At 42.3% G+C, this 57,671-nt stretch carries 56 protein-coding genes and 1 other annotated feature (2 of these 57 cut by a window edge); of the genes, 50 read left to right on the top strand and 6 right to left on the bottom strand.

From position 1 onward, the window contains the following. Together AB5Y61_RS03240 and trxA are read left to right on the top strand one after the other, a co-directional pair. A protein-coding gene (locus AB5Y61_RS03240) for a CocE/NonD family hydrolase (RefSeq protein WP_368403174.1) crosses the window boundary here: on the top strand, window positions 1-1,659 show its 3' portion. 1,371 nt of this gene lie to the left of the window's left edge; the window shows 1,659 of its 3,030 coding nt (coding positions 1,372-3,030); the start codon falls outside the window, past its left edge; the stop codon is at window positions 1,657-1,659. 98 nt (window positions 1,660-1,757) lie between these two features. After that, on the top strand, window positions 1,758-2,072 hold the full coding sequence (trxA, locus tag AB5Y61_RS03235; RefSeq protein WP_003002728.1) for a thioredoxin: 315 nt from the start codon (window positions 1,758-1,760) through the stop codon (window positions 2,070-2,072). Window positions 2,073-2,401: 329 nt separating this feature from the next. On the opposite strand, the gene AB5Y61_RS03230 is transcribed toward trxA, so the two are convergent. Beyond that, on the bottom strand, window positions 2,402-3,865 hold the full coding sequence (locus tag AB5Y61_RS03230; protein ID WP_368403188.1) for an alpha-amylase: 1,464 nt from the start codon (window positions 3,863-3,865) through the stop codon (window positions 2,402-2,404). Window positions 3,866-4,103: 238 nt separating this feature from the next. Between AB5Y61_RS03230 and AB5Y61_RS03225 the strand changes: the two genes are divergently transcribed. The 3 genes from AB5Y61_RS03225 to AB5Y61_RS03215 are packed head-to-tail and all read left to right on the top strand — an operon-like array spanning window position 4,104 to window position 8,154. Beyond that, the gene (locus AB5Y61_RS03225; protein ID WP_368403173.1) at window positions 4,104-5,732 is read left to right on the top strand and encodes a M20/M25/M40 family metallo-hydrolase; all 1,629 of its coding nucleotides are present in this window, start codon (window positions 4,104-4,106) and stop codon (window positions 5,730-5,732) included. A 42-nt stretch (window positions 5,733-5,774) separates the two neighbouring features. Continuing rightward, entirely contained in the window at window positions 5,775-6,518 is a 744-nt protein-coding gene (locus tag AB5Y61_RS03220) for an ABC transporter ATP-binding protein (RefSeq protein ID WP_003010968.1), read from the top strand. Beyond that, complete coding sequence (locus AB5Y61_RS03215; RefSeq protein WP_368403172.1) at window positions 6,508-8,154, top strand: hypothetical protein; 1,647 nt, start codon at window positions 6,508-6,510, stop codon at window positions 8,152-8,154. The genes AB5Y61_RS03220 and AB5Y61_RS03215 overlap by 11 nt, the downstream gene beginning before the upstream one ends. A gap of 192 nt (window positions 8,155-8,346) precedes the next feature. Here the strand turns inward: AB5Y61_RS03215 and AB5Y61_RS03210 are convergent, their stop codons facing one another. After that, the gene (locus AB5Y61_RS03210) at window positions 8,347-9,189 is read right to left on the bottom strand and encodes a DegV family protein (protein ID WP_195487809.1); all 843 of its coding nucleotides are present in this window, start codon (window positions 9,187-9,189) and stop codon (window positions 8,347-8,349) included. Window positions 9,190-9,318: 129 nt separating this feature from the next. On the opposite strand from AB5Y61_RS03210, the gene AB5Y61_RS03205 reads away from it, so the two are divergent. From AB5Y61_RS03205 to AB5Y61_RS03185, 5 genes are all read left to right on the top strand, one after another. Continuing rightward, a complete protein-coding gene (locus tag AB5Y61_RS03205; protein ID WP_037599347.1) occupies window positions 9,319-9,888 on the top strand; it encodes a TetR/AcrR family transcriptional regulator in 570 nt (189 codons plus the stop codon). A 444-nt stretch (window positions 9,889-10,332) separates the two neighbouring features. Then, window positions 10,333-11,298, top strand: coding sequence for a hypothetical protein (locus AB5Y61_RS03200; RefSeq protein WP_368403171.1), 966 nt, complete (start codon window positions 10,333-10,335; stop codon window positions 11,296-11,298). 161 nt (window positions 11,299-11,459) lie between these two features. Continuing rightward, window positions 11,460-12,836 carry a hypothetical protein gene (locus AB5Y61_RS03195; protein ID WP_368403170.1) on the top strand — a complete coding sequence of 459 codons (1,377 nt, stop codon included), beginning with the start codon at window positions 11,460-11,462 and terminating at the stop codon, window positions 12,834-12,836. Window positions 12,837-12,904: 68 nt separating this feature from the next. Further along, the gene (locus AB5Y61_RS03190; protein ID WP_368403169.1) at window positions 12,905-13,891 is read left to right on the top strand and encodes a hypothetical protein; all 987 of its coding nucleotides are present in this window, start codon (window positions 12,905-12,907) and stop codon (window positions 13,889-13,891) included. A gap of 27 nt (window positions 13,892-13,918) precedes the next feature. Next, window positions 13,919-14,488, top strand: coding sequence for an HD domain-containing protein (locus tag AB5Y61_RS03185; protein WP_368403168.1), 570 nt, complete (start codon window positions 13,919-13,921; stop codon window positions 14,486-14,488). Window positions 14,489-14,530: 42 nt separating this feature from the next. Here AB5Y61_RS03185 and AB5Y61_RS03180 read toward each other — a convergent pair whose 3' ends face one another. Beyond that, window positions 14,531-15,409, bottom strand: coding sequence for a polysaccharide deacetylase family protein (locus tag AB5Y61_RS03180; RefSeq protein ID WP_368403167.1), 879 nt, complete (start codon window positions 15,407-15,409; stop codon window positions 14,531-14,533). A gap of 175 nt (window positions 15,410-15,584) precedes the next feature. Here AB5Y61_RS03180 and AB5Y61_RS03175 point away from each other — a divergent pair, with 175 nt between their 5' ends. The 10 genes from AB5Y61_RS03175 (at window position 15,585) to AB5Y61_RS03130 (ending at window position 25,041) form a co-directional block, all read left to right on the top strand. Continuing rightward, window positions 15,585-16,871 (top strand): homoserine dehydrogenase, encoded by a 1,287-nt coding sequence (locus tag AB5Y61_RS03175; RefSeq protein ID WP_368403166.1) that lies wholly within the window; start codon window positions 15,585-15,587, stop codon window positions 16,869-16,871. Window positions 16,872-16,873: 2 nt separating this feature from the next. After that, entirely contained in the window at window positions 16,874-17,740 is an 867-nt protein-coding gene (thrB, locus tag AB5Y61_RS03170; protein ID WP_368403165.1) for a homoserine kinase, read from the top strand. A 125-nt stretch (window positions 17,741-17,865) separates the two neighbouring features. Next, window positions 17,866-18,804, top strand: a complete 939-nt coding sequence (locus AB5Y61_RS03165) for a hypothetical protein (RefSeq protein ID WP_368403164.1) — start codon at window positions 17,866-17,868, stop codon at window positions 18,802-18,804. A 119-nt stretch (window positions 18,805-18,923) separates the two neighbouring features. After that, a complete protein-coding gene (gene murB, locus AB5Y61_RS03160) occupies window positions 18,924-19,820 on the top strand; it encodes a UDP-N-acetylmuramate dehydrogenase (RefSeq protein ID WP_368403163.1) in 897 nt (298 codons plus the stop codon). A gap of 207 nt (window positions 19,821-20,027) precedes the next feature. After that, on the top strand, window positions 20,028-21,185 hold the full coding sequence (locus tag AB5Y61_RS03155) for an ABC transporter ATP-binding protein (RefSeq protein WP_003002881.1): 1,158 nt from the start codon (window positions 20,028-20,030) through the stop codon (window positions 21,183-21,185). Continuing rightward, on the top strand, window positions 21,166-21,972 hold the full coding sequence (locus AB5Y61_RS03150) for an ABC transporter permease (protein ID WP_061590835.1): 807 nt from the start codon (window positions 21,166-21,168) through the stop codon (window positions 21,970-21,972). The genes AB5Y61_RS03155 and AB5Y61_RS03150 overlap by 20 nt, the downstream gene beginning before the upstream one ends. Further along, window positions 21,969-22,742, top strand: a complete 774-nt coding sequence (locus tag AB5Y61_RS03145; protein WP_368403162.1) for an ABC transporter permease — start codon at window positions 21,969-21,971, stop codon at window positions 22,740-22,742. Before AB5Y61_RS03150 ends, AB5Y61_RS03145 begins: the two co-directional genes overlap by 4 nt. Next, window positions 22,739-23,809, top strand: a complete 1,071-nt coding sequence (locus AB5Y61_RS03140; RefSeq protein ID WP_129299172.1) for an ABC transporter substrate-binding protein — start codon at window positions 22,739-22,741, stop codon at window positions 23,807-23,809. The genes AB5Y61_RS03145 and AB5Y61_RS03140 overlap by 4 nt, the downstream gene beginning before the upstream one ends. 559 nt (window positions 23,810-24,368) lie before the next feature. Then, complete coding sequence (locus AB5Y61_RS03135) at window positions 24,369-24,839, top strand: hypothetical protein (protein ID WP_368403161.1); 471 nt, start codon at window positions 24,369-24,371, stop codon at window positions 24,837-24,839. Continuing rightward, window positions 24,832-25,041, top strand: coding sequence for a hypothetical protein (locus tag AB5Y61_RS03130; protein ID WP_368403160.1), 210 nt, complete (start codon window positions 24,832-24,834; stop codon window positions 25,039-25,041). Before AB5Y61_RS03135 ends, AB5Y61_RS03130 begins: the two co-directional genes overlap by 8 nt. Before the next feature lie 19 nt (window positions 25,042-25,060). Here the strand turns inward: AB5Y61_RS03130 and AB5Y61_RS03125 are convergent, their stop codons facing one another. Next, the gene (locus AB5Y61_RS03125) at window positions 25,061-25,495 is read right to left on the bottom strand and encodes a DUF6556 family protein (protein ID WP_368403159.1); all 435 of its coding nucleotides are present in this window, start codon (window positions 25,493-25,495) and stop codon (window positions 25,061-25,063) included. 192 nt (window positions 25,496-25,687) lie between these two features. Here AB5Y61_RS03125 and AB5Y61_RS03120 point away from each other — a divergent pair, with 192 nt between their 5' ends. Genes AB5Y61_RS03120 through AB5Y61_RS03110 form a run of 3 tightly spaced genes read left to right on the top strand, consistent with a single transcriptional unit; the run spans window position 25,688 to window position 28,668 of the window. Beyond that, window positions 25,688-26,830 (top strand): cysteine desulfurase family protein, encoded by a 1,143-nt coding sequence (locus tag AB5Y61_RS03120; RefSeq protein ID WP_368403158.1) that lies wholly within the window; start codon window positions 25,688-25,690, stop codon window positions 26,828-26,830. Between the two features lie 18 nt (window positions 26,831-26,848). After that, window positions 26,849-28,069, top strand: a complete 1,221-nt coding sequence (gene thiI / locus AB5Y61_RS03115) for a tRNA uracil 4-sulfurtransferase ThiI (RefSeq protein WP_368403157.1) — start codon at window positions 26,849-26,851, stop codon at window positions 28,067-28,069. 53 nt (window positions 28,070-28,122) lie between these two features. Further along, window positions 28,123-28,668 carry a hypothetical protein gene (locus AB5Y61_RS03110; RefSeq protein WP_368403156.1) on the top strand — a complete coding sequence of 182 codons (546 nt, stop codon included), beginning with the start codon at window positions 28,123-28,125 and terminating at the stop codon, window positions 28,666-28,668. Window positions 28,669-28,836: 168 nt separating this feature from the next. Here AB5Y61_RS03110 and ppdK read toward each other — a convergent pair whose 3' ends face one another. Next, a complete protein-coding gene (ppdK, locus tag AB5Y61_RS03105) occupies window positions 28,837-31,455 on the bottom strand; it encodes a pyruvate, phosphate dikinase (protein ID WP_368403155.1) in 2,619 nt (872 codons plus the stop codon). A 237-nt stretch (window positions 31,456-31,692) separates the two neighbouring features. Here ppdK and AB5Y61_RS03100 point away from each other — a divergent pair, with 237 nt between their 5' ends. The 21 genes from AB5Y61_RS03100 (at window position 31,693) to proC (ending at window position 50,893) form a co-directional block, all read left to right on the top strand. Then, complete coding sequence (locus AB5Y61_RS03100; RefSeq protein WP_368403187.1) at window positions 31,693-32,331, top strand: CBS domain-containing protein; 639 nt, start codon at window positions 31,693-31,695, stop codon at window positions 32,329-32,331. A 2-nt stretch (window positions 32,332-32,333) separates the two neighbouring features. After that, window positions 32,334-33,146: a pyruvate, water dikinase regulatory protein gene (locus AB5Y61_RS03095; RefSeq protein WP_368403154.1), complete on the top strand. Its 813-nt coding sequence runs from the start codon at window positions 32,334-32,336 to the stop codon at window positions 33,144-33,146. Between the two features lie 53 nt (window positions 33,147-33,199). Then, window positions 33,200-35,110 carry a fructose-1,6-bisphosphatase gene (locus AB5Y61_RS03090; RefSeq protein WP_368403153.1) on the top strand — a complete coding sequence of 637 codons (1,911 nt, stop codon included), beginning with the start codon at window positions 33,200-33,202 and terminating at the stop codon, window positions 35,108-35,110. A 188-nt stretch (window positions 35,111-35,298) separates the two neighbouring features. After that, window positions 35,299-35,386 (top strand) — a sequence feature (ribosomal protein L21 leader region). Between the two features lie 34 nt (window positions 35,387-35,420). Then, window positions 35,421-35,735 (top strand): 50S ribosomal protein L21, encoded by a 315-nt coding sequence (rplU, locus tag AB5Y61_RS03085; protein ID WP_003007734.1) that lies wholly within the window; start codon window positions 35,421-35,423, stop codon window positions 35,733-35,735. Window positions 35,736-35,750: 15 nt separating this feature from the next. Next, complete coding sequence (locus tag AB5Y61_RS03080) at window positions 35,751-36,095, top strand: ribosomal-processing cysteine protease Prp (RefSeq protein ID WP_009731218.1); 345 nt, start codon at window positions 35,751-35,753, stop codon at window positions 36,093-36,095. A 17-nt stretch (window positions 36,096-36,112) separates the two neighbouring features. After that, window positions 36,113-36,406: a 50S ribosomal protein L27 gene (gene rpmA, locus AB5Y61_RS03075; protein ID WP_003002805.1), complete on the top strand. Its 294-nt coding sequence runs from the start codon at window positions 36,113-36,115 to the stop codon at window positions 36,404-36,406. Window positions 36,407-36,621: 215 nt separating this feature from the next. After that, entirely contained in the window at window positions 36,622-37,368 is a 747-nt protein-coding gene (locus AB5Y61_RS03070; protein WP_009731217.1) for a DeoR/GlpR family DNA-binding transcription regulator, read from the top strand. Window positions 37,369-37,534: 166 nt separating this feature from the next. Then, window positions 37,535-37,960 carry a galactose-6-phosphate isomerase subunit LacA gene (lacA, locus tag AB5Y61_RS03065; protein WP_003007724.1) on the top strand — a complete coding sequence of 142 codons (426 nt, stop codon included), beginning with the start codon at window positions 37,535-37,537 and terminating at the stop codon, window positions 37,958-37,960. A 16-nt stretch (window positions 37,961-37,976) separates the two neighbouring features. Next, window positions 37,977-38,492 carry a galactose-6-phosphate isomerase subunit LacB gene (gene lacB / locus AB5Y61_RS03060; protein ID WP_003002763.1) on the top strand — a complete coding sequence of 172 codons (516 nt, stop codon included), beginning with the start codon at window positions 37,977-37,979 and terminating at the stop codon, window positions 38,490-38,492. A gap of 10 nt (window positions 38,493-38,502) precedes the next feature. Further along, on the top strand, window positions 38,503-39,432 hold the full coding sequence (locus AB5Y61_RS03055; protein ID WP_368403152.1) for a tagatose-6-phosphate kinase: 930 nt from the start codon (window positions 38,503-38,505) through the stop codon (window positions 39,430-39,432). A 1-nt stretch (window position 39,433) separates the two neighbouring features. Continuing rightward, window positions 39,434-40,414, top strand: a complete 981-nt coding sequence (gene lacD, locus AB5Y61_RS03050; RefSeq protein ID WP_049474599.1) for a tagatose-bisphosphate aldolase — start codon at window positions 39,434-39,436, stop codon at window positions 40,412-40,414. A 451-nt stretch (window positions 40,415-40,865) separates the two neighbouring features. Beyond that, window positions 40,866-41,699 carry a PRD domain-containing protein gene (locus AB5Y61_RS03045; protein ID WP_049491994.1) on the top strand — a complete coding sequence of 278 codons (834 nt, stop codon included), beginning with the start codon at window positions 40,866-40,868 and terminating at the stop codon, window positions 41,697-41,699. Between the two features lie 34 nt (window positions 41,700-41,733). Continuing rightward, window positions 41,734-42,051, top strand: a complete 318-nt coding sequence (locus AB5Y61_RS03040; protein WP_003007713.1) for a PTS lactose/cellobiose transporter subunit IIA — start codon at window positions 41,734-41,736, stop codon at window positions 42,049-42,051. After that, the gene (locus tag AB5Y61_RS03035; RefSeq protein ID WP_003007710.1) at window positions 42,051-43,751 is read left to right on the top strand and encodes a lactose-specific PTS transporter subunit EIIC; all 1,701 of its coding nucleotides are present in this window, start codon (window positions 42,051-42,053) and stop codon (window positions 43,749-43,751) included. Before AB5Y61_RS03040 ends, AB5Y61_RS03035 begins: the two co-directional genes overlap by 1 nt. 102 nt (window positions 43,752-43,853) lie before the next feature. Next, window positions 43,854-45,260 carry a 6-phospho-beta-galactosidase gene (lacG, locus tag AB5Y61_RS03030; protein WP_315377470.1) on the top strand — a complete coding sequence of 469 codons (1,407 nt, stop codon included), beginning with the start codon at window positions 43,854-43,856 and terminating at the stop codon, window positions 45,258-45,260. A gap of 126 nt (window positions 45,261-45,386) precedes the next feature. After that, window positions 45,387-46,289: a LysR family transcriptional regulator gene (locus tag AB5Y61_RS03025; RefSeq protein WP_003001728.1), complete on the top strand. Its 903-nt coding sequence runs from the start codon at window positions 45,387-45,389 to the stop codon at window positions 46,287-46,289. A gap of 3 nt (window positions 46,290-46,292) precedes the next feature. Beyond that, window positions 46,293-46,754, top strand: a complete 462-nt coding sequence (gene lspA, locus AB5Y61_RS03020) for a signal peptidase II (RefSeq protein WP_003001852.1) — start codon at window positions 46,293-46,295, stop codon at window positions 46,752-46,754. After that, on the top strand, window positions 46,744-47,634 hold the full coding sequence (locus tag AB5Y61_RS03015) for an RluA family pseudouridine synthase (RefSeq protein WP_368403151.1): 891 nt from the start codon (window positions 46,744-46,746) through the stop codon (window positions 47,632-47,634). The genes lspA and AB5Y61_RS03015 overlap by 11 nt, the downstream gene beginning before the upstream one ends. Before the next feature lie 73 nt (window positions 47,635-47,707). Next, the gene (gene proB, locus AB5Y61_RS03010) at window positions 47,708-48,817 is read left to right on the top strand and encodes a glutamate 5-kinase (RefSeq protein ID WP_368403150.1); all 1,110 of its coding nucleotides are present in this window, start codon (window positions 47,708-47,710) and stop codon (window positions 48,815-48,817) included. 9 nt (window positions 48,818-48,826) lie between these two features. Then, window positions 48,827-50,074 (top strand): glutamate-5-semialdehyde dehydrogenase, encoded by a 1,248-nt coding sequence (locus tag AB5Y61_RS03005; RefSeq protein WP_368403149.1) that lies wholly within the window; start codon window positions 48,827-48,829, stop codon window positions 50,072-50,074. A 3-nt stretch (window positions 50,075-50,077) separates the two neighbouring features. Further along, window positions 50,078-50,893 (top strand): pyrroline-5-carboxylate reductase, encoded by an 816-nt coding sequence (proC, locus tag AB5Y61_RS03000; protein WP_070466111.1) that lies wholly within the window; start codon window positions 50,078-50,080, stop codon window positions 50,891-50,893. A gap of 287 nt (window positions 50,894-51,180) precedes the next feature. Here the strand turns inward: proC and AB5Y61_RS02995 are convergent, their stop codons facing one another. Further along, window positions 51,181-52,704: an ATP-binding cassette domain-containing protein gene (locus AB5Y61_RS02995; RefSeq protein WP_368403148.1), complete on the bottom strand. Its 1,524-nt coding sequence runs from the start codon at window positions 52,702-52,704 to the stop codon at window positions 51,181-51,183. A 318-nt stretch (window positions 52,705-53,022) separates the two neighbouring features. Between AB5Y61_RS02995 and hemW the strand changes: the two genes are divergently transcribed. The 6 genes in view from hemW to AB5Y61_RS02965 are tightly spaced (at most 3 nt apart) and all read left to right on the top strand, a layout consistent with a single transcriptional unit that may run on beyond the window. Next, a complete protein-coding gene (hemW, locus tag AB5Y61_RS02990; RefSeq protein ID WP_368403147.1) occupies window positions 53,023-54,153 on the top strand; it encodes a radical SAM family heme chaperone HemW in 1,131 nt (376 codons plus the stop codon). 3 nt (window positions 54,154-54,156) lie between these two features. After that, entirely contained in the window at window positions 54,157-54,912 is a 756-nt protein-coding gene (locus AB5Y61_RS02985) for an acyl-ACP thioesterase domain-containing protein (RefSeq protein WP_368403146.1), read from the top strand. Beyond that, window positions 54,902-55,588 (top strand): hypothetical protein, encoded by a 687-nt coding sequence (locus AB5Y61_RS02980; protein WP_368403145.1) that lies wholly within the window; start codon window positions 54,902-54,904, stop codon window positions 55,586-55,588. Before AB5Y61_RS02985 ends, AB5Y61_RS02980 begins: the two co-directional genes overlap by 11 nt. Further along, window positions 55,589-56,359, top strand: coding sequence for a TIGR01457 family HAD-type hydrolase (locus tag AB5Y61_RS02975; protein ID WP_368403144.1), 771 nt, complete (start codon window positions 55,589-55,591; stop codon window positions 56,357-56,359). After that, window positions 56,352-56,972 carry a TIGR01906 family membrane protein gene (locus AB5Y61_RS02970; protein WP_368403186.1) on the top strand — a complete coding sequence of 207 codons (621 nt, stop codon included), beginning with the start codon at window positions 56,352-56,354 and terminating at the stop codon, window positions 56,970-56,972. The genes AB5Y61_RS02975 and AB5Y61_RS02970 overlap by 8 nt, the downstream gene beginning before the upstream one ends. Next, window positions 56,969-57,671, top strand: the 5' portion of a protein-coding gene (locus tag AB5Y61_RS02965; RefSeq protein ID WP_368403143.1) for a lysostaphin resistance A-like protein. The gene runs 281 nt beyond the window's last position; 703 of the gene's 984 nt are visible here — the first part of the coding sequence; its start codon is at window positions 56,969-56,971; its stop codon lies beyond the right edge, outside the window. The genes AB5Y61_RS02970 and AB5Y61_RS02965 overlap by 4 nt, the downstream gene beginning before the upstream one ends.

Below are 57,671 nucleotides of genomic sequence, written 5' to 3'. Positions count from 1 at the left end.
ACCATCGTTCCAGCAGCAGGGATTGCTTCTTGGTATGATTATTTCAATAGCCAAGGGACCCAATTTGGCAATGCACCTTATAGTGACCTTTCATGGCTTTCCCTCTACGTTAGCACGCGGATGCTGGACCAAGACGATTGGGCAGGGATTTGGCAAAACTATTCCAACTACATCAACCAATTGAACAAGGACCAGTACGCTCATGATCGCAACTACAGTGATGTCTGGAAGGAGCGGGATTATACCCTTCATCCAGAAAATCTCAAGACCAGCGCCCTGATTGTCCATGGCTTGAACGATGACAATGTCAAGACCAAACATTTTGAACTCATGTACGATGCGCTAAAGAAAGCGGGCCAAGATGTCAAGCTCTATCTCCACCAAGGAGACCACGTCTATCCAGCTGCTATGTCCCGTGGATACGGCATCACCGCCAAGGGTCAAGATTTTTATGATTTGCTCAATACCTGGTTGACCCACTACCTCTATGGTGTGGACAATCACGTCGAAAGCTTGCCAGCGGTTCTAGCTCAAAACAACTATGATCCAAGTAAGTGGACCAGCTATGATAACTGGAAGAGCAGTCAACGTCTCTTCTTGAATGCTCAGTCGAAACGCTTGGAAGAAACCATTTCAAGTGACTATGCGGCTGCGGGTGTTGAGATCGCTAACCGTAATGAAACAGTCAGCAAAGCCTCTTCTAAGGCTAATCTGACCTTTGTTTCTGATGTCACTGAGGACACTACGATCAAGGGCCACATTCCCGTTCATTTCAAGGCAGCTCTTGCCAAAGGTCAAGGAAAGAATTTCCAACTCAATGCCCTCTTGGTAGACGTGGCAGATGAGGACTTTGACGTGGTAGGAAATGGTAGCGTCAAGCAAGATAAAACAGCAGATGGTTTCTGGATGGGAAGCAATTTAAGCAATCTATCTGTAGCCGAATACGAAACCATCAAGACCAAGTACAAGGTGATCGCAAAAGGCTGGATCAACCTTGCCAATCCTGAGTCTGGCTACGATTCAGCAAGCTCACGCGCTAGCATTGAGCCAAAAGTTGGGGAATACCATGATTATACCGTTTATCTCCAACCAAATCTCTATACAGTTAAGAAAGGTCACAAGTTAGCTCTAGTCTTTAACACCTATGACCCGTCTGACCTAACGGTGGAGCATCCATATGAAGTGACCTTTAAGACAGATTCTATCCAGGCTGCGATTCCAATTGTCGAAAAGACTCGCGCCCAAAAGGCAAGCTATCTACCAAGTGCAATCGATACAGATTATGCAAACCTGCCAGAAGTTGAAGGAGCTGCTCTAGTAGCACCAGAAGTGCACTACAAGGAAGAATATACGCTTCCAAGCCCAGAACATCTTGTCCAACCAAGCCAAGATGTTCCTGAAAAGGTCGTTGAGATGAAGACCGCATCAGCTGCCCAAGAGCACCCTCACCTTGCTCTAGCTGTATCCTATGGCCCTCAATTTGTTTCACCAGGATTGGCAGAAGATCCTCAAGCTTCAACTCCTGCAGTAGAAGGAGGGCATGCGGACCATACGCTTCCACAAACAGGGAACAAAGAACATGCTTTGGGTCTCTTAGGTCTGTTTACCCTGACAGCTTCTAGCCTCGTCTTTTGGAGCAAGAAGAAAGAAGATGCCTAAGGAGTCCCCGTAGCAAATATTTCTAAAATGGCATTATTTAGTGTAAAATAAAAGTAGAAATGCAGAATCAGTAGATGCCTACTGAAAAAGGAGGAAATATGGCACACGTAATCACAGATGCAACTTTTGAACAAGAAACTAGCCAAGGACTTGTCTTGATTGACTTTTGGGCAACTTGGTGTGGCCCATGTCGCATGCAAGCACCGATCTTGGATCAGTTGGCAGAAGAAGTACATGAAGATGATTTGAAAATCTGTAAGATGGATGTCGATGAAAATCCAAATACAGCACGTCAATTCGGTATCATGTCGATCCCAACTCTTCTCTTTAAAAAAGATGGCCAAGTCGTGAAACAAGTGGCTGGAGTTCATACGAAAGCCCAATTAAAAGAAATCATTGCAGAATTGAGCTAAAAAGAAAGGGAGTGGGAAAGAACTCCGACTAGTTAAAAAGAGTTCGTTTTCCCACCCCCGCAAAGTTGATTAGGTTATCTTCGGAGCTTAATAAGCGAACGAAGATACCAATCAACCACTGCGTCATACAGTTATTTCTATCAAACATCGAAGGCTGGATAATTTTTTTCCAGCTTTTTTTGATGCTTTTTATTTCTGTCAAATAGACGCGATACCCATTGACAGCGCTTTCTTATCATGCTAAAATGAAGCTGTGTTTCCTATAAAATTTTTACAGAAAAAATTCTCCTAGGAACATGTGGATCCTAGGAGAAAATCACATTTATTGGTTATTGGCCCTCTGTATCTTGGGCTACCCAGACGCTGACAGAGCGTTCTGCCACTGGGAATTCAGCAGTACCGTCTTCTTGAACTTGGACAGTTTCGCTACAATTTTCTAAGACATCATAGTAGGTGAGTCCTGCGTATGATGAACCGATCTCCATGACTTTTGTAGCAGCTTGGTTATTCGAAATCAAGCAGGCGATTGGTGCTGATTCTTCTGTACCTGAGCGTGTCCAACCGATGCAATTAGGATCATCGAAGTAGTCCGTTTGCTCCCCGTAAGCCAGATCTTTACGAACCCATAAGAGACGATCGAGAACCTCTTGGAAACTTTCTTGCGCAAATTTGCCTTGGATACCGTAGTAGTCTCCATAGAAGACACAAGGCAAACCAGCTTCACGAAGTAAGATCAAGGCATAGGCTGCAGGCTTAAACCATTCTTCAATGGTAGATTCCAAGGCTTGCCCTCTCTGGGTATCATGGTTGTCCACAAAGGTTACAGCCTGTTCAGGATGATGTTGAACTAGTGTTCCATCAAAAATGTTTCTCAGGTCGAAATTTTCACCCTCTTGGCTAGCTCTGAAGAAATTTTGGTGGAGGGCCACATCGATCAAGTCGTATAAGTAGTCAATGCTTTCCAAGTATTCATCGTTGATCTCTTTATCCCCATTCCAAAACTCGCCAAAAACGTAGAAATCTTCATCGTACTTTTGGGTGATATTGTGGATGAAATTCTTCATAAAGAAGGAGTCGATATGCTTGACGGCATCCAGACGGAAACCTTCTACACCAGTCGTTTCGATAAACCATTCAGCCCACTGATCGAGATTTTCTACAACCTCAGGGTGTTTGAAATCGATATCGGCGTACATGAGGTAATCGTAGTTTCCATTCTCCTTGTCCACAAGATCCCCATGAGCCCAACCTTTGTTGTCCCCTTGGATTTGGTAGATTCCATTCTTATTGCGAGAAGCATCGTAGTCAGTACCGGTGAAGTGGTACCAATGCCAGTGGAAGTCATTATAGGCTCCATTTCGGCCATCAAAGGTGAATTTAGTCCATCCTTGAATGGTGAAGGGCTCAGTGAGGATCTTGTTTCGATCCATGGGATCGACCTCAACGACCTCGAACTCCTCTAAGCCATCAGCGGCAGCTTTATGGTTGAGCACGACATCAGCCATTGGTTGAATCCCTGCATCTTTGAGGGCTTGAATTGCTTGAAGATAATCGTCTTTGAAACCATATTTGGTACGAACCGTTCCTTTCTGGTCGAACTCTCCCAAATCAAAGAGGTCGTAGACGCCGTACCCAACGTCATTGTTAGAAGTAGCTTTAAAGGCAGGCGGCATCCAGACTTTACAAATACCCAAGTCTGCTAAGTGTTGCGCATCTTCAGCAAGACGCGTCCAGTGGTTCCCATCAGCGGGTAAATACCACTCAAAATATTGCATTAAGGTTTGATTTTCCATTGTTATTTCTTCTTTCATGTGAATGTCCCTATTTTACCAAAAATAGTTGGATGGGACAAACGTTTGCGCTGGAAGCAAGCCCTTTCCAGAAAAGAAATCGCATACAGGAAAGAAGTGAAGTCGGGAGATAATGGCATAGAGTCAGGATTGCCTGTTGGCCACAGAGACATAGAAGTCTGATAGTAGGGATATCCATTATTTTATTTATATATAGTAGCAAAGAAGGGTGGTTTTAAAAGTGAAAGGAACCAATAGAGAGAGCATCGAAGCGATTTTTACCCAAGCCTTGGCGATTCCAAGCTTCACTAATACTGAGACAGAACAAGGAATCGAGGCCTACCTGGATCAACGGCTTGCCCAGATTCCCTATTTTAAGGAACATCCGGACCACTTTGGGCGCTATCAGGTACCACAGGATCACTTGCATCGGTCGGTCAATTGGGCCTTGGTCGATAAAGGTAAGAAAAAAACTCTTATCCTGTTTCACCACCATGATACAGTCGATCTTGAAGACTATGGACATTTGTCGGAGATCGCGCTCGATTCTGATAAAGTAGCAGCAGCCTTGAAAACACTGGATACGCGACCAGATATCCAGGCTGATTTAGCTTCTGGTCAATGGAAATTTGGCAGAGGATCTTGCGATATGAAAGCAGCTCTAGCCCTGCAACTAGGGGTTCTGGAAGCCTATGCGGCGGATCGCTCAGGAGGTCAGGTCAATCTGCTCTATCTCTCTGTTGGAGACGAGGAATCCTATTCAAGTGGGATGCGGGGAGCTTTGGGGCTCCTGACAGATTTGCAGGAAAAGTTTGATCTGGATTATGTATTGGCAGTAGATTCGGAGCCCTTTGAATCGGATCTAGAAAAAGAAAAAGTCCTTCACATTGGCACAGTGGGTAAACTGATGCCAGTCGTTGTGGCGCAAGGCGTCTTATCCCATATGAAGGAGCCTCTTAAAGGGATCAATGCCTTGTCCCTCTTAGTGGCCATCGCAAGCCAGCTGGATCTTCATCCCGATCTGGCTGATCAGGCCTTGGGAGAAACGTCTCCCCTTCCTTCTTGGTCCTATCTCAGAGATTTGAAGGAGCAGTACGATGTATCGACCGTGCTCTATGCGGCTGGTTATTTCAGTGTATTGCATTTGAAGAAAACACCGCAAGAACTCCTGCAGCGGATTTATGAACTTAGTCAGGAGGCCTTGGACGCCTTTTACAAGAAGTATGAACACTTGCAGGATCAGGCTGGCCAAGACCATATGATTGCAAGGCCAAGAGTCATCACCTATCAAGAACTAGAGGAACGATGCCAAGCTTTAGAGGGCTACCAAGACTTTAGGGAAGCTTCTAATCAAAAAGCGGAGCACGATTTTCGTAATGGGACCAGCTACCAGAGCCTTGCGATTCAGCAAATCCAGCGGCTCCTTGAGTTTCTCGGAGATAAGGATCCCATGGTGGTCATTGGTTTTGCGCCCCCATATTATCCTTCTATGAATTGTCGCTTTTTGGACAATACAGAACTCAAAATCGAGTCCTTGATCGAGGATTATCGCCAGTATCTGGACCAAAGAGGCTATAGCTTAAAAGTCGAAGAATACTTTATGGGGATTAACGACACCAGCTATTGTGCCTTGGAAAAGGATGTGGCCTCTTATCAAGTCGTCCTTGATAGCCTAGCTACACCAGCTCAGGTCTATGATCTGGATCTGGAAAAAATTGCCCAAATTCAGGTTCCAGCGATCAATCTCGGGCCCTGGGGCAAAGAATTGCATAAGCGAGGAGAGCGAGTCTATAAAGAAGACTTTTTGGATACCATTCCAAACTATTTACTAGATCTGCTCTATCATTTCAATGATCGTTTATTACAATAGAAATCAAACACGATCCCAATGAGGATCGTACAAGGAGTTAGTATGATTACATTTCACGGAGTTACAAAAGATTACGATGGGCACATTGCTCTCAACCACTTGGATTTGACCATCGAAGATGGGCAAATTGTCGGACTGATTGGCCACAACGGAGCTGGTAAGTCCACAACCATCAAGAGTTTGGTCAGTGTGATTACCCCAACCACTGGGTCCATCGAGGTAGATGGTCAGGACCTTTATAGCCATCGGCTTGCGATCAAAAAGAAGATCGGTTACGTGGCGGATTCGCCGGATCTTTTCTTGCGTCTCACAGCCAATGAATTCTGGGAGTTGGTTGCGACCTCTTATGATATGAGTCAGAAAGACTGTGATCAACGCTTGGAAGAGCTTCTCAGGATTTTTGATTTTCAGAGTCACCGCTATGAAGTGATTGAATCCTTTTCACATGGGATGCGCCAGAAGGTCTTCGTCATTGCAGCGCTCTTATCCGATCCAGATATCTGGGTCTTGGACGAACCGATGACCGGATTGGACCCGCAGGCTTCTTACGATTTAAAACAAATGATGCGGCAGCATGCGGATCGCGGAAAGACCGTTATTTTCTCTACCCACGTCTTAGAAGTAGCTGAACAACTCTGTGATAAGATTGCCATTCTGAAAAAAGGTAATCTCATTTTCTATGGGACGATCGAGGAATTGAAGGGACAACACCCCGAACAAAGCTTGGAAAGTATCTATCTCAGTCTAGCGGGGCGGAAGGAAGAAGGTGGCGATCATGCGTCTTAAGATCATCCAACAGCTGGTCAATGTCAATATCATCTATGCCAGTCAGCCCGCCCAGATCGCAAAATTACGTGCCAAACAGGCCAAAAAACCGGACGTCAAACTCAATGTTGCCCGCAGATCGGTATTGAACTATCTCTCTTTAGGATTTTTCTATTTCGTCTTGTTTGGTTTGCTCTTTAGTATCTATGATTTTGTCCATCAACCAGCTTTCTTTGTCAATATGGTCGCCCTCTTTTCCTTGATGACGATTTCCCAAGGCTTTATGAGTTTTTACAATGTCTTTTATGAAAGCAAGGACCTCCAGTTTTACCGGCCCTATGCCTTCTCAGATGCGGAAGTCATTGCTGGAAAGAGTATCTCGGTCATCTTGACCCTTCTCATGGCTATCCTTCCCTTGATCAGCTATTTTTTGATCCTCCCTGTGCAAGCAGGTGGTTTCAATCCGTTAGGCATCCTGCTTGGGCTCTTTTGTGCCTTAATTCTCTTAGGCGTTCTCTTTTTAGCGACGATCATCCTCTCCCATTTGATCACTAAGACCCTCTTTTTCAAAAAACACACGACCTTAGTCTCTAATCTCATGGTCGGAATCGGCTCCCTCCTCAGTCTAGGCGCTTATCTTTATCTAAATCTAGTCCAAACTCACCGGGTAGAGATGTCGGGTGGAGCGGATATTCCCATTCTTTTTCCGCCTTTTGTTGCCTTTCATCAGTTTATCCTCCATCCTTTTGAGGGAGGAGCGATCCTTGGCGTCTTGGGCTGGATCGCGGTGCTTTTAGTTCTGATCGGCCTGGTTCGTAAACTTGTGATCCCGCAGTTTTATGATGCAGCCCTTGCAGTTTCGACCAACCAAACCGTCAAAGAGCGTGTGAAAGCCATCCATGTGGGTCAGAAAGACTCTTTTAGACGATTTGTCATTCAGTATCATCGCAGACTCTTGCTTGATGGAACCCTTGTGGTCCAAGTTCTCTTGATGATGAGTATTCTGCCTTACATTTTCTTACTTAGTGGAGCAGCAGGAGCATCGAAAAATATCGGCGGCCTCAGTCCTTACTTGACACCCCAGTATCTGGTGCCACTGGCCCTTGTTGCCTTCTTGATCGGTGTTTTCAATAGTTTTGGAGGCTTGACCAGTATCGGTATTTCGCTGGAGCGTGAAAACTTTGAGTACTTGAGATCGCTCCCTATTGATTTCAAACGCTATCTCTTTATGAAGTTTTGGTTGCTCTATTTGGTGCAATCCATTCTTCCTGTCCTTCTTCTGGTTGGTGTTTGTCTCTATTTTGGCGTGCATCCCATGGCCATCCTTGCCATGTTGTTGATCTGGGTCGTAACCACCATTCCGATCTGCATTCGAGACTATGTCAAAGATTTTCAAAATTTTAGTACCAATTGGACCAATATCACAGAGTTGATGACCCGTCATCGTGGGAATGCAGTTCTTCAGTCTATCCTCTTGATTGTCTTTATCTTTGTGATGTTTCTCTTGATCATTGTTAGCTTCATTTGGACCTATCATTCCGTCAGCACCCTGCTGGCTGTGATCCTTTATAGTGTCATCCTGCTAATCGGAGCTGGGATCAGTTCGACCATCTACCGCAAAAAAATCCTCACTCTCTACCAAGAGATCGGAGAATAAAAAGAGAGAGTAGGACAGAAATCGGTCATTCGTTAGAATTCGATTTCGTCGTCCACCTCCGCACAGTTGAGTAGGGCTGTAAAGTTGATGAAATCAGTGTAGTAGAGCCCACTCAACCACTGCGTCTTGCTCGACAATCCAAAAACAATTGAGAGGCTAGGACTTTTGTCCTAGCCTCTTTTTAGTGGTAACTTAAATCTCATACCCCATGAGGAGCCCGCCTTCTTCGGCGTAGAAACTACAAAGTCCAGAAGTAGGAAGGACTTCGATGTTTGCACGGGTAAATTTTTCACGAACCAATTCAGAGAATTGCTCGATAAATTTTTCATTGTTGCGGTGGGCAATGGTAATATGTCCGCCATTATAGCCTGCCTTGATTAATTCATCAAAAGCAGCCTTGATCGCTTTCTTTTGGCCCCGTGCTTTTTGAAGCAACTCGAGGGTACCTGTCTTACTAGCTTCCCCAACCATACGGATATTGAGGAGCCCGACAACCGTTCCGATCAATTTGCTGAGACGCCCATTTTTGACCAGATTATCGACCTTAGCCAAAACAAAGAGCAACTTAGTTTTAGACTGATAAGTAGTGATCACATCAACCACTTGATCAAAATCGAGACCTTCAGCGACCAACTGGTTGAGCTTGCGAACGATTAGGTCCACCTCGCCCCCAGCTGACAAGCTATTAATGACGTGAATATTGGTATTCGGATGCTCTTCCAGATAAATTTTCTTGGCCACCTCAGCACTATTGTAACTACCAGAAAGGGTCCCTGTGATGGTAACAACGAAGATATTATCCGCCCCTTCAAAAGACTTCATATAATCATCCGGACTTGGGCAGGCAGACTTAGATGCAGTCGCAGTCGCATACATCTCCCCCATCATCTGATCGATATTGAGTTGGGCATCATCTGTATAGATGGTATCACCCACTTGGATGGTCAGTGGGACACTGACAAACTCCGTATCTGGTGCCAGGTTGTCCAAAGAGCGGTAGTCACAGCCTGAATCCGCAATAATTTTCCATTTCATCAGTTCATACCTCATAATTGTATAAAAATGTACATTGACAAGTAGTTTGTCTTCTTTTACAATTATATCATGAAGTACCATGCTATCCAAGCAGATAACATCAGGTGAGACAGATAGAAAGTAAATGTTATGGCAGAAAGAAAAATATCCGAGAAATCCTTGGAAAATCTCAAACGATTTAACCAAGAAAACAATGCGATTACACGAGAATCCATCGAAATCTCTCTCCTGCAACTATTGGAGAAAAAAGATCTGAAAAAGATCACCATCTCTGAGCTGGTTCAGCGTGCTGGGGTCTCTCGCGCCGCCTTTTATCGCAATTATGGATCAAAAGAAGAGATTCTAGAGTCTATCTTTCAATCTAGTATCGCAAAGATTACCAAGTCTTTAGATGGCTACAACCTCAAGACAGATCTCTACCAGGTCTGGGTCTATCTTTTTAAGGAAGTTAAGAAAGAAGCCAAGATCATCAGCCTAGCTATTGATTACAATTTTGAGCGACTCTTAACCAAGGCAGTCTATGACTTTTTAGAAAAACGAAATGGCAGCTCATCAAATGGCGCTGGCAGCTACCTCAATTCTTTCTGGAGCTCAGCTATTGTCTCTGTCATCTCCAAGTGGATCAAGGATGGCATGAAGATCCCAGCTGAAAAAATCGCTACGTTAGGCCTACCCCTCTTTCCACAAAAGAAGAAGTAAGAACCACCGAGAGGTGGTTTCAGATTGAAGGCAAAGTCATATTAAAAACTTTCCTTAGGTGAGTACGGACGTCAGCGAACTTCTTCGAAGTTCCAAGACTAATTATTGAGCCCCTTCGCTCTTTAATTTCTGGGCTCAGGCTAAAACAGTTTCCCAAACTGTTTTACTCTCAATAATTCCGAGTGCCTGAAACGTTATTGTTTCAGGCACTTTTCTCACAGCGGAAAGTTTTGGTATTTTTTTGAATCGATTTTAAAATTGGAACTCATTTTTATTTCTTTGCAGAATTGCTTAACTTATTTTACTTTAAAATAGTTTGTATACATTCTAGAACCACCGAGAGGTGGTTTTTTTTGTGCAACTACCACCAACTAGTGAGGAAGTTGAATAAGCTGCAAAATTTCGGTATCATGGTAGAAGTTAGCTACGAGCGTGGAGGTTGAAATGAAACGAGTGAAAAAGAAAGTAGTAGGAGTGTTAGTCCTTTTAGTAAGTATAGGATCTTTCTACATGTGGAAGCAGGTTCAAAAGCATGGAAAAAACAATCAGCAAGAAACCAAGCAGAAATATGTGGATGCGAAAAGTGAGAAACCAATCATCCATGTTATTGATGACAATAAATTTGTAGTTGTTGCTTCAAATAAACCTGAAAGAAATAGCAGTTGGAAGTATGGACAAAATTATGTTATTGATTTTACTTCACATCAATTAGTTGATAAAACTAAAAGTGGAAATAAAGAAGATAATTCAGAGGAGTACTTTAAAGTTATAGCGTATGATATTAATACGAAAGATTTTAATACAAAAGAGATAGATGTATTTGACCTTTTAGGAAATAACAAAGATTATCGGATTTCAAGGAGTCAAGATTTACATTTTCGAAATTTATATTTCATAAATGATCAAGATTATGTTGCCTTAACTAAAAAATCAAAAGTTGATGGGGCAAATGAAGATATGATATTAAATATTTCTACAGGACAATTAGATGACGCGAAAAAATTTGGTGATTTAAAACAGATATTTCCACCTTATGGTAATTTAGATTTAGCATACGGCGATACTTTAAAAGATTTAGAAAAGATATTGCTTGAGAAATATAATCTTGTCTTAATGCCAGGATATATTGAAAAGGGAGTATCGAAAAATGGAGAAAAGATAGATTTATCTAATACAAATATTGCTGAGGAATACACTGACTTAGCAAAGGACATAAATCAGTTAGAGCGCTTGTATATGAGGCCAAAACAATATAATAGTAAAGAGTGGTTTGATAAAATACTTCATTGGTTTGCACCGAAGGGGCAGGATGTGTTAGAGGTCTATGCGACCGATCCAAAGACTGGTGAGAAGACACAAATAAAATCCTACGATGAATTGCAGGTTTGGTCTGCTAATCATCCAGAGTAGAGTGAGTAAGAAACACTATGAAAAGATAAAGTGTTGGATTAACAGTAGTACTAGTAACTTTGTTGCTGATTTGGACGATTGTCAGCCAGAGTTCTTCTCAAAGAAAAATCAAATGAGGTTGATAGGAGACTCATCATATCTAATAAAAACTAAGGAGATTTATGGTTAAAGATTATAAAGAACTAAGAAGACATTACAATATTCCAGCGATTGTCCTATTGGTCATTCTAGCTCTACCATTTTTATATATTGTGCAAGTGACCCAAAGTAAAAATATTGCTGCCATTTGTTTTTTAATATACCTAATGATTGAGCTGGTTCTAGCTATCATTAAAGATACGCTTTTAATCAAAAAGTTGTATAGTCTCATCTATGAGGATATCAATCTAGACCTGATGGCAAGCTATATTTTGACTCAAAAAAGAAAAAGTATCAAAACGATTAAGGTGAGAGTACAGATAGCTACCCTTTTCTATTATTATAGGATTGGTGACTTTGGATCTATTGAAGCAGTTGTAAAGGAACTCGAGGAGAATCAGAAGTTTACAGATGCTGAACAAGTAACATTAAATGAAATTCTACTGAATGCGAACCTATTTTCAAGGCCGGATTTGAAGGAAGATGAGTTTGAGGACTTACTCTCTAATTATTTAGTAGATGATGAATCACTCAAGATGGCTTACAGAGCCCGCTACGATATTCTGGTCAAAAATGAAGCCAATGATGCCATCTTAAAGGAAGTAACAACTACCAAGTTCTCTCAATTGGAATCTATGTATCTAAAGGCGGTCAATGAGTACCTCAAAGGAAATATTAATGAGGCAATGGAGCTATTTGCTACCATTGTGAAAGAAGATGAGAGACTGTATCTGGTCAGAATGGCTCAGGCCTATCTAGGTAGTGAAAACTCAGGAGGAAAGAGTGTTTCGCTTGATGCAAGACAAGAAGAAGTCACTGTAAAACTATTGCGTTTGAAGCTGGTAGAAGAGGAGCCGGTCAAACAATATAAAGAAGCCAAATCTAATAAAGGGCTTGCTTTTTTCAGAGGCTGGAAAATCGCTCTTCTTTTAATCCCGCCATTTTTAATGTATGCGATAATTTTAGTGGCCCTAGCTGTCCTCAAAAAAATAGGGTCATTCGTTCCCCAAAAATTTAAAATATGGCTGCTTTTATTAATTCCTGTCGCAATGATCATATTCTATATCAAACAAGAACAAGAATTGAATGCTATTACAGATGGCCGGTATTATCTAGTGGTTAAGAGTAAATCTTCTAATACAGCTTCTATAGATAAGTCGACTTGGGTAGAGTTTTCTGGGGATTATATTATTCTCAAAGAAGGAAATAAAACGACTACTATTCTGTATAATAGTGAGGATCGAAGTTTTGAAAAAGATGGAATAATTTATAGGTTTACTGATGACCATGGAGACTTATCAATCAGTGACATGGTTTCACACGAGTCCGTGTCATACGTCAGTACGGAGAGTTCAATGTTCTCTAAATATGAAAAAGGTAGAGTAATAGTTTCTGATTGAGAGTTAGAACATGCCCAGAAATTATAGCTTTGGTTCTACTATACTTAAAGAAAGGATCTGTTTAAATCGTGAAAATTACAAAGAAAAAATGGATACTAGCCTTACTGGTATTGCTTTCGCTCATGGGTGGGATTTGGCTTTATTTACGTTTTTCAACTGAGAGTTATTATAAACAATTTACTGATTATAGTGGGAAAGAAAAAATTGATGACTATGAGATGATTGCGGATGGTGCAGGCATTATCACTCACTGGAAATCAACTGATCCGAAGGAAGATCGGTTAATGAGGAAATATGGGTCTTATTATTATTTTGATCCTGTCAGAGTCGGTTCAAAGCATATTTTGCATATGAATGTAAAATTTAGAGAAAATTTTTACTATCGTACAACTCCTCCAGAGAAGGATGAATATTGGACTGTTAGTGTCTACAAGGTTGAGGGAGAGCGATTAAAAGAAGAGAAAGAGATTGATTTATTTAAAGTTGTTGAACAGTTCGATCCGGATTATATTCCTACAGAATTAGGTTCAGTGTATTCATGGAATGGACGTGAGTTAGCTGCTTTACAAATTCGCAGTACAAAAGACGACTCGATTCGGAAGAAGATGTATTTAAATCTAGATACTCGTAAACTGGAAAGAAATGAAACATTAGAGAATGATCACCAAAGAAAACCGGTTCCGGCTTTCAATGTACCAATTGATCGTGAGACGAGCAGTATTGAAGAATTGAAATTTTTTGATAATTGGTTTTCGATTGAGCCCAAGGATCTCTCAAAAACGCAATTTAAGAAATCTTCCAAGGCCTATCAACTCTTGAAGGAAAAAGATACTAAAGTCATAGTAATAAAACCCCAGAATAGTGCGGATCAATATGCAAAAAGTATTGCTGTATTTGAACTCTTTATGAAGAAGGGTGTGAATCTCTATCAAGATGTCACGATCCCGGCTGAGATATCTAAAGATGGTCAAGTCCATACCACACAGACAAAAGAAGAGTTCGATCAATATTACGATCTGGAAAAGGCTCGAAAAGCCTACCATGAGATTGATTAAAGTAAGAAGCTACAAAGGACAAGAACGATGATCGAAGAACGAATTTTTGCTGCTAAGCAGTATGTGAAAACCTTATTTGCTGATCGATCGGATGGTCATGATGTAGAGCATACCCTCCGCGTCTATAGCAATGCTATGAGAATCGCACAAGCAGAAGGTCCATGTGATCTGGAGATAGTGGGCTTATCAGCTCTTCTTCACGATGCTGATGATGATAAATTGTTTCAAACAGAGAATCAAGCGAATGCTCGCACGTTTCTAGAAGAGATTTGTATCCCTCAAAACCAAATCGACCAAATTTGCCAGGTTATCAATGCTGTTTCTTTCAGCAAAAATCTCGGTAAACATCCAGAAACCATAGAAGGCAAGATTGTCCAGGATGCAGATCGCCTGGATGCGATAGGAGCTGTAGGAATTGCGCGAACTTTTTCCTATGGTGGCCACAAAGGGAGGCCACTTACTGATACCATCCAACATTTCCATGACAAGTTGCTCCTCTTAAAAGATAAAATGAACACGGAGACTGCCAAACAAATGGCAGAAAGTCGCCATCAATTTTTAATCGCCTTCCTAAATGAACTAGAAAAGGAACTCTAACAAGAACCCCTGTCTGAAATGATTTCAGACAGGGGTCTTTCTTTATTCTTGGATCATGGCTAGGAGATCCTCTCCTGTAGTGGTTGGAAGGATCCGAACTCGTTTGAGGGAATAGAGGCCATCAGCGGAGCTAGCGAGTCCATTTTTAGTGGTGAGGCCTAGTTTGTAGTCAGCTTTCTTGGCTTGGTCGATCGTGATTTGGCTGTAGCGACCAGATGGGTAGACGATAACGCTGGTATTTTGATCCAGCACCTTATCCAGCAGGCGTTTAGAAGCGACCAGCTCATTCTTTTGAGTCTCAAGGCTGGAATTGGCTAGGTCTGGATGATTGACCGTATGGCTTTCAAAGGTCAAGCCAGCATGTTTCATCTCTTTGATTTGGTCAAAGGTCAGGACATTTTCTTTTTCCTTTTGGGTAAAGTCTGTGATGATATTGTTGGTGGCCGTCATCTTGTATTTCTTAAGAAGCGGATAGACGATGGTATAGAAATCCTCGACGCCATCATCAAAGGTCAGCCAGACATATTTCTTTCCTTTGGGCACTTCGTTCTTAGCGAGGATGCGATAGGCCTCCTCAGGTGTCAATGTGTAGTAACCCGCTTTTTTCAGGGCCTTTAGTTGGCTCTCAAAGGTTTCTGGATCGACAATCAGATTGGCATTGGCAGCTTCGGACTCAGCCATATTGTGCACGGAGTGGTACATGAGGATGGGCAGTTTGACCGGCTTTTTTACTCGGGTCCACTCGATAGAGGAGCTATCCTCCTCGAGAGAACGTGTCACAGCAGTGCCACTTGTATTTCCGTCACTCGGCTGAGTGATGCGCTTGATCAGAAGAAAGCTACAAATAAAGATACAGACCAGTAGGAAGGCATTGATTCCAAGTAGGGTTTTGATTTTTTTAGGTACTCTTCGTTTACTCATAGTGTCACCGCTTTCATTGTTTTCTTTATTGTACCACAAATTCTATGTTTTTTTCCAGAACTTGCTACAGGCTGATCCTGTCATGAAAATTCAGAATTTTTAAGGCAATTGGCTGTCAAACGCTCAAGATTTTGTTATAATGGACCTACTATAGAAAATTCAAGGAGTCAATAGGATGTCTGTTAAGATTGCCTTATTAGGATTTGGTACTGTTGCCAGTGGCGTACCATTTTTATTAAAAGAAAACCATGAAAAAATCAGCCAGGCTGCTCAGGATGAGATTGAGATTGCCAAGGTCTTGGTTCGCGATGATGCGGAAAAGCAAAGCTTGCAAGCGGCTGGTCATGACTACAACTTTGTGACCAATGTCGATGAGATCATTGAAGACAAAGAGATTGCCATCGTCGTTGAATTGATGGGCCGGATTGAGCCAGCGAAGACCTTTATCACCCGTGCTCTTGAAGCAGGTAAGCATGTCGTTTCTGCTAACAAAGACCTTCTAGCTGTTCATGGAAGTGAATTGCTAGAGGTTGCAAAAGAACACCAAGTAGCTCTTTATTATGAAGCTGCTGTAGCGGGTGGGATCCCAATCCTTCGCACCTTGGTGAATTCTTTGGCTTCTGACAAGGTGACCAAAGTACTCGGTGTGGTCAATGGAACATCTAACTTCATGATGACCAAAATGGTGGAAGAAGGCTGGACTTATGAAGATGCTTTAGCAGAAGCGCAACGCCTTGGTTACGCTGAAAGTGACCCAACCAATGACGTTGAAGGGATCGATGCAGCCTACAAGATGGTGATCTTGAGTCAATTTGCCTTTGGGATGAACATTCAATTTGACCAAGTAGGTCACAAAGGGATCAGCCAGATCACTCCACAAGATGTCTCTGTTGCTCAAAGCCTTGGTTATGTGATCAAACTGGTCGGCTCGATCGTTGAAACGGAATCAGGGATTGCAGCAGAGGTGACACCAACCTTCCTTCCAAAACAACACCCACTCGCAGGAGTGAACGACGTTATGAATGCGGTCTATGTGGAATCCATCGGTATTGGTGAGTCTATGTACTACGGACCAGGTGCTGGTCAAAAACCAACAGCGACAAGTGTCGTAGCTGATATTGTGCGCATTGTCCGTCGTCTAAAAGAAGGAACGATCGGTAAAGCCTTCAATGAATACAGTCGTCCTCTTCAATTGGCTAAGCCTGAAGATGTGAAGAACAATTATTACTTCTCAATCAAGGCACCAGATGCGACTGGTCAAATCTTGCGTCTTGCGGAAATCTTTAATGCAGAAGGAGCTTCCTTCAAGCAAATCCTTCAAGAAGACTCAGATGGTCACTATGCAAGCGTTGTGATCATCACCCACCAAGTCAATCAGACCCAATTCAAGAACTTGGTTGAAAAACTTGATTCAGAGCCGAATTTCGAACTCTTGAATACCTTTAAGGTCTTGGGAGAATAAGCATGAAGATTATTGTTCCAGCAACCAGTGCCAATGTAGGGCCCGGATTTGATTCTGTTGGGATTGCCGTGACTCGTTATTTGACCATTGAAGTGCTTGAACCAGCAGATGCTTGGTTGATTGAGCATGATCTAGGAGCAGGGATTCCGACAGACGAGAAGAACCTCTTGCTCTCAACAGCCCTGTCGATTGCCCCAGCTATTCAACCACATCATATCAAGATGACCAGTGAAGTGCCTTTGGCGCGTGGTCTTGGTTCTTCTAGCTCTGTCATTGTCGCAGGGATTGAATTGGCCAATCAATTAGCCAATCTCCAGTTATCAGATGCTGAGAAATTACGCATCGCGACCGAGATCGAAGGGCATCCGGATAATGTAGCTCCAGCTATCTTTGGGAATATGGTCATTGCGAGCTATATCGGTGAGGATGTCCAATATGTCACGGCTGACTTCCCAAGCTGTGACCTGGTGGCCTTTGTACCGAGCTACCAATTGAAGACCAGCGATAGCCGCAATGTCCTACCGAAAGAATGGTCTTATAAGGAAGCTGTTGCAGCTAGTAGTGTAGCCAATGTGGCCATCGCAGCTCTCCTCAAGGGAGATTTGGTGACGGCTGGTCGCTCCATTGAGTTAGATCATTTCCACGAGCGCTATCGTCAATCCTTGGTCAAAGAATTCCCTCAGGTAAAAGAAGTTGCGCATCAACACGATGCTTATGCCACTTACCTTTCTGGTGCAGGTCCAACGATCATGAACCTTTTGGCACAGGAGCATGCCGCATCCTTTGTAGCAGCTCTCGCTGCACTTGGGCTAGATGGTCAGATTTTCCAACTTAAAATAGACACATTTGGCGTTCGTGTTGAGAAATAAGACTGAATGTAACACAATTGAAAAAAGGATGTATACTTTTGTATATGTCCTTTTTGCTTCTCCTATGGTAGAATGGAAACTGTATGGGGAAAAGCTCAAGCTTTCCCGAAAAGCTAGGGGGAAATATGAAACCAGAATATTTATATAGCATTGCTACCGATCTTGGTCTGCAATTTGATGGCGAAGCTCGTGTGATGTACGGGGAGCGTGAAGGCTTCTTGTTAGTCATTGAAGGAACGGAAACCAAAAATGTTTTTAACATTTCATTTAGTGCTAAACAAGGTTCCGAAGGAGACTTAATCGAAGACGGTGAGATTCTTTGGAATGAATTAAAAGAACAATCAAAAGCCATTAATGCCATCTCTTTTGATGGTTACTTGACCTCGATCGTCGTCAAAGGCGGAATGACCAAAGGGAAGGCTGTCGAAACCTTATGGACAGCTATCCAAGATATTGTTGATTTCTTACTCAACCACCAATTTGTGCAAGTGAATGCGGAGACGGGTGAGGAAGAACCGATCGGCCTCTATCAAATCGGTGATGCGATCTTTTTAATCGATGATGCAACCTTTAGAGCCTACGAAGCAGAAGTGCAAGACACGGTGGAGGCTTATGAAGCGCGGGAAGAAAACTTCCTCTTAGGGATTGTAGGGGCCGTGATCGGTGTGATCATCGGTGGAGCAGTTGCCCTCTTAGTAGCGCGTCTCGGCTATGTGTCTGTTTTGGCAGGTGCAGCCCTCGGTTTTTGTACCATCAAGGGTTATGAGATTCTTGGTAAAAAATTGACTAAAAAAGGTGTGGTAGTTTCAGCAATTTTGATGGTCTTGACCGTCTTTTTGGTCAACCAATTAGATTATATTTTGTTTCTCATGGATGAGTATTCCTTGCCATTCGATGTATCTTGGAGTCTCTTCAACGAAGAGACATTTAAGGGGAATTTTCCAGAAAACTACTTCTTGGAGCTAGGGAAGTTAGCTGTCTTCACTCTTGGTGGTGCTTGGATTTCAGTCAAATCAGCTCTGGATGGACAAAAGAATCGTACCATCGCACGTAAAATTGCATAATAAATGGTAAAAGGAAGGCCTGAATACTATGGGCCTTCTTTTGTTTTTTAGGGTCGAAAAAATGTCAAAAATTTGGTATAATAGTTTGTATTTTATAGAGAGAGAGAACATATTGAAAGATGATGGAAAAAATGAACCAAATTCTTGAAGGGATTGATATCCGTTTTCAAGAACCATTAAAATATTATACCTATACCAAGGTTGGTGGGAATGCTGAATTTCTGGCCTTTCCTCGTAATCAATACGAATTAAAACGCATTGTACGCTTTGCAAACCAAGAGGATATTCCATGGATGGTCCTGGGGAATTCTTCGAATATTATTGTTCGAGATGGGGGCATTCCTGGTTTTGTCATTATGTTTGATCGCTTGCGGGACATTAGTGTGGATGGCTATGTGATCGAAGCAGAAGCAGGTGCAAAACTCATCGAAACGACTCATGTAGCCTTATACCATAGTTTGAAAGGTTTTGAGTTTGCTAGTGGCATTCCAGGCAGTGTCGGTGGCGCAGTCTTTATGAATGCGGGAGCCTATGGAGGAGAGATCGCGCATGTCCTAGTATCCTGTAAGGTCTTGACCAAAGATGGGGAGATCGAAACTCTGTCAGCGAGTGAACTAGCTTTTGGCTACCGCCATTCTAAGATTCAAGAGACAGGTTCTATCGTCATCTCTGCCAAATTTGCTTTGTCACCAGGCAATCACGAGCAAATCAAACAGGAGATGGATCGGTTGACCCATCTTCGTCAGTTGAAACAACCTCTTGAATACCCTTCTTGTGGATCCGTCTTTAAGCGTCCTGTTGGCCATTTTGCAGGTCAATTGATCAGCGAAGCAGGTCTAAAAGGCTATCGAATCGGTGGTGTGGAAGTTTCTGAAAAGCATGCCGGCTTTATGGTCAATGTCGATAATGGAACAGCTAAGGACTACGAAGATTTGATCGCCCATGTCATTGAGGCAGTAGAAGCTCATTCAGGCGTCCGTTTAGAACCAGAAGTTCGTATTATCGGCCAAGCCTAAGAGCTTAAGTATTGAAGAACAATTGATAGTGAACCATCGATAGCATCAGTCGGAGAGGGGGTGAGTGCCTATCGATACCGTAAATAGGTGGGGCAGTCTAGTAAGTCCCCGAGAGGTATTGGTGGTCTGACAGGTTTTCCTGTCAGCCGCTGCATTTTCGTTTGAAAAGCAGTTTGCTAATCGCAGTAAAGAAGGAATTTATGTGAATTGAAAAAACCAATTATTGAGTTTAAAAATGTTTCAAAGGTCTTTGAAGATAGCGGAACCGTTGTCCTAAAGGATATCAATTTTGAATTGGAAGAAGGGAAGTTCTATACCCTGCTCGGTGCATCTGGATCAGGGAAATCGACTATCCTTAATATCATTGCCGGTCTTTTGGACGCGACGACTGGAGATGTCTACCTTGATGGGGAACGGATCAATGATGTCCCTACCAACAAACGGGACGTCCACACCGTCTTTCAGTCCTATGCCCTGTTTCCACATATGACGGTCTTTGAAAATGTGGCTTTTCCCCTTCGTTTGAAAAAGGTGGATAAGGCTGAGATCGAACGTCGGGTTTCAGAAGTCTTGAAAATGGTCCAGTTAGCTGGATTTGAAAAACGCTCGATCCAAAAATTATCTGGTGGTCAACGCCAGCGGGTAGCTATTGCCCGGGCTATTATCAATGAACCACGAGTGGTCCTTTTAGATGAGCCCTTGTCTGCACTTGACTTGAAGTTGCGGACAGACATGCAGTATGAGTTGCGGGAATTGCAACAACGCTTGGGCATTACCTTTGTCTTTGTTACCCACGACCAAGAAGAAGCCCTTGCCATGAGTGACTGGATCTTTGTCATGAATGAAGGAGAGATCGTCCAATCTGGTACACCAGTAGATATCTATGATGAACCGATCAACCATTTTGTAGCGACTTTTATCGGGGAGTCCAACATCCTAGATGGTCGCATGATCGAGGACTACTTGGTTGAGTTCAATGGCAAACGCTTTGAAGCGGTCGACGGGGGGATGCGTCCAAATGAACCAGTTGAAGTCGTCATTCGTCCAGAAGACTTGCAAATTACTCTTCCTGAAGAAGGCAAGCTCCAAGTGAAGGTGGACACCCAGCTCTTCCGTGGTGTGCATTACGAGATCATTGCCTATGATGATTTGGGAAATGAGTGGATGATTCACTCCACTCGTAAGGCCATCGTGGGAGAAGTCATCGGGCTAGACTTTGAACCAGAAGATATCCACGTTATGCGTCTCAATGAAACCGAAGAAGAATTCGATGCGCGGATCGAAGAGTACGTTGAAGTAGAGGAGCAAGAAGCTGGTTTGATTAATGCCATTGAGGAGGAGAGAGATGAAGAAAACAACCTCTAATCTATTTATCCTCCCCTATTTCTTGTGGATTTTTCTCTTTGTCTTGGCTCCTGTAGTCATGATTATCTTTCAATCCTTTTTTAACGTTGAAGGGCAGTTTTCACTTGAAAACTACAAAGAGTTCTTTACTTCGCAAAATCTGACTTATTTAAAGATGAGCTTTAATTCGGTCCTTTATGCCGGAATTGTCACCTTGGTGACGCTCTTGATCTCCTACCCGACTGCTTACTTTTTGACGCTTCTCAAACACCGGCAGTTGTGGTTGATGTTGATCGTCTTGCCGACCTGGGTCAATCTCTTGCTCAAGGCCTATGCCTTTATCGGAATCTTTGGTCAAAATGGCTCTATCAATAGCTTTTTAAGCTTTCTCGGAGTCGCTCCCCAGCAGATCCTCTTTACCGATTTCTCCTTTATCTTTGTAGCTAGCTACATCGAGTTGCCTTTCATGATCTTGCCGATTTTTAATGTCTTAGATGACTTAGATCCAAACTTGATCAATGCCAGCTATGATTTGGGTGCCAATCGTTGGGATACCTTCCGTCGTGTGGTCTTCCCCTTGTCCATGAATGGTGTCCGCTCAGGTGTGCAGTCTGTCTTTATTCCTAGTCTGAGTCTCTTCATGTTGACACGGATGATCGGTGGAAACCGGGTCATTACTTTGGGGACTGCGATTGAACAGCACTTCCTGACAACACAAAACTGGGGAATGGGTTCTACCATCGGAGTTGTTCTGATCCTTGCCATGCTCTTAACCATGTGGGCAACGAGAGAAAGGAGAGAACGATGAAAAAAGTATCTCATTTCTATCTAGGTTTCGTCTTTCTGATCCTCTATCTTCCGATCTTTTATTTGATCTTTTATGCTTTCAATGAAGGGGGAGATATGAATGCCTTTACTGGCTTCACACTTGAGCATTTCAATGAGTTGTTCGCAGATAGTCGCCTGATGCTGATCTTATCAGAGACTTTCCTGTTGGCCTTCTTGTCAGCCTTGATTGCGACGGTGATCGGAACCTTTGGAGCCATTTATATTTATCAATCTAAGAAGAAGCTAGAAGGACCATTGCTTTCCATTAACAACATTCTTATGGTAGCGCCAGACGTTATGATCGGGGCCAGCTTCTTGATTCTCTTTACGACGGTGAAGTACCAGCTAGGTTTCCTTTCTGTTCTGGCTAGTCACGTGGCCTTCTCGATTCCCATTGTGGTCTTGATGGTCTTGCCGCGCCTTAAGGAAATGAACCGGGATATGGTCAATGCAGCCTATGACTTGGGAGCTACCCAAGTGCAAATGCTTAAAGAGATTATGTTGCCTTATCTGACACCAGCTATTATCGCTGGCTACTTTATGGCCTTTACCTATTCTCTTGATGACTTTGCCGTGACCTTCTTTGTAACCGGAAATGGCTTTACAACCTTGTCTGTAGAGATCTACTCACGTGCTCGTCAGGGAATTTCCCTCAGCATCAATGCCTTGTCAGCCCTTGTCTTTCTCTTTAGTGTGCTCTTGGTCATCGGTTATTACTTTATCACCCGTGAAAAGGAGGAAGCAGTATGAAAAAACTTTATTCATTCCTAACTGGGATTGTCCTTGTCATTCTGGTCCTCTGGGGAATTAGCCACCAGATCGAAGCGAGCATGAATACCAAGAATAGCGACAAGTTGGTCATCTACAACTGGGGAGATTATATCGATCCAGACTTGCTCAAGGAATTCACAAAAGAAACCGGAATTCAGGTGCAATATGATACCTTTGATTCCAACGAAGCCATGTACACCAAGATCAAGCAAGGGGGAACCACCTACGATATTGCTATACCTAGTGAATACATGATTGCTAAGATGATGGATGAGCATCTGGTTGAAAAGTTGGACCAATCCAAGATCAAAGGGATGGAAAATATCGATCCAAAACTCTTGAACCAATCGTTCGATCCGGGCAACCAATATTCAGTCCCTTACTTCTGGGGTACCTTGGGGATTATCTACAATACCAAGATGGTCAAAAATGCTCCTGAACATTGGTCAGATCTCTGGCGTGAAGAGTACAGAAATGACATCATGATGTACGATGGTGCGCGTGAGGTCATGGGAATTGGTCTCAATACCTTGGGCTATAGCCTCAATGAAAAGGATCCAAAGAAATTGCAAGAGGCAGTAGATAAACTCTACACCTTGACGCCAAACATCAAAGCTTTGGTTGCTGATGAGATGAAAGGCTATATGATCCAAAACAATGCGGCTATTGGGGTTACCTTCTCAGGAGAAGCCAGCCAAATGCTCGAAGCCAATAAGGATCTTCGCTATGTCGTCCCAACTGAAGCCAGCAACCTTTGGTTTGATAACATTGTCATTCCAAAAACTGTGAAAAATAAAGAAGCAGCATATGCCTTCATTAACTTCATGCTTCGTCCTAAAAATGCGTTGAAAAATGCTCTTTATGTCGGCTACTCAACGCCAAATAAAAAAGCCAAAGCCATGTTGCCAAAAGAAATCCAAAATGACCAGGCCTTCTATCCAAGTGATGAAACACTGGACCATTTGGAAGTCTATCAACAATTAGGCAAGAAATTGCTTGGAGTCTATAACGATCTTTACCTTCAGGTCAAGATGTATCGAAAATAACACAAAAGGAACCTCTGGGTTCCTTTTTGATTGCAGATAAACTCCTCTTAGAAACTTTCCTTAAGTGAGTACGGACGTCAGCGAACTTCGAAGAAGTTCCATGACTTATCAAAGATACAAAGGGTGTTCGCGGATAAAGTCAAAATAGGAAGTTTGACGCAGAATCTTTTGATTCTAGGAAAACTTATCTTTTTGACACAATCCGCAGCCCGTGTTCAATTAGTTTTGGACCCCTTTGCTTTTTAATTTTTAGGCTCAGGCTAAAACAGTTTCCCAAACTGTTTTACTCCCAAAACTCCCGAGTGCTAGAAACAATGGTGTTTCTAGCACTTTTCTCACAGCGGAAAGTTTCATTATATATTTAGATGCTCTACAAAAATGCAACAATTGAATTTTTAGAATCACTTAGGTGTTATTTGTAAAAAAGGATTATCTATATTCTAGCAGAACGCCGAAAGTTCTTTTATGATTGCTGCATATAGTCTCTAACTAGTGAGTTAGATTGAGATTCAAATGAAAGATGCTATAATAGTAAGGAAAGTGACTGGCCCATTCAGCCATGAAAGGAAGGATTGGAGAAGAAGAGATGAAGAGACGACTGGAACTATTTTTGATTATTCTGTTACCGATCCTAGGCCTTGTTTTTCTAGGAGGAAAAATCATGACCCTGACCAAAAGGCCGGAGCAGAAGATAACGGTCTCATCATCAAAGAAAGTTGTACAAAAAACAGAAGAAGAGATAAAAAAAGAACAACTTGACTACCTAAAAGAACACGAACAGAAGGTTATTGATTTAGTCAAAGCCCAAAATTCAAAAGTTGAATCCGTTCAGATTGATTGGGATCAGACACAATGGAGTGATGGTGGACTTACAACTCCTGAATATTATATGAATGTTTATGGACGTATAAATCATATTGAAGAATCGAGTTGGGGAGTAGATATCCCAATTAATGAGGACAATACATTAAATTTAGATGAGATATATATAGGATCCTACATCAGAATAGGGGGGAGATTATTTGAGTAATTGGCATTTGAGCAGTTTTGACAATCGATATGGTTCATTAGCTGAATCAACTTATCGCGATAGGCCCAAAAACTTTCCATCTGAGAAATTGGATCAAATTCAGGAAGAGCGTTCAAAGCTCAAATGGGAGTATGACAATGAAATAGATGCTTTCTATAAAAATCAGAAAAAGCTGGAATCGAAAGCCAAAAAAAATCAGTAAGGTTGTCCTTACTGATTTTTTAGTTGGTTCCAGATGATGCTGTATCTGCGCCACTGTCTGTTGCGGTGGAACCTTGGTCTTGTGCTGCAGGTGAACTGGTTTCTGTAGCGGATGAGCTATCGGTTTCTTTTTGTGAACTTGTTTCTGTATTGCTTGAATCGGTTTGTGTATTGGTGTTAGCATCTGTATTGGTAGCGCTGGAGTCAGATCCCTTATCATGGACCACGACGACGCTGGTGCTACTAGATGGTTTATCTTCTGTTTTTTGATTGTCTTTATTAAGCAGGCTTATAATCGTAAAAGAAGTGACGATAATCCCTAAGAGACTGGCAATCGTAGCTACAACCGTTTGAAATACGGATAGGCCTTGTTTCACTTTTTCACCACGTGAGGGTCTAGAATCTGTAGTATCCTCAGGTTTTTGGTTTTTGTTGCTTCTTGAATATTGTGACATGTTCATTCTCTTTCTATCAAAAATTGTTTTTTAACACTTTCTTATTATAAGTCATTTTCTGAAAAATGTCTAAAAAGAACTGAATTTTATGGAGTGATTTTACCTCATCTCTCTTTATCAAATCCTTGTCCCAAGCGGTTAGAAATGATAAAATAGAAGTTACGTAAAAAGAAAGTGATGGATGCGTAGGACATGATCTATTTTGACAATTCAGCAACGACTAAACCCTATCCAGAAGCCCTTGCGACTTATACAGAAGTAGCGACTCGGATCTGGGGCAACCCATCTAGTTTGCACAATCTAGGTAGTCAAGCTACTCGTATTTTGGAAGCTTCTCGGAAACAGATTGCGGAGCTAATTGGCAAGAAAGCTGATGAAATTTACTTCACGTCTGGTGGTACCGAAGGGGACAACTGGATCCTTAAGGGTGTCGCCTTTGAGAAAGCTCCTTATGGCAAGCATATCATTGTCTCTGACATTGAGCATCCTGCCATCAAGGAGTCGGCTGCTTGGCTCAAAGCACAAGGATTCGAAGTGGACTACGCTCCAGTAGATGCGTGTGGCTTTGTCAAGGTGGATGCCTTGGCTAGTCTTCTCCGTCCAGATACGACCTTGGTCTCTGTCATGGCCGTCAACAATGAGATTGGCTCCATCCAGCCCATCCATGACATCGCGGCTCTTCTGGAAGATCGCCCAACGGTTAGTTTCCATGTCGATGCGGTTCAAGCCTTGGCAAAGGTAGCAACAGAAGTTTATCTACCAGAGCGCGTGGACTTTGCGACCTTCTCTAGTCACAAATTCCATGGTCTTCGTGGAGTCGGCTTTGTCTACATCAAAGAAGGTAAAAAGATCACCCCTCTCTTAACCGGAGGTGGTCAAGAAAAAGAAATGCGCTCGACAACTGAGAATGTGGCAGGCATCGCAGCAACCGCAAAAGCCCTACGCTTAGCTATGGAAAACCAAGAAGCTTTTGCCAGCAAGACCCAGCAGATGAAAGAAGTCATCCGCAAAGAATTGGCCAACTATCCAGATGTCACAATCTTTTCTGGTGAGGATCATTTTGCGCCTCACATCTTGACTTTCGGGATCAAGGGAGTTCGTGGTGAAGTAGTGGTCCATGCCTTTGAAGAGTTTGATATTTACATCTCGACCACCAGTGCCTGCTCGTCCAAGGCTGGAAAACCAGCTGGAACCTTGATTGCCATGGGAGCGGACAAGAGTGTTGCACAGACAGCTGTCCGCCTCAGTCTCGATATTGAAAATGACATGAGCCAAGTCGAGCAATTCTTGACCAAGTTCAAACTGATTTACGAACAAACACGAAAAGTACGTTAATTTTAGAAGGAAATCAATATGACCTTAACCTATTCAGAAATTATGATTCGCTATGGAGAGCTTTCTACTAAAGGGAAGAACCGCATGCGTTTCATCAATAAACTTCGCAATAATATCCAAGATGTTTTATCTATTTATCCGGCTGTCAAAGTGACAGCGGACCGCGATCGGGCCCATGCTTATCTACATGGGACGGATTATGAGCCGGTGGCAGAATCCCTCAAGCAGGTTTTTGGAATCCAAAATTTTTCACCTGTTTACAAGATTGAAAAATCAGTACCAGCCTTAAAAGCAGCGGTGCAAGAGATTATGAAGGAGATATACAAGGAAGGCTTGACCTTTAAAATCTCAAGTAAGCGGAGTGACCATACCTTTGAACTCGATAGCCGCGAACTCAATCAAACCTTGGGTGGCGCTGTTTTTGAAGCCATCCCAACGATTCAGGCTCAGATGAAAAAACCAGATATTAACTTGCAAGTCGAAATCCGGGAAGAAGCAGCCTACATCTCTTATGAAACCATCAAGGGGGCAGGAGGTCTTCCAGTTGGGACTTCTGGAAAAGGGATGCTCATGCTTTCTGGTGGGATTGACTCTCCAGTAGCTTGTTACCTAGCCTTGAAGCGTGGAGTGGATATCGAGGCGGTTCACTTTGCTAGCCCGCCTTATACCAGCCCAGGAGCTCTCAAAAAAGCCCATGATTTAACACGGAAGTTGACCAAGTTTGGGGGCAATATCCAATTTATCGAGGTGCCCTTCACAGAGATCCAAGAGGAGATCAAGGCAAAAGCGCCAGAAGCTTACCTCATGACCTTGACCCGCCGCTTTATGATGCGCATTACAGACCGCATTCGCGAGGTTCGCGGTGGTTTGGTGATTATTAATGGTGAAAGCTTGGGACAAGTGGCTAGTCAAACCCTAGAGAGTATGCAGGCCATCAATGCAGTGACCAATACGCCGGTTATCCGTCCGGTGGTGACCATGGACAAGTTGGAAATCATTGATATTGCCCAAGCGATTGATACTTTTGAAATCTCTATCCAGCCCTTTGAAGACTGTTGTACGATTTTCGCGCCTGACCGTCCGAAGACCAATCCGAAACTCAAAAATGCGGAGCAATATGAGCAACGCATGGATGTGGAAGCTTTGGTGGAGCGTGCGGTAGCAGGCATCATCGTAACAGAGATCACACCAAAAGCAGAAAAAGATGAGGTCGATGACCTGATTGAGGATTTGCTATAGGAGAGACTGGGAGTATCCAGCCTCTTTTTCTACCCAAATCTAAAGGAGACAAAATGAAAAAAATTATCGTATTAATGACAAGTTTGCTTCTGTTGACAGCCTGCGTCAAAGTATCGTTTACTGGCCCGAAAAAAGAAGAAAAGACCAGCCAGTCAACCAGTAGTAAAAAAGAACCTCTCACATTTGTCAGAGCTGATCAGTACAAAAATCAGGACAATGAAATCCTAGAGCTTGCTGAAAAGTTTATCAAAGACAATCCGACGCTTGGGGATGCCGGTAAATTATTTGTCTTTTTCCCAGGTTATACGTTTGGAGATGAGGAAACTCGCTTGGCCCTGTTCTTAATGGTGAATCGGACCACTACAACCATTGATCGAGACGCTTCCTTTGTTGTGAACTTGGAATATGATGGAGCACCGATTCTTGAAAATATTACCGTAGATTATCAGATCAGCGAATCAGGTGTTTTAAAACCGAATATGGTTTCAGCTATTCCTCTCAAAATCACCAAAGAGCAAGAAGAAAAATTGAATAGCATGACCGATTCGTCGAAAGCTAAAATGAGTTTTAAAGACTTTAAATATAAAAGCAAGGGATAAGAGGAAGAAGATAAAAAATAATTAGACTTCAATCGCCCTGAACCTAGAGCTATCTTCTAGGTTGAGGGGCTTTTTGATATCAAGATAAAGAAAGGGATCTAGTCTGTAATGGGAAGGCTAGATCCTTTAAAATATAGAGGGTTACAAGATATATTTAGTAAGCATAGCTTAGTTTTTCGCTTGAATCGCTGCTTGAGCGACGGCTAGTCTGGCAGCAGGAACCCGGTAAGGAGAGCAGGAAACATAGGTGACTTGAATGTCTTGGAAGAAGGAGATCGAAGAAGGATCTCCGCCAACTTCGCCACAGATACCGATAGTGAGGTTCGGTTTTACTTGACGGGCCTTGCTGATAGCAATTCTCATTAATTCACCGACTCCCTCCCTATCGATTTTTTGGAAGGGATCAAAAGAAAGAATATCCTTGTCCTTGTAGTGGCCAATGAATTTACCAATATCATCCCGAGAGAAGCCATAGGTCATTTGGGTCAAGTCATTGGTGCCAAAGCTGAAGAAATCAGCCTCTTGAGCCAGTTTATCTGCGGTTAGGCAGGCGCGGGGTAGTTCAATCATGGTACCAATTTCATAAGGGAATGGCTCCTGACCATACTGTTTGAAAAGCTGTTCAATATGCTGAACAAGATACTCTTTGATGCATGCTAATTCTTTTTGATCAGCAATTAAAGGAACCATGATTTCCGGCTTAATCTGTTGACCTTCTTGATGCAATTTGATAGCACTTCTAAAAATAGCTTCTGTCTGTATCTTGTAGATATCCGGCTTGGTTATGCCGAGACGGCAACCCCGGTGTCCCAACATAGGATTGCTTTCCTGCAGACTTTCAATGCGGTCGGCAAGTTTATCAGGAGATTTTTTTAGTTTGCTTGCTAATAATGCAATTTCTTGGGAATCCTTAGGTAGAAACTCATGCATGGGTGGATCGAGCAGGCGGACAATCATTGGTTTATCTTGAACGGTTTGGAACATTTGGTAGAAATCTTCTTCTTGGAATTCTAGGAGCTTATTGAGGGCTTCTTTTGTTTCTTCTTCAGTATCCGCTAAGATGAGGCGACGCATTTCAAGAATCCGTTCTTGTCCAAAGAACATGTGTTCCGTCCGGGCCAACCCGACTCCTTTGGCCCCAAAGTTCATAGCGGTTGTCAAGTCTTTGACGGTTTCTGCATTGGCTCGAACTTGGAGGATGGCGAATTCATCTGCCCAAACAAGCAAGCGCTGGAGGTCTTGGTTGTTCTCAACTAGGACAGTTGGAAGTTCGCCACGATAAATGCGACCAGAATAACCATCTACGGAGATGAGATCTCCCTCCCTTAGAACCAGATTGCCACAGGAAAGGGCTTTATTTTCTTCACTGATAGTCAATTCTCCGCAACCTGCGACACAGCAAGTTCCCATGCCACGAGCTACAACAGCAGCGTGGGAGGTCATTCCCCCTTGGCTGGTAACAATAGCTTGGCTGACAATCATGCCTTCAATATCTTCTGGGGAAGTTTCTTGCCGAACCAGGATGACTTTTTTACCTTCTTGATGGATTTCTTTAGCTCGGTCGGCGGTAAAGACGATTTGGCCAGTAGCTGCCCCTGGGCTGGCTGGTAGGCCTTGAGCTAAGAAAGGTGCTTTCTCTAAAGCAATTTCTTCAAAAACTGGATGAATCAGTTGACTGATGGAACTAGGAGCGACTCTCAGGAGAGCTTCTTCCTTACGAATTAGACCTTGATCCACCATATCTAGAGCAATCTTTAAAGAAGCTTTGGCTGTTCGTTTACCATTTCGGGTTTGGAGGATGTAGAGCTTGCCTTTCTCAATGGTAAATTCAATATCCTGCATATCCTTATAGTGGTTTTCAAGGATCTTGGCGTAGTCTCTGAAAGCCTGATAGGTTTCAGGTTGGATTTCTTTTAAGGCTGCAATCGGATCAGGAGTGCGGATCCCAGCTACCACATCTTCCCCTTGAGCATTGAGCAAAAATTCACCAAACAGTTCTGCCTCCCCAGTTGCAGGGTTTCTAGTGAAGCAAACCCCTGTACCACTGGCTTGGTCACTATTTCCAAAGACCATGGCCTGGACATTAACAGCCGTTCCTAAATCATGAGGGATCTGATGAAGCTCCCGGTAAATTCTAGCCCGGTTGTTGTTCCAAGATTTGAAGACAGCTTTGATGGCAGCGAAGAGTTGTTCATGAGGGTGCTCAGGAAATTCTTGCTTGTTTTTGGAATAGAGACCTTTATAGTGCTGGATCAATTCTTGTTGCTGGGCTAGGTCAAAATCATGGACCTTTTTATTCTGTTTTTGTTCAAATGCTGCTAGTTGATCATCAAAAAGTCCCTTATCGATGCCGTAAACTACATCAGCAAACATCTGGAGTAGGCGGCGATAGCAGTTGTAGGCAAAATCTAGATTAGTTTCTTTGGCCAGTAATTGAGTCCGCTGATCATTGAGACCAAGATTGAGAATGGTATCCATCATCCCAGGCATAGAAAATTTGGCCCCGCTCCGGACAGAGACTAAGAGTAAGTGAGGATCTTCTCCGCTAAAGGACTTACTCGTTTTTTCTTCCAGTTGAGCAACCGCTTTCAAAACTTCCTCTTTTAAAGAGGACTCAAAGAAATCAGGATGATCGAGATAGTGGATACAACTTTGGGTGGTAATGGTAAATCCAGGTGGGACTGGTAGTCCCAAATGACTCATCTCAGCTAAATTCGCACCTTTCCCCCCAAGGAGATCTTTGTCATTTGCACTTCCTTCTTCAAAGGTGTAAATCCATTTTGTCATATAAGCCTCCAAAATAATAAAATATGTGTCACATTTAAGACAAAAACATTGTAATATACATCATATATATTTGTCAAATAAAATATGCCTCTTTTTATGTTGACTAATTGTTTTATTCTGCTATAATAGGCAGTAAAAATGATGCTTATTAAATGATTTATCTAGAATATATAGCAAATATTACATTTAATTATACTTAATAATCATCATATAGAGGGATAGAAAGGTTTGGAAAGTTTGAAACTAAGTGAACGTCAAAAAAAAATAGTCGAAATTGTAAAATTGCATCAGCCTTTAAGTGGAGAGAAAATCTCTGAGTTATTAGATATTTCTAGAGCGACTCTGCGCTCAGATTTGTCCTTCCTGACGATGGTTGGTATTTTAAAGGCTACTCCTAAGATTGGTTATACCTATTCAGGATTAGATCTCGAAACGCTTTATTTTTTTGATACCTTTCAAAAAGAAGTAGGAGAGATCATGACCTCTCCTGTCTTAGTAAGGCATGATTCTTATATTCAAGATGCGATCATCACTTTATTTATGTATGATGCAGATGTCCTTTATGTCATTGATGAAGAAAAAGAGTTAATTGGAATTATGTCGCGTAAAGATCTACTGAGGGCTTCTCTCAGTTCTAGTATCAATAACACTCCTGTAGCAGTTTGTATGACTCGGATGCCACATCTTATTACTTGTAACAAAAAAATGAGTATTTTAGAAGCAGCTGCTCTCCTTCAAGATCATGCTATAGATTCACTACCAGTTGTTGATGAGGAGAATGACAAAAAAATTGTGGGAAGTGTGACTAAATCGACCTTGCTCGATTACATTATCGTACAAGCAAGAAACGCTGAAATAAAAAGAGAAGAGGTATAAAGATGAAAAAAGAAATCATTGTATATAGTATTTCAGATTCTTTGGGAGGGACTTCCCAGAAATTATTATCGGCAGTAACCGCTCAGTATCCAGAGATAATTTTTAATAATAGTTACCGTTTTCCTTTCGTCAATCAAGAAGAGGAGCTCTTGGAGATCTTATCAGATGCTATAAAGGATGATGCACTGGTAATTAGTACTTTAGTGAATAGTCAGTTGTCATCAGTAGCCAGAGAATTTAGCGAAAAAAACGGTCTGGCTTATTTAGATCTCATGCATCCATTTTTTGAAATCATTCAAGAAAAGACCGGAACCAGACCAATCGAAGTTCCAGGAACCTTGCACCGCTTGGATAGTGATTATTTTAAAAAGATTTCAGCAATTGAATTTGCTGTGAAATATGATGACGGTAAGGCACCCCAGGGATTTTTAGAAGCCGATTTGATCCTGCTTGGTGTTTCCCGTACATCAAAAACACCCCTGAGTATTTACCTGGCCAACAAGGGCTATAAGGTTGCAAATTTGCCTTTGATCCCAGAAGTTCCTTTACCTCAGGTATTGGATAAGGTTGATTCTCGTCGCTTGATTGGTCTAATCTGCGAGCCCGAAAAATTAATGAAAGTTCGAAGCCATCGCTTGGATTCTTTAGGATTAACACAAGAAACAAGCTATACGGATTTAGAAAAAATCTATCAAGAATTGGATTATTCCAAGAAGGTCTTTAAACAATATGGCGCTCAAGTCATCAATATGACGGATAAATCGATTGAAGAGACAGCTTTCCTAATTGAGGAGCAAGTAAAGAAGATGAACTGATTCTTGAATCAGTCTAGATTGGGTTGTAACTGCAGATTCCTTGGAGAAATGATATGGATCAATATAAGCGTATTTTACTAGAGAAATTTGATTCTCGTCAAAAAGTCATTACTGAACTCACTAATCTTGAGGCCATTTTAAACCTACCAAAAGGGACAGAGCTCTATATAAGTGATATTCATGGAGAATTTGCGGCTTTTGATTATATTTTGAGAAGTTGCGCTGGAATTTTAAATGAGAAAATTAATGATTGCTTTGCAGCTACCTTGTCACAAGAGGAAAAGAATACACTGTCAGCTCTGGTATCTTATCCAGAGCGTGTTTTGGAAGGAGTGAATAAGGAGAAAGAGTGGTATAAATCAACGATTTCTCAACTCTTGACTCTATTGAGTTTTGTAGCAGCTAAATATAGCCGTTCCAAACTTAGAAAGGCCTTGCCCCAGGAATATGCCTATATTATAGAAGAACTGATCTATAGTGATCTTACGCTAGCTGATAAACATTCTTATTTCCATACTATCTTAAGTTATGTTATTGAACTAAGAGAAGCGGATCCCTTTATCTTGGGAATTGCCAGCAGTATTCGTCGCTTATTGATAGATCACCTGCATGTGGTAGGAGATATTTTTGATAGAGGGGCTGGAAGTGCCCAGGTAATGGATGAGCTTCTTCAGTTTCATTCCTTAGATATCCAATGGGGCAATCACGATATCATTTGGATGGGAGCTTTTTTTGGATCCAAGGCGTGTTTATTGAATGTATTGCGCATTGCAGCACGCTATGGTTATTTATGGGATATCGAAAAAGCTTATGGCTTAAACATTCGATCCTTAACCTTATTTGCGGATAAAACCTACAAAGCCAATCCTAAGTTTAGGCCTATCCTGGGGACAAGAGCGGAGGAATTTACAGCTGAAGAAATATTGCAGCTGGAAAAAGTCCATCAAGCGCTGGCCATTCTCCAATTTAAGATAGAAACTCAATTGATGAAGAGACGGCCAGAATTTCAGATGGGAAATCAAATCTTGCTGGATAACATTGATTATTGGAAGAATACAATTACGATTGACGGGAACAGCTATTCCTTGCAAAATACCTGCTTCCAAACCATAGATCGGGCAAAGCCTTCTGAATTATCCTCAGAAGAAAAACAAATAGTAGACAGTATGCTGGCTTCCTTCCAAGGATCTCCCAAAATGGCCAAACATATGGAGCTGTTAATGAAAAAAGGTTCCATGTATAAGGTTTACAATCATCACTTGCTTTTTCATGGTTGTATTCCCTTGAAACCTTCTGGGGAATTTCAACCTCTGGTTCTTCATCAAGTCCAGTATGCGGGGAAAGAATTACTAGACTTTTTCGAATATCATATACGCCTTGCGGCAAAAAACAAAGAAGTTGGGGACGACCTTTCAACGGATTTAGTATGGTATTGCTGGCGAGGGCAATTATCTCCTCTCTTTGGGAAGAATAAGATGACGACCTTTGAACGGTATTTTATTGAGGAGCCAGAAACGCATCAGGAAGTAGAAAATGAGTATTTTAGCTATCGCAATTCAAAAAAGATTTGCCAATTAATTTTAGAGGAATTTGGTCTTGAAGCCAAGGTATCTCGCATTGTGAATGGACATACACCAGTGAAGACAGGAAAAGGGGAATCGCCCATTCGGGGTGAAGGACTACTCTTTGTCATTGATGGGGGTCTTTGCGAAGCATATCAAAAGAAGACAGGTACAGCAGGCTATTCACTCCTTAATAATTCCTATGGTTTTCAACTGGTAACCCACCAGCCCTTCCAAGACATTCAAAAGGTAGTAGATTCGCCATTTGAGCAAACTTCCTTGAAGAGGGTTATTGAAGACCTGGAGGACCGTACTCTCATCCAATCCACCACCATCGGTCAGAACTTACTGGAACAACAGCAAGAACTGATCCAATTGCTCCATGAATTTTATGATGGGTGAGATCATTCATCAAAGGAAACTACTAAAACATAAATAGCTTCTTTATAAAGATAGCTGAGATTTATAGAAGTCATTTAATTCTAGTAAACACTTAAAAGAAATTTTTCAAAAGAAAATTCGTTTTCAAAGCGCAAAAATGCTTGTCTTTGTCTGATAGAAGTGATATACTTAGAGAGTTGACTATGCACATGCCTGTGCAACCGCTCGAACATCGTCGCTCATTTCCATGAGAGTAAGTGGTTCGTCCCACGATGCTAGGCGAGTCTTCACAAAAATACGGGGAAACCCAAAAATACATAGGAGGTGCATAATGAGCACATACGCAATCATTAAAACTGGCGGAAAACAAGTTAAAGTTGAAGTTGGTCAAGCAGTCTACGTTGAAAAATTGAACGTTGAAGCTGGTCAAGAAGTTACATTTAACGAAGTTGTTCTTGTTGGTGGTGAAAACACTGTTGTCGGAACTCCACTTGTTTCAGGAGCTACTGTTGTTGGAACTGTTGAAAAACAAGGAAAACAAAAGAAAGTTGTTACTTACAAGTACAAACCTAAAAAAGGTAGCCACCGTAAACAAGGTCACCGTCAACCTTACACTAAAGTTGTCATCAACGCAATCAACGCTTAATTTTTAGGAGAACACATGATACAAGCAGTCTTTGAACGAGCCGAAGATGGCGAGCTGAGGAGTGCAGAAATCACTGGGCACGCTGGAAGTGGCGAATACGGCTTTGATGTCGTGTGTGCATCGGTTTCTACGCTTGCCATTAACTTTGTCAACTCTGTTGAGAAATTTGCAGGCTATGAACCGGAACTAGAATTAAACGAAGAAGAGGGTGGTTTCATGCGGGTCACAATCCCGACAGACATTCCACCTCATCAAAGAGAAATGACCCAACTATTCTTTGAATCATTTTTCTTAGGGATGGCAAACTTATCGGAGAACTCATCTGAGTTCATCCAAACAAGAGTTATCACAGAAAACTAACATGGAGGAAAACAATTATGTTGAAATTGAATCTTGCTAACTTGCAACTTTTCGCCCACAAAAAAGGTGGAGGTTCTACATCAAACGGACGTGATTCACAAGCTAAACGTCTTGGAGCTAAAGCAGCTGATGGACAAACTGTAACAGGTGGATCTATCCTTTACCGTCAACGCGGTACTCACATCTACCCAGGTGTGAACGTTGGACGTGGTGGAGACGATACTTTGTTCGCAAAAGTTGAAGGCGTAGTACGCTTCGAACGTAAAGGTCGCGATAAAAAACAAGTTTCTGTTTACCCAATCGCAAAATAAAGAGGTTCTGTGAACCTTTTATTCCGAGTCTTGAAATAGTAAGGCAAGGAAGCTAGGAATAGCAAAAAGTAAAGCTTTTCGATTTTTCGGAAGGCTTTTTTCTTTTATTTATTAAAAAACATTATGTTTACTTCTGTTAATATAATGTTTGATTTTGTGTTTTTTAAAAAATGTAGTATAATAGAGACAAATATAGCAGGAATGGAAGTAGTACCATGAAAGATAGCAGACATGTTGAAATTCTTCAGGAACTGGATCGAAAAAGTGTGGTATCAGTCAAAGAACTCAAGGAACTCTTTGGGGTGACAGACATGACCATTCGTCGCGATCTGATCGATCTTGAAAAACAAGGTCTTTTAGTTCGTGTACATGGTGGAGCCCACAAAAAGGTAAAAGATAGTTTGTTAGAGGCTTCTCACAGTGAGAAAAATCTCATCAATATTGATGAGAAACGAACCATTGCAAAAAAATGTGCAGAGTTAATCGAAAATGGGGATACCGTCTTTATTGGGTCTGGTACGACAACAGATTTTATCGGCGACTATTTAGAAGGAAAGGAAATCAGTATCGTCACCAATTCCCTCCCTATTTTTGAAAAGCTAAAGGATTTTCCAAATTATGACTTGATCTTAGTTGGTGGTCGCTATCGTGTGAAGACACAAACTTTTGTCGGTCAATTTGCCAATAAACTCTTGAAAGAAATAAAGGTTTCTAAAGCTTTCATCGGGGTCAATGGCATCGATGGGCATCATGTTTCCACAGCTAATGAAGAAGAAGGAAATGGTAATGCCATTATTCTAAACAATGCAATTGAGAAATATGTGGTTGCCGATAACAGTAAGTTTGATAGCTATTCTTTCTATAGTTTCTATCGAGTGGAAGACCTGAATGCCATTATTACTGATGATAGTATTCCAAAGAAGATCAAAGACAAATATGCCTTGTATACGAAAATCATATAAAACAAAATATGGTGTTTTTATTTTTAAAAAATGTTCGAAAATAAACAATTTAATGTTGACTTTCGTTCAAAATAGGTGTAATATAATATCAAAAGTAAGAAAATGTTTCTTTGTGAAAAATTAACAACAGGAATATTTGCTGAAACAAACAAAAGGAGGACAGGACATGTCTATTGTAATTGGTGCAGATGCTGCAGGATTAAGATTAAAAGATCTCGTGAAAGAGTTTCTTGTAAAAGAAAACTTCGATGTTGTAGATGTAACCGCTGAAGGTCAAGATTTTGTAGATGTGACACTTGCAGTTGCGAGCGAAGTGAACAAAAACGATCAAAATCTTGGAATCGTGATTGATGCTTATGGAGCTGGTCCATTTATGGTTGCGACTAAAATCAAAGGAATGGTGGCAGCAGAAGTTTCAGATGAACGTTCTGCTTATATGACACGTGGACACAACAATTCTCGAATGATTACCATGGGAGCTGAAATTGTTGGGGATGAATTGGCGAAAAACATTGCCAAAGGCTTCGTCAATGGTAAATACGACGGTGGCCGTCATCAAATCCGTGTTGATATGTTGAATAAGATGTGCTAATGAGAGGAGAATTCAAATGAGAATTGCAATTGGTTGTGATCACATTGTGACAAATGAAAAAATGGCTGTTTCTGATTTTTTGAAATCAAAAGGATACGAAGTGCTCGACTTTGGGACTTATGACCATACACGTACCCACTATCCAATCTTTGGTAAGAAAGTCGGTGAAGCCGTAGCAAGTGGCCAAGCAGATCTTGGTGTTTGTATCTGTGGTACTGGTGTTGGGATTAACAATGCTGTTAACAAAGTACCTGGTATCCGTTCTGCCTTGGTACGCGATATGACAACTGCTCTCTATGCAAAAGAAGAATTGAATGCGAATGTCATCGGATTTGGTGGTAAAATTACTGGTGAATTGCTCATGTGCGATATCATTGAAGCATTCATCCACGCTGAATACAAACCAACTGAAGAAAATAAAAAATTGATCGCTAAGATCCAACATGTGGAAACCCATAATGCTCATCAAGCGGATGCTGATTTCTTTACAGAATTCCTTGAAAAATGGGACCGTGGTGAATACCACGACTAAGAGGTGACGTATGATATTAACGGTCACGATGAACCCTTCGATTGATATTTCTTATCCTTTGGATGTACTCCAGTTGGATACTGTCAATCGTGTGGCTGAGGTGAGTAAGACAGCTGGTGGGAAAGGTCTCAATGTTACCCGTGTACTTTCTGAGATTAAGGATCCAGTAGCAGCGACTGGCCTACTTGGTGGTCGAACGGGGCAATTCATTCTCGATCATTTAGGAGAAGGGATAGAGGAACGTTTCTTTGAAATTGCTGGAGATACACGTAATTGTATCGCCATCCTTCACGAAGGCAAGCAAACAGAAATCTTAGAAAAAGGTCCAACCATTTCTGAGAAAGAAGGGCAAGACTTTCTCGACCATTATCGTCACTTGGTTGAACAAGTAGAGGTTGTTGCCATCTCTGGAAGTCTTCCTGCTGGTTTACCAGTGGACTACTATGCTAGCCTTGTCAAGATTGCAAGGGAAGCTGGGAAACCAGTCGTACTCGATTGCTCGGGAGCTTCTTTAGAAGCTGCCATTCAAGCAACTATCAAGCCTACGGTCATTAAACCAAACAATGAAGAATTATCACAGTTGTTAGGAAAAGAAGTGAGTAAGAATGTGGAAGACTTAAAAGAAGTTCTTCAGGATTCTCTCTTTGATGGCATCGAATGGGTGATTGTCTCCCTTGGTGCAAATGGCGCTTTCGCTAAACATGGGGATGTCTTCTATAAGGTAGATATTCCTAAGATTGATGTCGTCAATCCAGTTGGATCTGGTGATTCGACTGTTGCAGGGATTGCATCTGGTCTCTATCATCATGAGAGTGACGCAGACTTGCTCAAGAAAGCAAATGTTCTTGGAATGTTAAATGCGCAAGAAGCACAAACAGGACATGTCAACATGGGGCACTATGATGCCTTGTATCAACAATTAATCGTAAAAGAGGTATAAAATGGTATTAACAGAACAAAAACGCAACTATTTGGAACGTCTTAGTACAAAAGACGGTGTCATTTCAGCTTTGGCTTTCGACCAACGTGGGGCTTTGAAACGCTTGATGGCCAAATATCAAGACACAGAACCAACAGTAGCACAAATGGAAGAATTAAAAGTCCTTGTAGCTGATGAATTGACAAAATATGCTTCATCTATGTTATTGGACCCAGAATATGGTCTACCTGCTACAAAAGCCTTGGACAAAGATGCAGGACTCTTGCTCGCATACGAAAAGACAGGCTACGATACGTCTAGCACCAAACGCTTGCCTGACTGCTTGAACCTTTGGTCAGCAAAACGCATCAAAGAACAAGGCGCAGATGCTGTGAAATTCTTGCTCTACTATGATGTAGACAGTGCAGATGAACTCAACCAAGAAAAACAAGCTTATATCGAACGCATCGGTTCTGAATGCGCTGCTGAAGATATTCCATTCTTCCTTGAAATCTTGGCTTATGATGAAGGAATTGCAGATGCAACCTCTGCTGAATATGCGAAAGTGAAACCTCGTAAGGTGATTGAGGCTATGAAAGTCTTTTCAGATCCTCGTTTCAATATCGATGTCTTGAAAGTGGAAGTTCCAGTTAATGTGAACTTCGTGGAAGGATTTGGAGAAGGAGAAGTTGTCTATAGTCGTGAAGAAGCAGCTGCTTTCTTCAAAGAACAAGAAGAAGCAACCAACCTTCCATACATCTACCTCAGTGCAGGTGTATCAGCTAAGCTCTTCCAAGAAACTCTTGTCTTTGCCCACGAATCAGGTGCAAACTTCAACGGCGTTCTTTGTGGACGTGCGACATGGGCAGGTTCAGTAGAAGCTTACATCAAAGATGGAGAAGCAGCTGCTCGTGAATGGCTTCGTACAGAAGGTCGACAAAATATTGAAGAATTGAACGCAGTCTTGGCTAAAGTAGCAACACCTTGGACAGAACGCGTATAAGATTCAAATGAAGATTGCCTCCTAAAGCAACAGTTAGAGAGTGGGACAGAAATCGGTCATTCGTTAGAATTCGATTTCGTCGTCCCACCTCCGCACAGTTGAGTAGGGCTGTAAAAGCTGATGAAATCAGCGTAGTAGAGCCCACTAAACCACTGCGTCTTGCTCGACAATCCAAAGATGATTGAGAGGCTAGGACTTTTGTCCCAGCCTCTTCATTATTTCAAGGTCTTGTTCATTTTTTATAAAAAAATGTTTAAAAATTTTCGCTGTAAGGGTTTACAAAACAAAAAGTTTATGATAGAATAAGTTTATAAGTTGAATAGCAGTGAGCGTTACTAAGTTAGATTAGGCGTGACCACAAGTAGATTGAATGATTAGCATAGGCTAGTTTTTTCAGTTGCTTCGTGGTCATTTTTATTTACTTTTAACAAATTTTACAAAGGAGAGCCTCATGTATCGTATTATCCATCCAATGAACAATAATGTTGCTTTGGTTCAAAATGAACTACAACAAGAGTTAATTGTTGTTGGGAGTGGGATTGCTTTTGGGAAGAAGAAAAATGATCTAGTGGCTGATGATAAGGTCGAAAAAGTATTTCGTTTAAATACGGATGAGTCAAGAGAAAACTTTATGGCCCTTCTAAAGGATGTTCCTCTTGATTTCATTACAACCACTTATGAAGTGATTGATACCTTGTCTAAGAAATATGCCTATCCTGTTCAAGAATATATCTATGTGACATTAACAGATCACATCTTTTGTTCTTACCAGGCAGTTCAACAGGGAAGATATAAATACAGTGACCTTCCTGATGTGTCTGCTATGCATCCGATTCCCTATAAAATCGCAAAAGAAGCGATTGAGATCTTTCGAAAGCGGCTCTTGGATCAATTTCCTGACGATGAAGTGAATCGCATCGCTTATCATTTCATTAATGCACAAGGGGAAATGATTCATGAGCAAGATCCAGATGTCCAGGACCGACAAGTTATTTTGAAAGCTGTAGAAGAAAAACTAGCTCAAAATGGCTTGAAACGGAAAGAAGAAAACAGTCATTTCTATGATCGCTTTATGATCCATCTCAATTATTTCCTAGATTCGCTAGATAAGGGAAGAGAAGATCCAGAAGGTTTGAGCGAGATGGAACAACTGATTCAGCTAAGTTATCCAAAGGCTTATGAGATTAGTCATCAAATCTACCAAACCATCGCTGAACAGACAGGAGCCAAGATATCTCCTAATGAAAAAGTCTATTTAGCCCTTCATATTCAACGTCTATTATAAAAATTTTCAAAAGGTATCATAAGGAGGAACCAACATGAATAAAGAAGAAGTCCAATTACTTGGCTTTGAAATTGTCGCTTATGCCGGTGACGCTCGATCAAAATTAGTGGAAGCCTTAAAAGCTGCTGAAAATGGTGATTTTGCTAAAGCAGAATCCTTAGTAGAAGAAGCAGGGTCTTGTATCGCTGAGGCTCACAAATCTCAAACGACCATGCTAGCGCATGAAGCAGCAGGAGAAGAAATCCCCTATAGCATTACCATGATGCATGGTCAAGACCATCTCATGACAACGATCCTATTAAAAGACGTGATTCACCATCTGATTGAACTATATAAAAGAGGAGCGAAATAATGAATAAACTGATTGAACTGATTGAAAAAGGGAAACCATTCTTTGAAAAGATTTCTCGAAACAAATATTTGCGAGCGATTCGGGATGGCTTTATTGCAGGGATGCCTGTTATCCTTTTCTCATCTATTTTCATCCTAATTGCGTATGTACCAAACGCTTGGGGATTCCATTGGTCTAAAGATATTGAAACTTTCTTGATGACTCCATATAGCTATTCTATGGGCATCTTGGCCTTCTTCGTTGGTGGGACAACGGCTAAGGCTTTGACTGATTCAATGAACCGTGACCTCCCAGCAACCAACCAAATCAACTTCATTTCTACAATGTTGGCTTCTATGGTTGGCTTCTTGCTCATGGCTGCTGAACCTGCTAAAGATGGCGGATTCTTAACAGCATTCATGGGGACTAAAGGGTTGCTAACAGCCTTTATTGCAGCCTTTGTTACCGTTAATGTTTACAAGGTCTGCGTGAAAAACAATGTGACGATTCGCATGCCAGACGAAGTTCCACCAAATATCTCTCAAGTATTTAAAGACTTGATTCCATTCACTGTATCAGTGGTTCTCCTTTATGGACTTGAATTGATTGTTAAGGGCGGTCTCGGTGTAACAGTAGCTGAATCTATCGGTACGCTTCTTGCTCCTCTCTTCTCAGCAGCAGATGGTTATGTTGGAATTACGATCATTTTCGGTGCTTTTGCATTCTTCTGGTTTATTGGTATTCACGGCCCATCTATCGTTGAGCCTGCGATTGCAGCGATCACTTATGCAAATGCCGAAGTAAACTTGAACTTGATTCAACAAGGAATGCACGCTGATAAGATCCTTACTTCAGGTACTCAAATGTTTATCGTTACTATGGGTGGTACTGGTGCGACTCTTGTCGTTCCATTCATGTTCATGTGGTTAACGAAATCAAAACGTAACCGTGCAATTGGACGTGCATCTGTAGTTCCAACATTCTTTGGTGTTAACGAACCAATCTTGTTCGGTGCTCCATTGGTATTGAACCCAATCTTCTTCATTCCATTTATCTTTGCTCCAATTGCAAACGTATGGATCTTCAAATTCTTTGTTGATACCTTGGGAATGAACTCATTTACTTCTAACCTACCATGGACAACTCCTGGACCTCTGGGTATTGTTCTTGGTACGAACTTCCAAGTACTTTCATTCATCCTTGCTGCACTTCTTGTTGTAGTAGACGTGATCATTTACTACCCATTCGTTAAAGTTTACGATGAACAAATTCTTGAAGAAGAACGTTCAGGTAAATCAAACGATAGCTTGAAAGAAAAAGTTGCTGCAAACTTTAACACTGCAAAAGCAGATGCTATTCTTGAAAAAGCTGGTGTTGAAGGTGAACCAGTTCAAAACAATATCACAAAAGAAACAAACGTATTGGTTCTTTGTGCAGGTGGTGGAACTAGTGGACTTCTTGCCAATGCTTTGAATAAAGCTGCTGCAGAATACAATGTTCCTGTGAAGGCTGCTGCTGGTGGTTACGGTGCTCACCGTGAAATGTTGCCAGAATTTGACCTTGTTATCCTTGCTCCTCAAGTAGCTTCAAACTATGAAGATATGAAGGCTGAAACAGATAAACTTGGAATCAAATTGGCTAAGACTGAAGGAGCTCAATACATCAAGTTGACTCGTGATGGTAAAGGCGCTCTTGCATTCGTTCAAGAACAATTTCAATAATAAATACATTTACTGTTGATTAAAGTGAGATGGAGAAGGATTGCTCACTTACTCCTCTCCATCTTGCTTTATTTTTATTTTATGATTGAGAAGGGGAAACTTATGTCAAAAACATTACCTAAAGATTTTATTTTCGGTGGCGCAACAGCAGCTTACCAGGCAGAAGGTGCGACTCATACTGACGGAAAAGGACCAGTTGCATGGGATAAATATTTAGCAGACAACTATTGGTATACTGCTGAACCAGCGAGTGATTTCTACCATAAATATCCAGTAGACTTACAGTTGGCGGAAGAATATGGCGTAAACGGAATTCGTATTTCTATTGCTTGGTCACGTATTTTCCCAACTGGCTATGGTGAAGTCAATCCAAAAGGGGTAGAATTCTATCATAAGTTATTTGCAGAATGTCATAAACGTCATGTAGAACCATTCGTAACTCTTCACCACTTTGATACTCCTGAAGCTCTTCACTCAAATGGAGACTTTTTAAATCGTGAAAATATCGAACACTTTGTAGATTATGCAGCCTTCTGTTTTGAAGAATTCCCAGAAGTAAACTACTGGACAACCTTCAATGAAATCGGCCCAATCGGTGATGGTCAATACTTAGTAGGTAAATTCCCACCAGGTATTCAATATGACCTTGCCAAAGTCTTCCAATCACACCACAATATGATGGTTTCTCATGCACGTGCTGTGAAATTGTACAAAGACAAAGGCTATAAAGGTGAAATCGGGGTTGTTCACGCCCTTCCAACTAAGTATCCATTGGATCCTAAAAATCCTGCAGACGTACGTGCTGCTGAGTTGGAAGATATCATCCACAACAAATTTATCTTGGATGCAACCTACCTTGGACACTATTCAGATGCAACCATGGAAGGTGTAAACCACATTTTGTCTGTTAATGGTGGTAGTCTGGATCTTCGGGACGAAGACTTTGCAGCGCTTGAAGCAGCCAAAGATTTGAACGACTTCCTTGGAATTAACTATTACATGAGTGACTGGATGGAAGCCTTTGATGGTGAAACTGAAATCATCCACAATGGTAAAGGGGAGAAAGGAAGCTCTAAATACCAAATCAAAGGTGTTGGACGTCGTGTAGCTCCTGACTATGTACCTCGTACTGACTGGGACTGGATCATCTACCCTCAAGGTTTGTATGATCAAATCATGCGTGTCAAGAAAGATTATCCAAACTACAAGAAGATCTACATCACTGAAAACGGACTTGGATACAAAGATGAATTTGTGGACAACACGGTTTACGATGATGGCCGGATTGATTATGTGAAACAACACTTGGAAGTCTTGTCGGATGCGATTGCCGATGGTGCAAACGTCAAGGGCTACTTCATCTGGTCATTAATGGATGTCTTCTCATGGTCAAATGGTTATGAAAAACGCTATGGTCTCTTCTATGTTGATTTCGATACACAAGAACGTTATCCTAAGAAATCGGCTCATTGGTACAAGAAATTAGCTGAAACTCAAGTGATTGAATAAGGATCAACTGGAACTGTTTTAGTTCCAGTTTTTTATTTTCACTTGATGAAGGTCTCTTAAACCCATCTCTTCTTTCAGCCCCTAATTTATGGTATAATAGATCGATACTGTAATAAGGAAAATAGAATGAATATACAACAATTACGATATGTAGTGGCGATTGCCAATAGTGGTACTTTTCGTGAGGCTGCTGAAAAAATGTATGTGAGTCAGCCGAGCTTGTCCATCTCCGTCAGAGATCTGGAAAAAGAATTGGGCTTTAAGATTTTTCGTCGGACCAGTTCTGGGACTTTTTTGACCCGTCGGGGAATGGAATTTTATGAAAAAGCGCAGGATGTGGTCAAAGGGTTTGATATTTTTCAAAATCAATATGCCAGCCCTGAAGAAGAGAAGAAAGAATTCTCAATTTCTAGTCAACACTATGACTTCTTGCCGCCTTTGATGACGGAATTCTCGATTCGTTATCCGGAAAATAAAAACTTCCGCATCTTTGAGTCAACGACGGTTCAAATTTTGGATGAAGTGGCTCAAGGGCATAGTGAGTTGGGGATTATTTATCTCAACCGTCAAAATACCAAGGGGATTATGCAACGGGTTGATAAATTAGGGCTTGAAGTGGTGGATTTGATTCCTTTTCAGACTCATATTTACCTTCGCAAGGGACACCCTCTGGCTAAGAAGAAAAAACTGGTCATGGAAGATCTAGCTCAGTTGCCAACTGTTCGCTTTACCCAAGAAAAAGATGAGTATCTTTATTATTCAGAGAACTTTGTCGATACCAGTTCGAGCTCCCAAATGTTCAATGTAACCGACCGGGCTACCTTGAATGGGATCTTGGAGCGGACAGATGCTTATGCGACAGGATCAGGCTTTTTAGATAGCCAGTCAGTGAATGGCATTACCGTGATTCCTTTAGAAGACAATTTGGACAATAAAATGGTCTATGTCAAACGAGAAGAGATGGATCTCTCGCCTGTAGCAGAGAAGTTTGTCGAGGTCATGGTAGAGTATTTTGATCAAAAGAGGTAAGAAATGAAGAGAAAAACAATGGTTCCGGTAGCAATCGTGCTATTGGTCCTACTGGATCAGTTGGTCAAATGGTATGTGGTCAAGAACATTCCACTGGGTGTCGTTAAGTCTTTTATCCCCCATGTGGTCAGCCTGACCTATCTTCAAAACACAGGTGCAGCTTTTTCGCTTCTTGAAAATCAGCAATGGTTCTTTACCCTTATCACTCTAGTCGTGATGGTGGGGGCCTTTTACTATCTTTATAAGCACCTCAAGGGGTCGCTTTGGATGGTGACGGGCTTGACCTTGGTGATTGCAGGTGGCTTGGGGAATTTTATCGATCGCCTGCGTCAGGGCTTTGTGGTCGATATGTTCCACCTGGATTTTATGAATTTTGCCATTTTTAATGTAGCAGATAGTTATTTGACAGTTGGAGTTTTCTTGCTCCTGATCCTGATGTTGAAAGAGGAAACGCATGGAAATTAAAATCGAAGTAGCCGGTGCGCGACTGGATAAGGCTTTGGCGGATTTGACTCCCTTGTCACGAGCTGTAGCCAATGAGCAGATCAAAGAAGGAAAAGTTCTGGTCAATGGAACTGTGAAAAAAGCTAAGTATACGGTCAAAGAAGGAGACATCATCCAGTATGAAGTCCCAGAAGTGGAAGAGGTCAGCTATGAAGCAGAAGATCTGCCCTTAGACATCGTCTATGAGGACCAGGATGTCGTCGTCGTCAATAAACCCCAAGGCATGGTTGTTCACCCGAGTGCCGGCCACACCAGCGGGACCTTGGTCAATGCCCTTTTATACCATGTCAAAGACCTTTCAGGGATCAATGGAGAATTGCGTCCAGGAATCGTCCACCGGATTGACAAAGACACATCAGGCCTCTTGATGGTCGCAAAAAATGACCAAGCCCACGTCGCCTTAGCAGAGGAACTAAAAGACAAAAAATCTCTCCGGAAGTATTGGGCCATTGTCCATGGCAATCTTCCTAACGATCGGGGCATGATCGAAGCACCAATTGGTCGCAGTGAAAAGGACCGGAAAAAACAAGCGGTGACGGCTAAAGGAAAACCTGCAGTGACCCGTTTTCAAGTCTTGGAACGCTTTGGGGATTACACGCTGGTAGAGTTGCAACTGGAGACTGGTCGGACCCACCAAATTCGGGTGCACATGGCCTATATTGGCCATCCAGTAGCTGGAGATCCTGCTTATGGTCCTAAGAAGACACTCAAAGGGAAAGGACAGTTTCTGCATGCGCGGACACTCGGCTTTACCCACCCTCGCACAGGAGAGACTTTGGAATTTACTGCAGAAGTGCCAGCAATCTTTGAGAAAACGCTGGAAGACCTTCGAAAAGGATAGTGAAGATGGCTGAATGGAGATTCAGTCACTTTCATTACATACGAAATAAATAGTATTAGAAAGTAACATAGAGATGAAAGCAAAACGAATCGTCTTTAAAGTAGGGACCTCGTCTTTGACCAACCCAGACGGGAGTCTCTCCAGACAGAAGGTCAAGGTCATTACCCAGCAGTTGGCTCTCTTACACGAATCGGGCCATGAGTTGATCTTGGTTTCATCAGGGGCGGTTGCTGCTGGGTTTGGTGCCCTTGGTTTTAAGAAGCGGCCGACTAAGGTGGCAGACAAGCAAGCCTCTGCGGCAGTTGGTCAAGGGTTATTGATGGAAGAATATACCTCTAATCTTCTTTTACGCAACATTGTTTCTGCACAAATTTTATTAACCCAGGATGACTTTGCGGATCAACGTCGCTATAAGAATGCCCACCAGGCCCTTTCTGTCTTACTCAACCGTGGGGCGATTCCGATTATCAATGAAAATGATACGGTCTCTATCGCTGAGCTAAAAGTTGGTGACAATGATACCTTGAGTGCGCAGGTTGCGGCCATGGCCCAAGCGGATCTTTTGGTGCTGTTGACGGATGTAGATGGCCTCTATACAGCCAATCCTTCTCAGGATCCAACAGCCAAGCGTTTGGAGCGGATTGAGCACATTTCTCGCGAGATGATCGAGATGGCTGGAGGTGCAGGTAGTAGCAATGGAACTGGCGGAATGCTGACCAAACTCAAGGCAGCGACCCTGGCGACAGAGTCAGGAGTTCCCGTCTATATTTGCTCGTCTCTCAAGCCTGATGCCTTGATCGAAGCGGCGCAAGAGCAAGCAGATGGCAGTTACTTTCTAGCAGAGGACAAGGGTTTAAAAACTCAGAAGCAATGGCTAGCCTTTTATGCAGAAAGTAAAGGAGCTCTTTGGGTGGATGCTGGAGCGGCTGAGGCCTTGTTGCAATACGGAAAGAGCTTATTAATTTCGGGTGTGACCAAGGCAGAAGGGGATTTTTCTTATCAAGACATCGTCAGCGTCTATCATCAAGAGTCAGGACAATTACTAGGGAAAGGGAAAGTTCGTCTCGGCCAGTCGGCTGTGCGCGATCTGCTCCAATCTAAAAAAGCCAAGGGAATCCTGATCCACCGGGATGACTGGATCTCGGTAACTCCTGAGATTGACCTACTCTTTACAGAATTTTAGAGGAATTGTATGGAAACAACACAAGAACAATTAAGCTTAGCGAGATCAGCTAAGAAAAGCATTAATACAGCCAGTACAGCTCTTAAAAATCAGGCCTTGGAGGCCATGGCTAGCCAGCTTTTGAAAGCGACGGAAGTCATTTTAGCAGCCAATCAAATCGATATGGAAGTGGCACGCGGGAAGATCTCTGAAGTCATGCTAGATCGCCTATTTCTTGATCAAGAGCGGATTGCAGGGATGGCACAAGGTATCCGTGCTTTAATCGATCTGCCAGATCCGATTGGGGAAGAGCTGGATACTGAAGTTTTGGAAAATGGCCTTGAAATCCAGAAAGTTCGAGTCGCCATGGGCGTCATTGGGATCATTTATGAAAGCCGTCCAAATGTAACGTCAGACGCTGCAGCGCTTGCCATTAAGAGTGGAAATGCAGTGGTCCTTCGTACTGGAAAGGATGCCTTTCATTCTGCTCAAGCGATCGTGACAGCCCTCAAGGCTGGATTGGAAGAAGCCGGACTCAATCCAGATCTTCTTCAACTGATCCAAGATACGAGTCGAGCTTCTAGCCTTGCTATGATGAAGGCTAAGGGCTATCTGGACTTGCTCATTCCACGTGGTGGTGCTGGCCTGATTCAAGCGGTGGTTGAAAATGCCATTGTCCCCGTGATTGAGACGGGAACTGGCATTGTCCATGTCTATGTGGACAAGGAGGCTGATTTCCAGAAAGCCCTCGCCATTATCGAAAATGCTAAGACAAGCCGCCCATCTGTCTGCAATGCCATGGAGGTCTTGTTGGTTGATCAAGCGATCGCGTCTGACTTCTTGCCCTTGGTCAAAGAGCGTTTAGTGGATGCACGGGAAAGATCCGTTGAATTGCGCCTAGATGAGCAAGCGCAGGCTATCATTTCGGGAACAGCAGCACAGGAACAGGATTTTGATACCGAATTTTTAGATTATATTTTAGCAGTTAAGATCGTTGATGGAGTCGAGGAAGCGGTGGACCACATTGAAGCTCATAGCACCCATCATTCAGATGCCATTGTGACTGAAAATCCTGAGACAGCCGCTTATTTTACCAAGCAAGTAGATTCAGCAGCCGTTTATGTCAATGCATCTACACGCTTTACAGACGGGGGTCAATTTGGCCTAGGTTGTGAAATGGGGATCTCGACCCAAAAACTCCATGCGCGTGGACCAATGGGACTGCGGGAGATGACTAGTTACAAGTATATCGTCAGTGGAAATGGTCAAGTGAGGTAAGTCATGAAAGTAGCATTTATCGGTCTTGGAAATATGGGAGCTAGTCTGGCCAAAGCGGTCGCAAAAGAAGTGGCTAACACAGACCTGCTCTTGGTCAACCGTTCCCCTCAAAAGGTGGAAGAGTTTATCAGCCAGTATGGGGGAACGGCTTCTAATCTTGAACAAGTCTTTCAAGAGGCGGAGGTCATCTTCTTAGGTGTCAAACCCTATCAACTCAGCCCTTTACTTGAAGAGTACCAGGTCATTTTGGGCCAACGTTCCAATCTCCTGTTGGTTTCTATGGCAGCAGGTCTGGAACTGGAGCAAATGTCAAGTGTAGTTAAAAATGAGCGGGTGGGTCTCATCCGCATCATGCCTAATACACCAGTAGCCATTGGTCAAGGTGTCATCAGTTTGGCCCGCTCCCAAGCAGTAACAGACCAGCAGATAGCGCAAGTCAAACAGCTTTTAGCAAGCGCTGGGGCTCTCTATGAAATCGAAGAAAAATTAATGGATTCTGCAACTGCTGTTGCAGGCTGTGGTCCAGCCTTTGTCTATCAGATGATCGAGGCCATGGCGGATGCAGGAGTAGCCTTGGGATTACCACGTAGTCAGTCTCTTCAGATGGCGGCTCAGACTTTCAAAGGGGCAGCCAGTATGGTCTTAGAGACGGGGCAACATCCTGGAAACTTGAAGGATGCAGTTTGTAGCCCAGGTGGCTCAACCATCGCAGGAGTCAATCGCTTAGAACAAGTCGGCCTACGGGGCGACATTATTGCAGGTGTGGAAGCTGCCTACAAACGCACCCAAGAAATGGGACAAGAGGCAGGGCGAAATTAGATAAAATAATTGGTCAAAACCAAGCGTGTAGAACAGTGACGAACTGTTCTTTTATACAAATCTAACAAATTCAGAGTTATCCAATCCTCTATTGAAACTTTTCGCTGTGAGAAAAGTGCCTGAAACTTAATGGTTTCAGGCACTCGGGAGTTTTGAAACCTTAGGTTCAAAACTAAGTCATGGAACTTCTACGAAGTTCGCTGACGTCCGTTCTCGCCTAAGGAAAGTTTCTAAGAGGACTTTATTTTAAATGTAAAAGATTGGTTTTTTATCCAATCTTTTTTACGTTAGAGCGACTCTATCTCTACGAAGCCATTTTCTGTCAGACAATAGATTTTTTGGCAGACTTCTTTGAGGAAGGTCCGATCGTGGGAGACTGTAACCAGTCCGCCTGGGTAGTCTGCGAATAGGCGACGAATTTCTGGTTGGGAAGTGGGGGAAAAATTACGAGTAGGCTCGTCCAAGAGCAGAAACTGGGGACTTGTGAGTACTAATTGAAGGAGGAAGAGTTTTCCTTGCTGGCCACCAGAAAGTTCAGAGATAGGATGATGCATTTCAGAATAAGTAAAGTTGAGGGAGGCTAAATGCAATTGAATAGTGTTGATTTCTTCGCGATCACCTGAATGCTGAAGAAATTGAACCGGTGTCTGAGTCAGAGGGAGGCCTTCAGTGTAATCTTGAGGCATATAGGCAGTGCGGATGCTCTCATTCTTCCGTAAGATCTCCCAGATCATTTTTAGGAAAGTGGATTTCCCAACACCGTTGGAACCGATAATCCCTATCTTATCCTGCCCTTGAAGTGTGAGGGAGAGGTTCTTGACTAGGACACGATCCCCAATTGCGAGCTCTTCCTGATCTAAGAGAAGGACTCGTTTTTGAGGAGACAAGGGAGTGAGGGGAGGGAAATGCAGATTAATGATTTCCTCATCATAGGGTTGGGAAGTCATGGATTGGAATTCTCGCTCGTAGCGCTTTTCTTGTGAGAGGAGGGACTTCATTTTCTTTGCTAGGAGACGTCCAGCAGTGCTATCCTTAGTGTTTCGTAAGGATGTTTCGACTTGCTGACGGACGCGACGGTGCTTCTCCATTGTTTTTTGGTAGGCTCGTTGATCGTTGGCCGCTTGCTGAGACTGTTGCTTAAATTGTTGTTCCCTCTGGCTACTATAGTCTTGATAACCTAGGTGCTCTACAATGGTTTCAGCTTCCTTGCGGTGTTTGATCTGTCTGAGGTGAATGATGGTATCCGCCGTCTGAGTCAAAAAATCCTCATGATGGGAAATAAATATGATGGTTTGGGGACTCGTTTGGATCATCTGCTGGAGCCAGTCCAAGGTCTCCAAATCCAGATCATTTGAAGGTTCATCTAAAAATAGCAATTCATGAGGACAACAAAGTTCGTGAAGCAGTTGGACTTTGAGGGCTTCTCCTCCAGATAGACTTCCGATAGTTTGATCGCTTGTAAAGCGCTCGCTATTAAAATGCAATTGATCTGCCAGTCTGTAGAGGGTAGCATAGTCTAGCTCGTCCTCTCCAAAAAAATATTCTTCCAAGGTTTTTCTCTTCAATGCTTCTGGTAAAGTTTGGGGAATATAGGCATAGGAGTGAAAGGAAGTGGTGATTTCTCCTTCTATGGTCAGATAATCTGGTAGAGATTTTGGGGACATGAGGACCTGAAGTAAGGAAGATTTTCCATTCCCTTCTTCGCCAATAATAGCAACTTTTTCTCCTTCATGAATGGTCAGTGAAAGATCTCGAACCAGATCGCGTAAATCTTTTGTATGTCGGATGGTGAGGTGGGATAGTTTTAGCATAAGATTCCTTTCTACTGGTACAAAAAACAGCTCTACCTATTTAGTAGAGCTGTATTCATGTGGAACCCAAGCAGAAAAAGACCTTATTTAGCCAACAAATGGTTGGAGAATAGGTGAGAGGGTACACAAAAAGAGATAGAACAAGCAGTCCACTAAATAAAGTATTTTATTTAACGAAACTTAGTTGTTCATATCTCCTTACCTCCGAATATGATTAGATTTATTCTATTCCTTTTATTCGTTATTGTCAAGGAATTCCTTGCTTCTTACTCCCTTTTCTTTTCGGACTCGGGGGGATTTTATGGTATAATTAAAGGTATGCATACAAAACCAACGTCCGCTTATGTCCACATCCCATTTTGTACCCAGATTTGTTTTTATTGTGATTTTTCGAAGGTCTTTATTAAGAACCAACCGGTCGATGCTTATTTGGATCATTTGATCCAAGAATTTCGTCGGGAAGAAATCACACACTTACGGACTCTCTATATTGGGGGTGGGACACCGACAGCCTTATCTGCAGATCAGCTAGCCTATCTGCTCAAGGAGCTGACCAAGTCGCTTGATCTGTCTCAGATGGAAGAGCTGACGATCGAGGCCAATCCTGGTGATTTGGATCCAGATAAGATTGCGGTCTTGAAAGATTCGCCGGTTAATCGGGTTTCATTGGGCGTGCAGACTTTTGATAATCGCTTGCTCAAGAAGATTGGTCGAAGCCACCAAGAGCAGGATATTTATGACAATATCGAGCGTTTGAAGCTGGCTGGTTTTGACAATATTTCGATTGACCTCATCTATGCGCTTCCGACACAAACCATGGACCAGGTCAAGGAAAATGTTGCGAAGGCCCTTGCCCTCGACATTCCCCATATGAGTCTTTATAGCTTGATTCTGGAGAATCACACAGTTTTTATGAATCGCATGAGACGGAGCAAGCTTCCTCTACCAAAAGAGGAGCTGGAGGCAGAGATGTTTGAATACATTATTCAGGAGTTGGAGCGAGCGGGCTTTGAGCATTACGAAATTTCTAATTTCTCCAAGCCTGGTTTTGAAAGTCGGCACAATCTCATGTATTGGGACAATGCCGAGTATTATGGATTGGGAGCTGGAGCATCCGGCTATGTCGATGGGATTCGCTACAAGAATCATGGGCCTATCCGTCACTATATGCAGGCTGTTGATAAGGGAAATGCGCGTGTCCAAGAAGAACATCTGACGAAGACAGAAATGATGGAAGAAGAGATGTTTCTAGGACTACGTAAGAAAACAGGTGTTTCCAAGAAGCGTTTTGAAGAAAAGTTTGGTGTGAATTTTGACCAACAATATGGACCAGTGGTTGAGGAATTGACCCAGCAGGGCCTTTTGGTACCTGACAAGGACATTGTACAAATGACCAAGAAAGGTCTCTTTTTAGGAGACACTGTAGCAGAGAAGTTTATTTTGGAGTAGAAAATGGCAAAAACATTTGAATACAGCATGAAAATTCCGTTTGATATGAGCGATGTCAACGGTTATATTAAGATTCCCCAATTGATCTTGCTGTCTTTACAGGTATCGGGCATGCAATCGATTGAGCTGGGTATGAGTGATATGTACATTTTAGAGAACTACAATCTAGTCTGGATTATCACGGATTACAATATGAAGATCGAGCGTCTCCCTGTTTTTGATGAGAAAATCACCATCGAAACCTATGCCAAGAGTCACAATCGTCTTTTCTGCTACCGGGCCTTTAACATCAAGGACGAAGCAGGAAATACCATCATTGAGATGGTCGCGACCTTTGTCTTGATGGATCGGGATACACGCAAGGTTCATCCTGTTATGAGTGAAATCACGGATGCCTTTGACTCTGAGTTTTCAAAAACCATGCTCCGTGGTCCCCGTTTCAAAGAATTAGAAGGCGGCGTCGAACAAGAATACCGGGTTCGGTTTTACGACTTGGATATGAACGGACATGTCAACAATAGCAAGTACTTGGACTGGGTTTTTGAGGTGATGGGAGCAGATTTCTTGACCCATCATATCCCTAAAAAAGTTCATCTAAAATATGTCAAAGAAGTGCTAGCAGGAGGTCTCATCACCTCTCAATATGAACAAGAGGGCTTGAAAACTCAGCACCAAATTAGCTCAGATGGTCAGATCAATGCCCAAGCTGAAATCGAGTGGGAAAAAGTAGAAGAAAAGGGTTGGACTTATGGAAAGTAGAAGATTAAAAAATAAAAAACAGGAGCTTGAAAGCTATCAAAAACGGGTTGTGGCCTATGCCAAGCGTCAAAAGAACCCTTTGTACATGTTGGGAGATTGGCTCTTGACTCTTTGTGCTTTGGGCATCATCCTGGTAGAGGAAATTTATAAATTTTTCCGCTATCGCTTGAATTTAGATAGTTTTAGTCGCTTTTTAAGAGAAGATGTACGCTGGTATCGGGTCTGGATCCATTTCACCTTGGCCTTTCTTTTACCGGTCATGATCTTCTCGATTGGGATTACTAGCCAATCAGGATCCTTCTGGTCCAATTTCTATCACCGCTTGTCTCAAGGCGTGCTCTTTAGCACAACAGTCAGCCTCGCTGCGACCTTAGTGACGGATTTTGTGGAGAATTTGCAACCAGAAACTAAGTCTGACGGGAAAAATCGGAGCACCAAGCGCACGGTTTATCAAATCAGCGTGGATCAGGCAACCGTAATAGGCTTGTTATTGACCATTGTCATCCTCATGGTGGCTTCCTTCTTGTTTACCCAATCAGGAAGTCAAGGAATCAATTTTACAGGTTTGATTTTACAATTTATCCTCTATGCTGGAGCCTTGCTCTTGTATGGGTCTGGTGGACGAGTCGATGCAGAGAAGTTGCATGAAGAAGCTAACACAGAAAGGGAAGAATAAATGCACTATAAGGGCTATTTGATTGATTTGGATGGCACTATTTACAAAGGAAAATCACGAATTCCTGCAGGAGAAGCTTTTGTTCATGAATTGCAGGCGCGTGAGATTCCCTATCTCTTTGTCACCAATAACACAACCCGCACACCAGAGACTGTTCGGGATATGCTGGCCACTCATTTCAATATTGAAACCCCAGTTTCGACTATCTATACAGCTACCCTTGCGACCATTGACTACATGAATGACCAAAACTTGGGCAAAAAAGTCTATGTGATCGGAGAAGCGGGGCTCAAAGATGCTATTAAAGAAGCTGGCTATATCATCGATGAAGAAGCACCTGATTATGTTGTGATTGGACTGGATTGGCAAGTGGATTATGAGAAGTTTGCTAAAGCAACCTTGGCGATTCAAAAAGGGGCCCACTTTATCGGGACCAACCCTGACCTCAATATTCCAACAGAGCGTGGCTTGTTGCCGGGTGCAGGATCTCTAATTGCTCTTGTCGAAGCAGCAACACGGGTGGAGCCAGTGATCATTGGGAAACCAAAGGCCATCATCATGGATAAGGCTATTGAACACCTGGGTCTTGAAAGAGAAGAGGTCGTTATGGTAGGGGATAATTATCTAACAGATATTCGTGCTGGTATTGACAATGGGATTCCGACCCTTCTGGTGACGACTGGTTTTACCAAACCAGAAGAAGTGCCAACCTTACCAATTGCACCGACACATGTCGTTTCTAGTCTAGAGGAGTGGGATTTTGATGCTTAGAAGTTTGAGATCCATAAACCAAATCTTCTTCATCCTATCAGCTGCGATTCTTCTCACCATTGCTCTAGCCTGGGCCATCTATCCGCTGGAGATTCATTGGTTGGGGATTCAAAGTCGGACTGGTTTTTCGGCATCTGTCATCATGAAGAATTTCAATGTCTTGATGAACTACTTGACCAATCCTTTTCAATGGGTGTTGAAGATGCCTCAATTCCCCTCTTCCAAAAATGGCTTGCACCATTTTGAAGCCGTCAAATACTTGTTTCATTTGGTGACGGTCGTTTTCTTGGTGACTCTACCTGGTTTTATCCAGTTTATGCGGACAGTCGTCAAAAAAGGCTATCTTGTCTTGTACCGTGGTCTATTTTTTTGGATGATGCTCCTACCGGTAATGGTTGCGGTGATGGCTGTCATCATTGGCTTTGATCAATTCTTTACGCTTTTTCATCAGGTCTTATTTGCTGGGGACAATACTTGGCTCTTTGATCCACGCGTGGATTCGATTATTCTTGCATTACCAGAAGACTACTTTATGCATGCCTTTTTGATTTTCTTTGTCTTATACGAAGTAGTCTGTGCGAGTTTTTATCTATTTTCTAGGAGGAAGAAATGAACCAATATAACAGATTATTAGACCCTAAAAAAGATATAGGAAGGTATTCTGGGACACTTGCCATTTATCTCTTGGTAATGACCTTAGTAACCGTCCTGTGGGAAGTGCTCCTAGGCATGATCTTTTCAGGCTCTCTCAGAAAAGATCCAAGTCAAGTAACGGAGAAACTAAACGCCCTGAATGTTTGGGCTGGTATTCCCTACCTCATCTCTATTTCCATTGGACTCTTTCTTTTTAATGCCTATCGCAAGAAGGCCCTTTATAAATATGATCTTAAGCATAAGGGACGTAAGATGACACTTTCAGTCTTCTTTATTCTTCTCGCCTTTCTTGGCTTTTCTCAAGTCTTTTCATCTGTGATGACACAAGTGATTGAGCGCATGTTTGAGACCATTGGCCTTCATTCTCCAACACCAGATCTAGGAGATACGATTGAGCGATCTTGGACCATGCTCTTGTATGCTGGCTTTTTTGGTCCTATCACAGAGGAATTCTTCTTCCGTGGGGCTGGCTTGCGAGGCTTGGAGCGATTTGGAAAAATCTTTGCCATTGTCATGACGGCTATTTTATTCGGCCTCTTCCATGCCAATTTTGACCAGCTCTTCTTCGCGGGTATCATTGGTCTAGGATTCGGCTACATTGCTTTTGAGTACAATATCTGGTGGGCTATTTTCTATCACATATTCAACAACTTTGTCA

The sequence above is a fragment of the Streptococcus parasanguinis genome (assembly GCF_040908565.1).
GTDB lineage: Bacteria > Bacillota > Bacilli > Lactobacillales > Streptococcaceae > Streptococcus > Streptococcus parasanguinis_AC.
This window is presented reverse-complemented; position numbering and strand designations above follow the sequence as displayed.

Excerpts from the sequence above, each read along its gene's own strand:
- trxA (WP_003002728.1), top strand. The coding sequence starts at position 1,758 with ATGGCACACGTAATCACAGATGCAACTTTTGAACAAGAAACTAGCCAA.
- AB5Y61_RS03230 (WP_368403188.1), bottom strand. The coding sequence starts at position 3,865 with ATGGAAAATCAAACCTTAATGCAATATTTTGAGTGGTATTTACCCGCT.
- AB5Y61_RS03220 (WP_003010968.1), top strand. The coding sequence starts at position 5,775 with ATGATTACATTTCACGGAGTTACAAAAGATTACGATGGGCACATTGCT.
- AB5Y61_RS03215 (WP_368403172.1), top strand. The coding sequence starts at position 6,508 with ATGCGTCTTAAGATCATCCAACAGCTGGTCAATGTCAATATCATCTAT.
- AB5Y61_RS03210 (WP_195487809.1), bottom strand. The coding sequence starts at position 9,189 with ATGAAATGGAAAATTATTGCGGATTCAGGCTGTGACTACCGCTCTTTG.
- AB5Y61_RS03205 (WP_037599347.1), top strand. The coding sequence starts at position 9,319 with ATGGCAGAAAGAAAAATATCCGAGAAATCCTTGGAAAATCTCAAACGA.
- AB5Y61_RS03200 (WP_368403171.1), top strand. The coding sequence starts at position 10,333 with ATGAAACGAGTGAAAAAGAAAGTAGTAGGAGTGTTAGTCCTTTTAGTA.
- AB5Y61_RS03195 (WP_368403170.1), top strand. The coding sequence starts at position 11,460 with ATGGTTAAAGATTATAAAGAACTAAGAAGACATTACAATATTCCAGCG.
- AB5Y61_RS03185 (WP_368403168.1), top strand. The coding sequence starts at position 13,919 with ATGATCGAAGAACGAATTTTTGCTGCTAAGCAGTATGTGAAAACCTTA.
- AB5Y61_RS03180 (WP_368403167.1), bottom strand. The coding sequence starts at position 15,409 with ATGAGTAAACGAAGAGTACCTAAAAAAATCAAAACCCTACTTGGAATC.
- AB5Y61_RS03175 (WP_368403166.1), top strand. The coding sequence starts at position 15,585 with ATGTCTGTTAAGATTGCCTTATTAGGATTTGGTACTGTTGCCAGTGGC.
- thrB (WP_368403165.1), top strand. The coding sequence starts at position 16,874 with ATGAAGATTATTGTTCCAGCAACCAGTGCCAATGTAGGGCCCGGATTT.
- AB5Y61_RS03165 (WP_368403164.1), top strand. The coding sequence starts at position 17,866 with ATGAAACCAGAATATTTATATAGCATTGCTACCGATCTTGGTCTGCAA.
- murB (WP_368403163.1), top strand. The coding sequence starts at position 18,924 with ATGATGGAAAAAATGAACCAAATTCTTGAAGGGATTGATATCCGTTTT.
- AB5Y61_RS03150 (WP_061590835.1), top strand. The coding sequence starts at position 21,166 with ATGAAGAAAACAACCTCTAATCTATTTATCCTCCCCTATTTCTTGTGG.
- AB5Y61_RS03145 (WP_368403162.1), top strand. The coding sequence starts at position 21,969 with ATGAAAAAAGTATCTCATTTCTATCTAGGTTTCGTCTTTCTGATCCTC.
- AB5Y61_RS03140 (WP_129299172.1), top strand. The coding sequence starts at position 22,739 with ATGAAAAAACTTTATTCATTCCTAACTGGGATTGTCCTTGTCATTCTG.
- AB5Y61_RS03135 (WP_368403161.1), top strand. The coding sequence starts at position 24,369 with ATGAAAGGAAGGATTGGAGAAGAAGAGATGAAGAGACGACTGGAACTA.
- AB5Y61_RS03125 (WP_368403159.1), bottom strand. The coding sequence starts at position 25,495 with ATGTCACAATATTCAAGAAGCAACAAAAACCAAAAACCTGAGGATACT.
- AB5Y61_RS03120 (WP_368403158.1), top strand. The coding sequence starts at position 25,688 with ATGATCTATTTTGACAATTCAGCAACGACTAAACCCTATCCAGAAGCC.
- thiI (WP_368403157.1), top strand. The coding sequence starts at position 26,849 with ATGACCTTAACCTATTCAGAAATTATGATTCGCTATGGAGAGCTTTCT.
- AB5Y61_RS03110 (WP_368403156.1), top strand. The coding sequence starts at position 28,123 with ATGAAAAAAATTATCGTATTAATGACAAGTTTGCTTCTGTTGACAGCC.
- ppdK (WP_368403155.1), bottom strand. The coding sequence starts at position 31,455 with ATGACAAAATGGATTTACACCTTTGAAGAAGGAAGTGCAAATGACAAA.
- AB5Y61_RS03095 (WP_368403154.1), top strand. The coding sequence starts at position 32,334 with ATGAAAAAAGAAATCATTGTATATAGTATTTCAGATTCTTTGGGAGGG.
- AB5Y61_RS03090 (WP_368403153.1), top strand. The coding sequence starts at position 33,200 with ATGGATCAATATAAGCGTATTTTACTAGAGAAATTTGATTCTCGTCAA.
- rplU (WP_003007734.1), top strand. The coding sequence starts at position 35,421 with ATGAGCACATACGCAATCATTAAAACTGGCGGAAAACAAGTTAAAGTT.
- AB5Y61_RS03080 (WP_009731218.1), top strand. The coding sequence starts at position 35,751 with ATGATACAAGCAGTCTTTGAACGAGCCGAAGATGGCGAGCTGAGGAGT.
- rpmA (WP_003002805.1), top strand. The coding sequence starts at position 36,113 with ATGTTGAAATTGAATCTTGCTAACTTGCAACTTTTCGCCCACAAAAAA.
- AB5Y61_RS03070 (WP_009731217.1), top strand. The coding sequence starts at position 36,622 with ATGAAAGATAGCAGACATGTTGAAATTCTTCAGGAACTGGATCGAAAA.
- lacA (WP_003007724.1), top strand. The coding sequence starts at position 37,535 with ATGTCTATTGTAATTGGTGCAGATGCTGCAGGATTAAGATTAAAAGAT.
- lacB (WP_003002763.1), top strand. The coding sequence starts at position 37,977 with ATGAGAATTGCAATTGGTTGTGATCACATTGTGACAAATGAAAAAATG.
- AB5Y61_RS03055 (WP_368403152.1), top strand. The coding sequence starts at position 38,503 with ATGATATTAACGGTCACGATGAACCCTTCGATTGATATTTCTTATCCT.
- lacD (WP_049474599.1), top strand. The coding sequence starts at position 39,434 with ATGGTATTAACAGAACAAAAACGCAACTATTTGGAACGTCTTAGTACA.
- AB5Y61_RS03045 (WP_049491994.1), top strand. The coding sequence starts at position 40,866 with ATGTATCGTATTATCCATCCAATGAACAATAATGTTGCTTTGGTTCAA.
- AB5Y61_RS03040 (WP_003007713.1), top strand. The coding sequence starts at position 41,734 with ATGAATAAAGAAGAAGTCCAATTACTTGGCTTTGAAATTGTCGCTTAT.
- AB5Y61_RS03035 (WP_003007710.1), top strand. The coding sequence starts at position 42,051 with ATGAATAAACTGATTGAACTGATTGAAAAAGGGAAACCATTCTTTGAA.
- lacG (WP_315377470.1), top strand. The coding sequence starts at position 43,854 with ATGTCAAAAACATTACCTAAAGATTTTATTTTCGGTGGCGCAACAGCA.
- AB5Y61_RS03025 (WP_003001728.1), top strand. The coding sequence starts at position 45,387 with ATGAATATACAACAATTACGATATGTAGTGGCGATTGCCAATAGTGGT.
- lspA (WP_003001852.1), top strand. The coding sequence starts at position 46,293 with ATGAAGAGAAAAACAATGGTTCCGGTAGCAATCGTGCTATTGGTCCTA.
- AB5Y61_RS03015 (WP_368403151.1), top strand. The coding sequence starts at position 46,744 with ATGGAAATTAAAATCGAAGTAGCCGGTGCGCGACTGGATAAGGCTTTG.
- proB (WP_368403150.1), top strand. The coding sequence starts at position 47,708 with ATGAAAGCAAAACGAATCGTCTTTAAAGTAGGGACCTCGTCTTTGACC.
- AB5Y61_RS03005 (WP_368403149.1), top strand. The coding sequence starts at position 48,827 with ATGGAAACAACACAAGAACAATTAAGCTTAGCGAGATCAGCTAAGAAA.
- proC (WP_070466111.1), top strand. The coding sequence starts at position 50,078 with ATGAAAGTAGCATTTATCGGTCTTGGAAATATGGGAGCTAGTCTGGCC.
- AB5Y61_RS02995 (WP_368403148.1), bottom strand. The coding sequence starts at position 52,704 with ATGCTAAAACTATCCCACCTCACCATCCGACATACAAAAGATTTACGC.
- hemW (WP_368403147.1), top strand. The coding sequence starts at position 53,023 with ATGCATACAAAACCAACGTCCGCTTATGTCCACATCCCATTTTGTACC.
- AB5Y61_RS02985 (WP_368403146.1), top strand. The coding sequence starts at position 54,157 with ATGGCAAAAACATTTGAATACAGCATGAAAATTCCGTTTGATATGAGC.
- AB5Y61_RS02980 (WP_368403145.1), top strand. The coding sequence starts at position 54,902 with ATGGAAAGTAGAAGATTAAAAAATAAAAAACAGGAGCTTGAAAGCTAT.
- AB5Y61_RS02975 (WP_368403144.1), top strand. The coding sequence starts at position 55,589 with ATGCACTATAAGGGCTATTTGATTGATTTGGATGGCACTATTTACAAA.
- AB5Y61_RS02970 (WP_368403186.1), top strand. The coding sequence starts at position 56,352 with ATGCTTAGAAGTTTGAGATCCATAAACCAAATCTTCTTCATCCTATCA.